Below are 47,427 nucleotides of genomic sequence, written 5' to 3'. Positions count from 1 at the left end.
TCAATTACTATTCCTGAAAGTGTGACTGAGATTGGAAATAGAGCGTTTTTAAGATGTTCTAGGTTAACTTCAATTAATATTCCAAATAGTGTGACTAAGATTGGAGAACAAGCATTTTATGAATGTTCTAGGTTAACTTCAATTAATATTCCAAATAGTGTGACTGATATTAAAGAAATGGCATTTTATGGATGCTCTGGACTAACTTCAATTAATATTCCTGAAAGTGTGACTATAATTTGACGTGAAGCATTTAGAAAATGCTCTAAATTAACATCAATCACATTTCAAAATAGTGATACCAGGATTAATAATTATGCATTTCATGAAACACCATTTCTAGATAAATTAATAAAAGAAGGCCCAATAGGCAAAGTTTTAATTCATGGATATTTTTACGATACTATTAAGATAAATAATAGAACTTATTATATTGATGTTCCTAATAATCCATTTTACTAAAAATAAATTCAAAATAAAGTAGGAATATTCTTTGAGAAAGTAAAAATGTATAGTTCAAAAAATAAACAAAGATAGAAAGCATCTACGCATAGACATAAATTTAAAAATTTGAAATTCAAGGAGAAGACAAGAGGTAAAATCTATTTTTCTTTTTGGTTTCAAACTTAATTTTATAAGGTGTACAACGAATTTTCAATAGTTTGATACTTAAATTAAGATAAAATTAAGCTTTAAAGTATAATGAAAAATGCTAAATTTTACTATCAAAGTCACCTTACATCACCAACTATTAAGTTGGTGATTTTAATTCATTTAATGTGATTTCCATAATCTTCAATATCTCTGAATCTTTCTCAAAAATTGAATTAAAATTTATGTCATTCATCCATATTTCATAGTTAAAAACTAATTTCAACAATAATTTTGTTCTGCTTTGTATAAATTCACGACTTCTTCTTAAATATTCACAAAACAATTTTTATTGGTTTTAAAATCCTAAATTTTAAATGTCTACAAAAACTTTAAATATTTGTTGAATTCATCATTCTTTAATTTTTCTGTATGATAGAAATCATCATCAATTTTAAATTTAATTTCTCTGTTATTGTTTATTATTAAATTAACATTCTATTTTTTAAAAATAAAATTTTTTCACATTTTTATTAAACGGAATAAAAAATTGTTGAGATATTGAATAGTTGAAAAATGAAGAATTCTCAGAATGATAACATAAACTTTTTTTTCTTATACTAAAAGAATTTATTATATTTTTGATTATATGTATTAATAATCTTTTTTCATGTTTTAAAAACTCTTTAACATGGATATTTAACTATACAAATAGATTGAAAAACTTTGAATTTTTTATTTGTTATTTCAACATTGGGTTTAAATAACTATACTGTTGATTTCAATCTAAATTCCAATACCGTTTAAATGTTGCTATAAGTTATGTCGAAAGAACCTCAAAATGTATTTTTTGCCTGTTGTTATCATATTTGGAGTAGTATATCATTTTAAAATTTTAAATTAACTCATATTATAACCTTAGATGGTTTTCTTAGCTTTCCATGTAAATGCAATTATCATCCAATTGCTATATTAACTACTAAATATATATTCTGTATTTCAATTTCGTTAAATCAAATATTTACAAACTTATAATTCGACTATTTATTCAAAATTTAAATTTGTAGCATGTCTCTTGCTTGCTTGATAATTCAATTTGTTTGTATTTTTTTTCTGACTTTATTTTATTAATATTTGCAACAATTTCTAAAATTAGTGATCTTTTAGAATTTAAGTTTTTATGAATTTTTTTAACAATAGCTATTGTCTGTCTTATCATACACTTTGCATAAAATCCATATTTTAGTAGAATTGGCTATAACATTTTTACTTTAATTTCTATTTTTATTGAAATTTTTAAAATTATTTAAGATTAAATCGAAATTGTAATGATGATCTTTAAATATGATTTTACATATTCTTATAATCATAAATATTTCTTTCTGCATGAAGTATTTCCTATATGACTTAATAGTTTTATAGTTTAAATTTAGTTATTTTGAATGTATTCAAATTGATAATTTTTTGTTTTCAAAGTATGGTTTCATATTTTTTTAATATATAAACTTTAAGCAAAATATGGTTTTTCAAATAACAACTATTGTAAATTTGTTTTGCACTACACAAATATCTTTCATAAAAATCTTCATTATTAGACATAATTTCCATTATAAAAGTCAAAATTTGTATTTTGTTTTCAAATTCGCTAGGGATAGATAATTTATTTCTATTTAATAGTTTTATTAACCCATAAATTCAACTATTTAAAATAAAAATACTAAGATTATTATAATCTCAGTACTTAAAGTGGATGCACTTCAAATTTAAATTAATAAAGTTGGGTTTATAACCAACTTTTAATTTTATTCATAATCAACCATTTCTTTAACTTCTGGATATTTTTGGTAGATTTTTTTAATTTTATTTGCTAATTGTTTTGATTTATTTCTTCTTTTAATTTCAATACCAAATTTCTTGGTGTAAAAAATTAAATAAAGTAATGAAGAAATAGCCATTAACACAATAATTGAACCGCTTATACTAATAATAATAATTCAGGATAAATGATAATTTTTAGAAAATGTCTGATCATCTTGTTTAAAGATTGTTTGTTTAATAGTATTAATTATTTTATTTCCATTATCACTAAATGATTTTAAATCTTGATAAATCAAACCATCTTGATTAATGATTGAATCAATTGTTGTATTAAGAGTTTCAATGTTAGAAATAATATTTGCTAATTCTTGTTTTATTTTTGGATTAATTGAAGAAGATTGAATTTCTTTTAATTTGTTGCTTAATTCCAATAAATTTTCTTTAGCAGTAGTTACTGGTTTTAAATAAGAATCAGGTTCATTAATTTTAGAAGGATCAATTTTATTTAATTCATTTTCAAGTTGGTCCAATACAGGGTATTTACCATTATCATTTACATATTTCTTATAAGCAGTTATGGCTTGTTTTTCATAAACAGCCATTAAAACTCCGCTTGATAATGAGGTAAGGCAAAATAATATTCCAATAACGATTAAAATTCATTTTCAAATATTTTTAAAAACTTTAAGCGCCATTAAAACATCCCAGGTTTCATTTGCAATTTTCCACTAGCAAAATCTTTCATTTGTTTTGACATTCGATCAAAATCTGCTAATAATAAATTGTATTCTCTAGCAGTTTTACCGCTACCTTTTAAAATTCTTTCTTTTCGTTCTGGATTTTTTAATAGTTTAGGGTTCTTTTTTTCTTGCAAAGTCATTGAATTAATTAGAATTTGATACATTTCAAATTTCGTTTCCGCTTCTTCGATTTTTGCTTCATCAATTTTACCTGCCAAACCAGGTATCATTTTTAATAATGATTTCATTTTTCCTAATTTTTTTATTTGTTGCAAACTATTCATTAAATCAGTTAAATCAAATTTTCCGCTCACCATCCGATAACCAATTTTTTTCATCATTTTTTCATCAACTTCTTCAGAAGCTTTTTCAATTAGAGTTAAAACATCGCCCATTCCTAAAATCCGATCAGCCATCCGATCTGGGTGAAAAGTTTCTAAACCAGTTAATTTTTCACCAACCCCAATAAATGTGATGGGAACTTGTAATAAATGAGTAATACTTAAAGCAGCTCCACCTCTAGCATCACTATCTAATTTTGTTATAATGGTTCCATTTAAATTTAATTCATCATTAAAGATTTTAGCGACATTAATTACATCTTGACCACTCATAGCATCAACTACTAAGAAAATATAATCTGGATGAACATATTTTTTTATGTTTTTTAATTCTAACATTAAATTTTCATCAATAGCTAAACGTCCAGCAGTATCAATAATAATTAAATCATTTTTATTTTCATAAGCTTTTTCTTTGGCTTCTTTTGCTATTTTGATTGCATCATTTTCGGCTAAAGTAAAATAATCAACCCCTACTTGTTTTGCAAGTTGTTCTAGTTGCTCTCTTGCAGCTGGACGATAAATATCATCCCCAACTAATAAAGGACTGTGACATAATTTCTTTTTTCTAAAATAAGTTGCTAATTTAGCACTAGTTGTTGTTTTACCTGAACCTTGAAGCCCAACCATCATAATTGTGGTTGGAATGTTTTTTAATTTAACTTCACAGGTTTGACTACCTAAAATTCTGGTTAATTCATCTTTAAAAATTTTTAAAACGGTTTGTTGTTTGTTTAATTTACCAATAATTTGGCTATCCAATGCTTTTTCTTTAACTTGTTTAGTAAAGGCTTTAACAACTTCTAAATTAACGTCAGCTTCTAATAAAGCTAATTTAACTTCTCTTAAAACTTCTAGGATATCGCTTTCTTCAATTGTGATCTTCTTGTTCAATTTTTCCATTGAACGTTGCATTCTTTTTTGTATAAAATCTAACATAATATTAATATTATATATTAACTATGTTTATTCATACATAATTAATAAAAACAATGAGTCAAACTCATTGCTATTAAATCTTTTAAGATTATTTTCCATATTTTAATAAAATATTGATTAAACAAAAAAAATTAAATGCTATTGTATTTTCTTTATATTCTAAAATTTGGTTAATTCATTTTGCAATAACGGAATTATGAAAATTGATTTCATATTCTTTAAACATCATACGGATAAATTTGACCAATTCATTAGAAACTAATAAATCATTTTTTATATAAAAAGTTAAACCATAATTATTATCAAATCTAAATTTTTGCAATATTTGAAATTTATAAAGAATTTTATCCATAAAATAATCTCTTGTTTCAAAAATTTTGTTAATCAACTCTATTTTTTTATTATTGATTTTCATATTTTTTAAAATAAATAAAATTTGTAAAGAATTCTTAGAGTTAATTTGCTTTAAAAAATTTTCAAATTTTGAATCTTTTAAATAATTAACATAATGATATTTTGTTGTTAAAAGGTCATAATATAAGTTCATCAAAATGTTGTCATAAATTAATGCGAAATTTAATGATTTTAAAATTTTTTTATGTTTTTTTAAAACATAACATAAATCATTTATTGCGTTTTTTATTTTTTCAAGTCGTGATTTTTTATTTAAATAGGCATATAAATAATAATTACTTAAAATTTGACATATTTTTGATGAAACTAAATATTCATTATTGGTTATTTTAATGCCACCATAATTTTCTATATATTTCTTTTTAATAGTTTTAGCTAATATAGATTCAATAATTATTGGTTCATTTATACTTGAATAATATATTTTAAAGTGAGATTTGCATTCAGTATCAAACACAGTGCTATTAGTGTATTGCTTTTTTATTTTTTGAAAAAAATAATTTTTTGACTTTAATGAAACATTAGTAAATAATAAATCAACATCATTTGGTACTCTTTTAATGTAATTTTTCAAATAAAATACAAAACTTCCTTGAATAATAACATTAGGATATTTGTTTTGAATTGATTTAATTATTTCTAAAATCTTTGTCTTGATCATAATATATGTCCAACATATTTAAATGTCGCAATTTTTCTCAATCAATATAGTTATCTATTAATTTAAAAAATGGAAAAACTGATGGTGAAGGAGCACCATAACTTGTGCCACCAATTAGCATATATCTTAAAGAAGCTATTATTAAAAAATAAAGCCTATAACGATGTCTTCTTGTTTTTTTTCATAAGTAAGCAGATATCAGAAATGAAGATTCACATTTCCAAAAAAACAAAATAATTCTATATATAACATTTGACAAAAGTAAAAATAAAGTAATTATAAATAAATGGATTTTTGCTGAACTTTTATTCAGTATACAAATTAAATAAATTAGCCAAGAAAATGAAATTATGCAAGATAATATATAGAAAAAATAAAAAATTAATAATTCCTTAAGATTTTTATAATATTCTTTCGTTCTTTTATTTACTAAAAGTTCTTTTATTTTAATCTTGCTTTTTTTGTTAGTTGGTGTTAAATCAATCATTTAATATATACAATAAAGATTTGAATAATAGTCTCATGGCAATAATCTTGTTAATGTTTCAAGTAAAGTATCTAAAATTTCTTTTTCATTAATTAAGCAGTCTTTAAAAAGATAAGTTGAATTTATAGCTCTAATAATTCTTTTTATGAAAATAACTTCATCTTTAAATTCTCTTGAGGATTTTCAAAAAGTTTCAAAAGCATCCTTCAATAATTCATAGAAATCAAACATAAAATCATAAAGTTGATGCTCGTCCCTATTTGAAATATTTTTGTATAAGAGTGAACCAACTTGACCAGCGACATTTAAAGATTGATTTAAATTTTCACTATTTAAAAAATTAATATCTCACAAATTTGATACATTATGAGTTCGAATCATAGAACCAAAATTTATGACTCCTAATAGTATGTCAGATGCTGTCAAAAATATACTTATTTCGTCATTTTTATCAAATTTATATCTATGTACAAAGACTTTTTTATACTTTAATAAAATAGCATATAGATCACTCATTGTTTTTTTGTCTATAAGTTTATTTTTATCTGTTTTTGTTTCGGATGTGCTATATAAATTAATAAATAAATTGTCAAATATCTCACGGTCTTTTAAAGTTTTAAATTCAATTGTATTAGATAATGTGATATAAAAATTTCTTAATTTTTCATCAAAAATCTTCAATTGTTCATCGGTTGGTGATTCAATCATTCCAAATTCTAATCAATAATTTGTAAATTCTTCCATTTCTTTTTCCATAACCTTAATTTTGTGCTTTGTTTTTATTCCCATTGAACCCATAGCAATAGATCCAGAATAACATGAAATCGAAGCAATTGATGTTATTCATTTAACAAATGGAATAAAGTTAAATATACTTAATGCTGAACCAGCAATTGACAATTCTTCTTGCTTTTTTTTGTAATACAAATAATCTTTGAATTTTGCTTTTAATATTTCTTCTACAAAATTGACAAATTCAGCATAAGTCTTCTCTTGTAAAAAACTATGCCTAATACGTTTATATTTTCATTCAAAACCATACATTAAAATGTCTCAATGAATTCGTTTTTTAAACTGTGTTTTTAAGTCTTTGGACAAGTCAAAAGTTTCTAAATTTAGCAACTTTTTAAAATCTTTATCACTTAATTCTAATGCATTATAGAAAATCAAAAAAATTGTTTCTTTTGATTGCTCATCCATTTTTTTGTATATTTCTAAAAAATCTTCTGGAGTAGTTTTTCCATCACTAATTCTTTGAATTAATACCATATCAAACATAAAATCCTCTTTCGTTTAACAAAAAAAATGTACAACATACACTTATTTAAGATAAATGCATGTCATACATTTTAAACCATCTCTAAATTTAATATAATCATAATATAATTATAAAATGAAAAGTTCCTTAAATTGAACAAATTCAACTATCAAATATTGTTCAAGGATAATAAAAGCAAAAAATTATTGAATTTAATTATTGTTTTTTGACTCAATTATTTCTAAATTTTTAACTTCAATTGAATAATCTATTGAAGAACCATAAAGATCAAATTTATAGAAATTAAACATTCTTCTGTAATGATGTTTATTTGTTTTTTGGGCTAAATAATAAAGAATTGAACAAATCTTTTTTCTGCCTTTTATAAGGGTAATAACAATTAATGCTCCAATCATAAAAAATACAAGCCCAATTGCAACATAAATACCAATCATACATTGATTAACAATATTGTGGTCATCAATATTTGATATCATTATTCCAACACAAACAAACATTAAAATCATTGGTAAAAATGAACCAAAACTAAAAATGTTAGAAATAATATACAAAGCATAATATGAACGTTTCTTCTTGTTATCTAATAATGTTTTTAATTTTATTTTTTCCATAAATCTCCTATTTTTTAATTTTATCTAATTTTTAATAAAATTCTTTAGATTTTAATTTTCAACTATATTTACCTAATTCACCACATTATTTTATTAAAAATATAAATATTTTAATAAATAGTAGTAAAATTTTAAATATTTATGTTGAAGAATGAACATAAATCAAGGAGCCTACTATATGAATGATAATAACCAAAAAAACTTGCAAGAAATTATTAATCATTTGAAAATTTCAGGTTTTGTTTATCAAAATGCTGAAATTTATGGTGGTGTAGTTAATACTTGAGATTATGGTAATTTAGCTACCCAAATGATGACTGAAATCAAAAGAATGTGAATCAAAGAATTTATTAGAAAAGAAAATAACTATCAAATTGATTCAAAAATCATTACTAACCCTTTAATTTGAAAAGCTAGTGGTCATATTGATAACTTTACTGACTTTTTGATTGAAAATAAAATCAATGGTAAAAGATACCGTGCTGATCATTTAGTAAAAGAATTATTTCCTGAAATAAACGTTGAAAAAGCAACCTTTAGTGAATTAGAAGAAATCATTACTAAAAACGTTAAGAAATATGATGGCGAAAAAACAGAATGAACCTCAATTAGACCTTTTAATTTAATGTTTAAAACTCAAATGGGTGCAATCGATACAACTGCTAACCAAACTTATTTAAGACCAGAAACAGCTCAAGGAATTTTTGTAAACTTTAAAAATGTTTTAAGAACAACCAGAGCAAAATTGCCATTTGGAATTGGCCAAATTGGAAAAAGTTTTCGAAATGAAATCACTCCAAGAGATTTTATTTTTAGAACAAGAGAATTTGAACAAATGGAATTAGAATTTTTCTGCTTACCTGAACAAGATGAAAAATTTTATCAATACTGAATTAAGAAATGCGAAGAATTTGTTAAATTACTTGGTATTAAAACTCAAAACATAAGAATTAGACCACATGAAAAAGAAGAATTAAGCCATTATTCAAAAGGAACAAGTGACATTGAATATCTATTTCCTTTTGGATGAGGTGAATTATTAGGAATTGCTAATCGTGGTAATTATGACCTTTCCCAACACATGAAATATTCAAATGAAAGTTTAGAATATTTAACAGATGAAGGACAGAAAATAATTCCTCACGTAATTGAACCATCAATTGGTTTAGATCGTTTATTGTTTGCAATATTAATTGATGCTTATGAAAAAGAAGTATTAGAAAACGACGAAAGAGTAGTCTTAAAACTTGATTATAATATTGCTCCTTATCAATTAGCAGTATTTCCATTAATGAAAAAAATTAATGAAAAAGCTAAAGAAGTATATAAGGATTTATTAAACAGCACTGATTTGAGATTAATTTATGATGAAGCTGGTTCTATTGGAAAAAGATACCGTCGTCAAGATGCAATTGGTACCCCTTTTGCTATTACAATTGATTTCGATACTTTAGAAGATGAAACAGTAACAATTAGACACCGTGATACTATGGAACAAGAAAGGATAAAAATTTCAGAAATTAAAAATTATTTAGATAAATATATAAAATAAGGAGTTTAATGGATCAAAACATTTGAAAACAAGTATTAGAAAAAACGGATATTATAAATATTATTGGTGAATTTTTACCATTACAAAAAAATGGTAAAAACTTTCGTGCATGTTGTCCATTTCATGGCGAAAAAACCCCATCATTTATAGTAAGTCCTGAAAAACAAATCTTTACTTGTTTTGGTTGTGGGAAAACTGGTAATGCCTTAAAATTTTTAGAATTATATAAAAATATTTCTGCGATTGATGCTTTGGAAATATTGGCAAAAAAAGTTAATATTAACATCGATCAATATAAACAAAGCAGAACTAATTTACCAGTTTTTGATGAAAATCAATTAATGCTTTTAGAAATTAATAAAGAAGCTAATAATTTCTTTCAATACCATTTGTTAATTAATCATAATGATGAATTAATTCAATTTATGAAAAAAAGAAATTTAACCAAAGAAATTGTAAAAGAATTTGAAATTGGATATGCTTCTGAAGAAAAAAGTATTTATCAATTTTTAAAAGAAAGAAATTTTAGTGACCAATTTTTAATTAATTCTTCCCTTGTAAGCAAAAATAATATTGAGCGAAATTTCTTCATAAAAAGATTGATGTTTCCAATTAAAAATGAAAATGGCAATATTGTCGCCTTTTCTGGAAGAGATATAACTGGTTTTTCTGAAACCAAATATTTAAATTCAGCTGAAACCATTGTATTTAGCAAAAATAAAACATTATTTAACTTTTTTAAGGCTAAAAATGCAATTACTAGTCAAAAAGAAGTTTATTTAGTAGAAGGGCAATTTGATTGTATTGCACTTCACAAGGCAAATATTACAAATACAGTTGCCTTAATGGGAACACATTTTAGCGAATACCATTTAAATTTATTAAAAAATTGCAAAATTAATTTATTTTTAGATAGTGATAATGCTGGAAAAAAAGCCACCTTAAAAAATTTAAAAATAATTTTGTTTTTTGCAAATAAATATAATTTGAAAGTAAATTTTGTAATTAACCTTTTAAATAAAGACCCAGATGAATTATTTAATATTGACAATGGAAAAACTTTAATAAAGGTTGCTAATAATAAAATTGATTTAAATGAATTTCTATATTTAAATTACTTTCAAAACCAACCCAAAAATTTATTAGATGAACAAAAAACAATTATTTATCGTGAAATGTTTGAATATCTTTTTTATCTAGATGATCAATTAAAATTAATTTTTAAACAAAAAGTAATTGAAAATGGCTTTTTAAATATTGAAAGCTATGATTCATTTTATAAACAATATTGCAAGCCTAATTTTCCAAGTGATTTTAATTTTAAAAGAATTGTTCAAAATAGCCAATCCAAAACTAATAAAGAAATTATTAAAGCAAATTCAATCAATAATGATATAAAAATCAATAAAAACTCAAATAATAAGAGACAATCAATTATCAATTGCTTTGGACGAACTGCTGATTTTTATATGATTTTGAAATCAATTTTAAAACAACCTAGCTTAATAAATAAATTTGAAACAAACACTTTTTCTTCATTTGTTAATTACAACCAAAAACATTTAGAAATTAGATTATTGATTAGTTATGTTGTTGATTTAATAAAGACCAAGAAATACGATGGTAATTACAATAATTTAACTGAAATTATTACAAATGATAGCAACTTATCAGAAATGCATAAACAAAGTCATTTAAAAACCCTTGCAACCCTAACTGATTTAAATGTACTTAAAGATTTAGAACAAGATGAATTTAATAACAAAATTAAAGAAATTACTACTGAAAAACCAAGCAATATTAAAAAGTTATTAAAACATTAAGAAAGGAAAATTATGGCTAAAACTGATTTAGATTTATCCATTGATTTAGTAACAAAGAAAATCCAGGATGAATTAAAGAAAATCCAAAGTAAAAATAAACAGAAAACTTCTTTTAATCAAGAAGAAATTTTTAGCTTATTGGAAAAGAAAAAACTTTATATTGATGAAGCTGAAACTGATGCTTTATTTGAAAAACTAATGGAAGAAAACATATTAAGTGTTGATGTGGATTTTGGGGATGATGATGACATTAGTGAAACAGATTTTTTAGACAATATTAAACAAAAAAACAAAAAAGAAAAGAAATCTTTTGTTGAAGAAGATGATGAAGAAGATGAAATTTTAGAAGAAGCTGAAGAAGAATTTGATGAATCTAAAATGGATTTTGAAGATGAAGAAATTGATGATAATGAAGAATTAGACGTTGATTCAGAATTTGATGATAGTAGTGTTCGTATTAGTGATGAAGAAGACGAAGATGAAGAATTAATAAATGACGAAGAAGAACAATATTTACCTAAATTAGAATCTGAATTGGATGATTATGAAGATTTTAATGCTGAAAGTCTTTTAAAAGAATATGATGATTATGACATTAAACTTGATGAAAAACAATTAAATCTAAAAGATGATAATGTTCTTTCAAACAAATTGACTGAAACTAATGATATCGTAAAATGATATATGCGTTGAATTGGAAAATATGGTAAATTATTAACCCCAAAAGAAGAACTAGAATTAGCCCAAAAAATGGAAAAAGCGTTAGAAAAGGGTGACTATTATCGTTTTAAAAGAGCTAGAGATATGCTTGTAAAAAGAAATTTAAGATTAGTTATAAATAATGCTAAAAGATATAAAAATAGAGGCTTAAGCTTTATTGATTTAATTTCTGAAGGTAATTCAGGAATCATGAAAGCAGTTTCTAAATTTGATTATCACAAAGGTTATAAATTTTCAACCTATGCTACTTGATGAATAAGACAAGCAATAACAAGAGCAGTGGCTGACCAAGCAAGAACAATTAGGGTCCCAGTTCATATGGTTGAAACAATTAACAAAATTCTTAAAATCGAAAGAGAATTACAACAAGAATTAGGTTATCCCCCAACTGATGAAGAAATAGCAAAAAAATATGGGGGTGATTTCACTGCTGAAAAAGTAAGATACATTAGAAAAATTAACATCGACCCAATTAGTTTAGATAAAAACATTGGAAAAGAAGAAAACTCAAGTTTTAGTGATTTTGTAAAAGATGAAACCGTAATGAGTCCAACTGATTATGCTTCTCATGAAGAATTAAGTGTGATTCTTGATGAAATGCTAGAAAATAGTTTAGATAAAGACGATAGAATTTTAATTAGAAAACGTTTTGGAATTGGAAAAGATGAAAATGGTGAAACTTATCGTCCTCACACTTTAGATGAATTGGCAAAAGAAATGAATTTAACTAAAGAAAAAGTAAGACAACTTGAAACTAAAATATTACGTAAATTAAAACATCCTCAAAAACGCAAAAAATTAAAAGAATATTTCTTAAATGAAAGTTATGATATTGATTAAGAAAGGATAAAAATGATTAAATTAGGGAGTCATGTTTCTTTTAAAAGTCCCAATTATTTAGTTGGGGCAATTGAAGAAAGTTTAAACAACAATGCCAATTGTGCGATGATCTATTTAGGACCGCCACAAAATACCATTCGAGCTGATGTTTCGAAATATCAATATGAAGAATATAAATTAAAATATCAGTCTAAAATCAAAGAAGAGGATATTGTTGTTCATGCTCCTTATATCATTAATGCAGCAAGTGTTATTAAACACAAGTTTGCAGAAGATTTTTTAATAAAAGAAATTCAAAGAATGAATTATATTAATGCTAAATGATTAGTATTGCATCCTGGTTCAGCAACGCAATTTGAACGTAAAGAGTCTTTAGATGTTTTGATTCATACTTTAAAAAATGTTATTGCTAAAACTAAAGATGTTGTTATTTGTTTAGAAACAATGGCAGGTAAAGGTAGTGAAGTTTGCAAAACATTTGAAGAAATTCAATATGTTTTAAAAGGTTTAAATTATCACCCTAGAGTTGCCATTTGTTTAGATACTTGTCATATTTGAGATGGTGGATATGATATTACTAAATATGAAGAATTTAAGACATATTTAAAAACTAATGATTTATTAAAACACGTCAAAGTAATTCATTTAAATGATTCTTTAAATGTCTTAAATTCACACAAAGATCGTCATGCTAATATTGGCAAAGGATATATTGGCAAAAACGCCTTACAAAAATTTGTCTTTGATAAAGATTTTGATAATATTCCGATTATTTTAGAAACTCCTTATATCAATAATCAAAGTCCATATAAAGAAGAAATTGCTTTACTTTTAAATAAAGAAGAAGAAAAATTATTTTAAAGAGGTTAAAATGAGGCAAGAAAATAACCAATTACAAATAAGCAAGCAAAATCCATTAGCAATTGAAATTAAAAACCTTAGAAAAAGTTTTAAGAAAAACTTAGCATTAAATGATTTATCTTTTAGTGTTAAAAAAGGTGAACTTTTTGGTTTTTTAGGCTTAAATGGGGCCGGCAAATCAACTACTTTAAATATCATATTAGGATTATTAAATAAAGATGACGGAACCATTTTAATTAATGGAGTTGACGCTTCTAAAGATATCATTAATATCAAAAAAAGCATTGGAATTGTTTTTCAAGAATCAATTTTAGATGCCAAATTAAGTGTTGTTCAAAACTTAACAACAAGAGCTTCTTTATATAGTTCTTATTTTGGTAAAGAAAAAGGCTTGAAACAAATTGTTCAAGAAATTATGGACGAATTTCAATTAAATGAAATTGCAAACCGTGAATATGGAAAATTGAGTGGTGGGCAAAAAAGAAGAGTTGATATTGCTAGAGCTTTAGTTCATAAACCAAGCATCTTGTTTTTAGATGAGCCAACAACTGGATTGGATCCAAGTTCAAGAAAATTGGTGTGAGATATCTTATGAAAAATTCAAAAAGAAAGAAAACTAACTATTTTATTAACAACTCACTATATGGAAGAAGCCAATAACTGTGATTATGCAATTATTATTGAAAAAGGAAATAAATTAGCAGAAGGTACACCGGCTAGTTTAAAAACTGAATATGCTACAGCCATGGTAAAACTTTATGGTGAGCAAATTAATCCTTATTTAAAAAATATTGCTGAAATTGCAAAAGGTTTTATTAGTTGAGAAACTTCTTCAGATGTTAATATCTTAAGATTTAAAACATATCAAGAAGCAAAAGATTTTGTTAAAAATAATTTAGATTTAATAAGTGATTATGAACTTTTAAAAGGTGATATGGATGAAGTCTTTTTAAACGTAACCAATGCCTTTAAAAAAGGAGGCAAGTAATGACACAAATGTGAAGACTATTTAAAAGAAATTGTCTTTGTTTTATCAAAGAACCTAAAAGAATTTTTATAACCGCATTAAGCCCATTAATTGTCTTTTTATGCTTTATTTTATTTGCTAAAAACATTTATAAAGAACAATTAGGCTTTGCTTTTAAAACACAAGAAGTATATGATGGACTTTATTTATTTAGTGAAGATGCCAAAAAAATGCTTCAAAATGAATATGCTGATTGGTTTTTATTAATAGGTTTAATTACCGTAACAACCTTTACTAATGCACTTGCAATATCTTCAGTAATGGTTTCTGATGCTGAAAAGAAAGTTTTAAATGACTTATTTATCACTCCAGTTAGATCTTCGGTTATTAGGTTTAGTTATTTGTTCTTTAACATTGTTGTGAATATGGTAATAACTAGCTTTATTTATTTAGTAACCTTAGGTTGAATGGGAATTGATCATACTTTAACCTTTAGTGTTAATGTTGGATTTAGAATATGAGGAATTGCAATGCTTGGTTGTTTATTTAATTCAGCCATGATCGTCTTCTTTATTAGCTATGTTAAAAACATTGGGGTTTATTCAGCTTTAAACTCAGTCTTATCAATGGTAGCTGGCTTTTTAACTGGGGCATTTGTTCCTTTAAACACTTTACCAAGAGCCGTTGCTGAAACTACTTCTTTATTTCCAACTACTCAAATCGGAAATCTAATTAGAGGATCATTGTTAGATGGTAAACATGTCTTTTTAAATAGTGCAGCTAATAGTCGGGCATTTTTCTTCTGAATGAAACCTGAATCAATTGAATTATGACATATGGCATTATTTGTCGGCATAATGACAATCTTCTTCTTAGTATTAAACTTTACTGTTTCATACAATCGCAAAAGAAAATAAAAAATAGAAGTTTCCGGATACTTCTATTTTTTATTATTTTATTTATAATCTTCAGGTCTACTTAATACTTTTGAACCATCTTTAGTAACATAAATTGTGTCTTCGATTCTAGCCCCGCCTAAACCTTCAACATAAATTCCAGGTTCGACAGTAATTACCATACCTTCTTCTAAAATAACGCCTGCGCCACCTCTACCAACTCCTGGTAGTTCATGAACATCAATACCAACTCCATGTCCTGTTGAATGAGTAAAGAATTGACCATATCCTTGTTGTTCAATATAATCGCGGCAAATCTTGTCAATATCTTGGGTTGAAACTCCAGGTTTTACAGCAAGTCTTCCTTGTTTTTGAGCTTCTTTAACAATATCAAGAATTTTTACTAATTCTGGACTTTTTGGTTTTTGACCAAAGAAGAATGTTCTAGTAATATCACTTGCTCATCCTTCGAATTGAGCACCAAAATCAACTTTAACAATGTCACCATCTTGTAGTTTTCTTGAAGTTGGATGGTGGTGTGGTTCAGCTGCATTTTCACCAAAGGCAATAATTGAATCAAAGCATTCTTTTTCAGCGCCAAATAGTCTCATTAAATAACCTAATTTATTTGATGCTTCTAATTCAGTCATGCCAACTTTTAATAGTTTTTTTAATTCTTCAAATGCTTGTAAAGAAATATCACAAGCTTCTTGAATTTTTGCAATTTCCTCTTCATCTTTATGAATTCTTAATAATTGGGCTTGAATTTTTACAAATTCCGCATGTGGTAAAACTTCTTTAAAATAATCAAAGGTTTGTAGATTTAAATAATCTTTTTCAACAGCTACTTTTTTATATCCTTTTTTAACTAAAAATTCTGTAAAAGAACCTTTTTGAAGTAGTTTTACTTCGACATTTTTGGCATTTTTAGTTACATATTCAATGTATCTTCCATCAACAAATAAATATGCTTTATTGGGTTCAATTACTAAATAACCATCAGAAGTTTGAACGTTTGAATATCATAATCTTGTTTGAGGAGATTCCGCAATAATTGCTTCAACTTTAGTTTCACTAAAGATTTTTTCTAATTCTGTTCTTATCATTTATTTCTCCTAAAGATTTATTTTTTTTCTTTGTGAGTTGTATGTCCATTACATTTTGCACAATATTTGGTTACTTCCATTTTTTCTGGATGTAATTTTTTGTTTTTCTTTGTAATGTAATTTTCCATTTTACAAGTTTCACATCTTAATGTTAATCCTTCTCTTGGCATAATTTCCTCCTATATATAGTAGATTAATTTAAATTAATAATAATATTATATATTAAATATATAAAAAAACAAAAAAAGCTATTTTGCATAGGCAGTATTAGATAAAAAAATCTCTCAATACGAGAGATAATCATTAATCAAAGAAATCGGGGTTTTCTTCAAAAATTGATTCATTTAAATTAACTGAACTTGAATTATTTTCTAAAACTTTATTTTCTGAATCAGGGGTTAGTTGTTCTTCTTTTTCTAATTCAAGTTCATTAGTTTTTATAATTTCAAGCTCTTTTGATTTAACTACTTCAGAATCATCATTTTTATTAGTTTTAGCTTGATTTTTTGATTCTTCAATTGCTTTATTTTCGGCAATTAATTTTTTGTGTTTTTCTTCTAAATCTTCAGTAATGCCTTTTAAGTATTTTTTCATGTAAATAATTCCACTAACTCAAGCAATTACTAAACCTAAAATTAAAGGAATGTTTACATAAATTAAATAATTTTCATATCTTGGACTTTGATCGGTTGGTGTTTCAATAAATACTTTTGATAATCAAGGAGCAGAAACAGCAATTACTACAATTGCTAATGTTACAATGATAGTCTTGATTTTTCCTCATCAATTAGCTTTGATTTCAATATTTTTCTTAGTAGCAAATACCCGGCAACCATCAACCAAAATATCTCTTACAATGAATAAAATTACAATTGGTAAATAAGTGAAATTATAAATCGCTAAAAACATTAACATTAAATTAGTTGCAATCTTGTCAGCAATTGGGTCAAATACTTTTCCAAAAGCTGTAACAGTTTTAGTTTTTCTAGCAATAAAACCATCAGCTCAATCAGTAATCATAGCAGCCACAAAAATAACAATATTAATTCAATATAATGCAGATAGCGCTACTTTATTTTCTGAACCATAAAAATTGATTTTCCCATTTTCAACTAGATATCCAAAAAAAGAACCATTTTTTGTGATTAGTGCAAAAACAACACACATAATTACAATAAAAGGAATCATTAATAACAATCTAGAAATAGTAAGTCAATTAGCAGTTCCAAATTTTTTTGTGATTTTTATTTTAGCAGCAGCTTTATGTTCTCTAGTTTTTTTCATAAAATTGTCTTTCTATTGATTCATTTGATAAAACAATGCATTCTTCTTTACGATCTGATTCTGGAACAGTTTTAAATTGATCTTTGAAATAAGCAATTGTTTCAGGGATTTTTTTGTCTCATAAATTAGCATTTGTAACACATAATAATTCTGTTTGTTCCACAAAGCTTGTATATTGTTCATTATTAACAAATGTTGAAGCAAAATCATCTCTTTCAATTAATTTTTTAATTAATTTTTTGCTTCCATCTCTTATTTCACGCATTTTTGTTTCACCAATTGAAACAACAAATTTTTCTAATTCTTTTTCAGTGTAAAGAATAATTTGATTAATAGTTATTACATATTCATAGAATTTCTTACGATCTTCAATTTGTTTTTTTTGTTCAATTTTTTGCAATTTTCTTTTTTGAACCTTACCTTTTACTACTTTTCAAATAATTCAAGCAAGTACTGCAACCAATAAAATTGCTAAAATTGCTCAAATAATTCCCATTGCTGGTTTATTTTCATTTCCCTTTTCTAAACCAACAGCAGCATCATATAATATTTTCGAATTCATATCGCTCCTTAATTAATAATAAAATTATAAATAAAAACAAAATATTAAAATTAAAAACTTTATATTAACTTATTCTTCATCTTCATTTTCAATATTTTTTGTTTTAATAAGAATAAAACTTTCAAAGGGTGATAAAACCTTATCAATGCTTGAATAAAATTTGTTTACATAAGAACTAGACAAAATTTTTCAATCTGAATAAATGAAGTTTTTATGTCATACTTTAAAAGTATTTGCAAAATTAATGATAAAACTAATTTTTGTTTTTTGAAATTCTCTTGTTATTTGAATAATTTTTCCAAAATTACCATCTTTTTTAATTTTTCCCTTTGAAAATATGTTTTTGGTTTTTTCATTATTAATCAAATTAGTTAAAAAGACTCAAAAATTTAATGGACTAAAAGGATCGTTTTGTTGTAATAAAACATTATTTTTTTTGTAATTTAAAGCTACTATTTTGCTTATCTCATTATTGTTTGAAAAACCCCCATTATTTTTTGCTGTTCAACTCATTAATGTTTCGTTATTTACTTGATCTAAATATTGTCTAATTTGACTGTATTGATCATTTTTAATGTTTTTTGATTCATAATATCTTTTTTGTTCATTATAATCAATGTCATTAAAATCGGATTGTTTGTTAATTTGAGCCCTTAATGTGCCTAATTCATCACCATAATATAAAGCGATTGAGTTTTTTGCTGCAAATAGCAACATCATAAATGATTTAATAGCTTCAGAATAAAAAGCCTTTTCATCGCCTCATTTAGAATTTAGTCGGCCCCATTTACCATCATTTAATCCCAAAATGAAACGATGATCATTTAAATAAGGGAAAAGTGTTTGTTTAATCTTCTTATAAGTTAATTTTGGCATGTTTGAATAAGGAAGTGAGGGGTGAATACCAATTTTGGCAAAATGAGTTAAATACATATAATCAAATACACGTTCATTTTGTTTTGACATTTTTTTATAAATAAGAGGATGATGATTTGAAGAGGCTAAAATTATCATGTTTTTATTGTCAATTCGTTTGATGATTTTGTAAAGATCTTTTAAAAAAGAAAAATTCTCTGATTCTTTGTATGAAATAAGAAATTCAAAATTTTTTAAAATAAAAACATTTATGCCGCATTGATAATAAAAATTAATTACTTTTTCAAAGTATAAAACTAAATTTGCCAATTTAGTAATGCTTGTTTGTTGGTTTTGATAATCATTAATTAAATATGAATCAATTGTTGCTAAATTAATTAAATTGCTATCATTTTTTTTATTGCTATAAAGGTTCATCATGTTATATCAATTCATATAAGCTTGTTTTAAATTTAATAAATCAATTATTGGCGCGCAATATATTTCTTGTTGTTTAAAAGTTTCATTCATATTTTTAAATTCCGCCATTGACCCATAATGTTGATGAATAAATTCCAAGTCTTTTTGGTTTTCAAAAATCTTTAAAATGTCATCAAAAGCAATTACATCAACATTTAAAAATTTAAAATAATTTTGCTTTGAAATAATTCCGGCAAAATCCCCTGTTCCTGAATCATTAGAATCTTTAAAGGATTCAATTTTTAGCTCATACAAAATTATTCTTCTTGTATTTTTTAACACCATTACTCCTTATTTGATTAATTCTAAAATAAATGTATTTAAAGCATTTTCTTCATCAATCTTGCCATTTTTTATATCATAATCTAAATTAGCTAATTGATTAATTAAAAATTTAATTTTTTCATAACCTATTTTAATTAAAAAAGTATTAAATAATTTAATTCTAAAAATATGAATTTTTAATTCCTTAGCAATTGTTTCTAAATCTTTTTTTTGACTTTTTAATAAATATATATTTTGAACATCATTTAAAACATTAGCAATTTGATTTAGAATATTGCTTGGGCTAACACCATATTCTAATTGTTCTTGATATTTTTTGATAATTACTTTTTCATTATAAAATTTTAAAAGTTCATTAGTAAAAGCAAAATCAATATTATTTGACAATGACAAATTATTATCTCTAACCATTTGTTCAGTAATAAATTTATCTTCTAACATTAATTTATTGATCTCATTAGTAATCAATTCAATGTTATTGGGCATATTGTTTAAAAGTTCAATTAATGCTGTTTGCTCAATCTTGCCACCTTGTTCAATTACATAATTATTTATAAATGAGAAAAGTGATTTATCATTTAATTTTTCAACTGTAATTTTAATCGCTTCTTTATTTAAGAATTCAAACAGTAAAGAAGCAGAAAAACTCTTGTCATATTTTTCTTGAAACTTAGTAAAAATGATTAGCAAATCATTAGAAGATTTCTTTAACAAATCGATAATGTCTTCTAAAGTTTGTTTATTTGTTTTATTTTTTGCATTTAAAATATTCAATTCTTTCAAAAGAATAATTTTCTTAGAAGAAAAAATGTCGTTTGTATCAATTAAACTAATTAATTCTTCAACATCCAAATCAAAAGAATAATTAAAAATTTGAATATCCAAGCCATTATTCTTTTTAAAATCTAAAACTAATTCTTCAACTTTTTTATCAATAAAATATTGTTCATTTCCAACTATTAAATACATAAATTTTATTATACTCTAAAAGCTATTAAAATCGATAAAACATTATGAGCGAAAAAAATTTTGATATAATAAAATAAGTTTTTTAAACTTAAAAATAGGAGCTAATTATGTCAGGACATTCAAAATGAGCAACAACTAAAAACCACAAAGCAGCAATGGATGCAAAAAGATCAAAAATGTTCCAAAAATTTTCAAAGGAAATTATTGTAGCAGCGACCCTTGGTGGTCCTGATATTGATTCTAACCCAGCTTTAAAATTGGCAGTTGCTAAAGCTAAAGCTAAATCAATGCCAAAAGCAAACATTGAAAAAGCAATTGCTAAAGTAGCGGGCGGCAACAAAGATGCAGCTAATTTCCAACCATATATTTATTCTGGAACAGCTTTTGGGGGAATTAATTTTATTGTTAACTGTTTAACCGACAATTTTAATCGTTTAAGTTCAAATATCAAACATTATTTCAATAAATACAATGGACAATTAGGAAAATCTGGTTCAATTCCTTACATGTTTGATCAACTAGGAGTTATTGAATTTGAAAAAAACTTAGCCAATGAAGATGAAGTAATGATGGTTGCCTTAGATAATGGTGCAAGTGATTTTAAAGTTGAAGATAATTTATATGTAATTTATTCTGAACCAAGTAATTTTTCAACATTAAAACAAGCTATTGATGAAGCATTCAATATTGAAAATTATTCAACAGCTGAAGTAACTTATATCCCTAATACATATGTGGATGTTGATAATCAAAAAGCAGAACAAATTGAAAATTTTGTCTCTTTTTTAGAAGATGATGAAGATGTTCAAGAAGTTTTCCACAATGCTAATTTAGTTGAATAACAAGAAGGAACTTTATTTCCTTCTTTTTTCTTTATTTTTTCTCATTTTGAAAAATAACTTTAATCTTTAATTTAAACTTCCAATAAAGGAGGTTAAATGAAAATTAAAAACAAATTTGTTTTATGGACCAGTTTATTTATAATTTCCTCTTTTGCAATTTTGACAGTATTATTGATTTTTAAAAAAGAAGCATTATTTTTTAAAAAAGAACAACAAATTACTGATCAGTATGTTTTTGTAAAAATAAAAGGAGCCGTCAAAACTCCAAATGAATTAAAGGTTAAAAAGGGAATAAAAATTGTTGAAATATTAAGAATGATTGAAATAGATGAATTTGCTGAAATTCATTCGCTTAATTTAAATCAAAAGATTGAAAATGATTTTATCTTATACATTCCTTTTAAGACAAAAATCCCTTTTAATAAAATTAAGAATATTGAATTCCTTTTAGCTTTAAAAATAAAATCTGATGTTGCCAAAGAAATTTTGAAATTAAAAAATAAGGATAATTTAAATTGAAAAGATTTTCTTTCAATAAAGGGTCTTGGAAATATTACTTTGGAAAAATTAAAAGATCATCTAATTATTTAAATTTCTATACCCAAAGTTTTTTAGCATCGATATTCCTATTATTAGCTTTAATAACTAAGGAAAAAATAATTTTTTATGCTTTGTTTTCAATCTTAATTTTATTAAATCTTTTAAACTGAAGATTTTTTGTTAGTTTTTGTATTCAATTTATTTTAATATTTTTACTTTGAAATTTTAAAATGGAATCCCATGAACTTAAAGAAACGGAGATTCAGGGCTATTTTCGGATTGAAAAAATAATGAATAATGCAGTTGTTTTGAATTACAAAGGTTTTAACATTTCAGTTTATTCAAATAATTTAAATCTTAAAGTTAATGATATTGTTACTACCAATTTAAAAATAATAAAAATAAAAAACATTGGTTTTTTTGAACTTTCTCAAAAAATTTTTTATAAAGCAACATATGATGAATTAAAATACATCGAACATTTTTATAGTTTAAATGAAAAATTATTGAACAATCATGGTCAATATTCAAAAACTTTTCTTAGCCTTTTATTATTTGGAAATAAAGATGAATATTCAAAAGACTTGTTTAATCAAATGATAAATATAAATGTCGCTCATTTATTTGTAATTAGTGGTATTCATTTATCTTTTTTATATTTTCTCATTTCAAAGATTTTAAAATTATTGAAAATAAATAAACATTTTCTTAGAATTATAAACTTTCTTTTATTATTTCTTTATTTGATATTTTTAAATTTTCAAATCTCAGCACTAAGAGCTTTTTGATTTCTTTTGATCTTTAAAATGAATAAATGATATTTTAAAGGAAAGTTTAATAAATTTGATATTTTAAGTTTTGTTTGTCTGTTTTTTCTTTTAATTGATCCTTTATGATTATTTAATATTTCATTCCTGTTCTCATTTTCAATATCATTCTTTGTTTTAATTAATGTAGATATTTTTTCAAATATCAAATATGAATGAAAAAGAAATATATTAATTATATTTGCCACCTTTTTTATAGGCTTATTACATTCTTTATTTTTAAGTAAACAAATATCAGTTTTAGGATGTTTTTATCAAATCTTATTGACTCCAATTGTTATTTTTTCTTATTTAATTTCGCCGTTTTTTATCTATTTTAAAATAAGTTCTGAATTGTATTTCAATTTACTAAATAGTGTTTTAGAAATCTTAACAAAAGCTAATGTTAAAATCAATTTACCATTTAAACCAAACAATTACGTTTTATTATTATTGTCTTTATATGCTTTATTATTTCTAAATGAAAAAAATAGAGAAATTAATCTCCATTTATCATTTTTTCAAAAATATCTTCATCAATAATTGGAACATTTAATTCCTTAGCTTTTTTCAATTTACTTCCTGGTTCTAAACCCATTAATAAATAAGAAGTGTTCTTAGAAACAGAATTAGCAATATTGCCACCATTTTCAATGATCTGTTTTTCAAAATATGTTCTTGATTTACTTAATGTCCCAGTAATGACAAAGGTCTTATTTTGTAATAAATTTGTTTTAAAACTCTCTTCATAAACAGCGTTAATTCCCATATTTAATAGTTGATTGACTAAATCGATATTTTCTTGTTTATTTACTCATTCATTTAAAGAATTAACTATTTTTTCACCAATTTCATTGTATTGAATTAAATCATTAAAATTAAAATCTAAAAAACAGTTTAAACTTTGAACTTTTGATGCTATAAATTTAGCCACTTTGGCACCAATATGTTTTATTGAAAAAGCAAAAATCAATTTATTTAATGGGTTTTTCTTTGAAAGTTCAATTGAGTTCAAGATATTCATTACTGATTTATGCCCAAATCTTTCAATTTTTAATATTTCATCTTTTTTATCTTTCAAAGTATAAAAATCAATTAATTTAGTTATTAATTTATTTTCAATAAAAATTTCAATATTTTTTTCACCTAAAGAATTAATATCCATGGCATCTTTTGAAGTAAAATGAATCATTTTCTTTTTAAAAATTTCAGGGCAATTTTCATTTAAACAATATTGCTCTAATGATGTATCACTATCAACTAATAAATGAGCACAATAAGGGCAGGAATCTATTTTTTTAAAATAATCTTCTTTAGCTTTTTTATTAACTAAACCAATTACACATGGAATTATTTCCCCAGCCTTTTTAATATAAACTAAATCATTTAAATTTAGATTCAAATCCTTTACATATTGGAAATTGTTCAAGGTGGCAAAATTAATCTTGCTTCCTGATAAATAAACTGGTTCCAATTCAGCATTATAAGTAACTAAACCGGTTCTACCAACTGTAGCAAAAATTCTTTTTAAAACAGTGGTTTCAGTATTGGGTTCATATTTAAAAGCAATTGCAGAATGAGGGAACTTTACAGTTGAGCCAAGTTCATCATAGTATTCCAATTCATTTAATTTAATGACAATACCATCAGTCTCATAATCCAAGGAAGTTTTAATTTGTTTAAATCATGTAATATATTGCTCTATTTCGGCAAGACTCTTTACTACTCTTGTTTCATTAGTTATAGAAAAACCTAAATTGCTTAAAAAATCAAATGACTGTTTCATTGTTTGGATATTATGTTTTAAAGGGTCAACAACGTAATAAATAAAAGCCGATAGATTTCTTTCTTTTACAATTAAAGGATCTAATTGTCTTAATGTTCCAGCTGCTCCATTTCTTGGATTAGCCATTTTTGGCTTATTTTGTGATTCAAGAATCTTATTTAATTGATTAAAATCATTTAAAGCTAAATATACCTCACCCCGAACTTCTAAATCATCTAAACATTGAATTGTTAATGGAATATTTTTTAATTGTTTTATATTTTCAGTAACATCTTCACCAATAATTCCATCACCTCTAGTTACAGCTTGAACTAATTTTCCGTTTTTGTATTTAAGTGAAATAGATAATCCGTCAATTTTTGGTTCAATATAAAATGAAAAATCTAGTGTTATTTTTTTTATGTTATTAATAAACTTCTCAATTTCATCAAGGGAATATGCCTTGTTTAAAGAAAGCATTGGTTTATCATGTGCTACTTTTTGAAAATTGTCTGATGCCTTGGCATTGATTTTTTGAGTAGGCGAGTTTATTAATTCTTCATAAGTAAAATAATTAGCATATTGTTCTTCTAATTTTTTTAGTCTTAAAATTTCTTTGTCATAAATTGCATCTTCAACAATTGGATTATCATGGTTGTAATAAGCATCATCTCAGTAATTAATTTTTTCTTGAAGTTCAAATACTTCTTTTCTTATTTTTTCTTTTTCTGTCATATTAAACCTTTTGAAATGTCATGATTCATCATGAAGGTAATGGAATTGATTGAATTTGACAAACGATTACTAAAATGGTGCTTAATATTAAAATATTTAAAACTAGTACATCTCTTCAATTTAAAATTAATTGACGATAAAAACTTCTTTTTGCATATGGTTCATATCCTCTTGAAGTCATTGCTTCTGAAAGATCATTAGCCTTAGTAAATGAAGACACAAACAAAGGAACAATTAAGACAATAAATGATTTACTTTTATCTTTCAAACTACCATTTTTAAAATCTATTCCCCGTGAGCTTTGAGCTTTCATTATTCTTCCAGCCTCTTCTAGTAATGTTGGAATAAATCTTAAGGCTACAGAAATAATTCTTGTAATAATTTCTGTTGGTATTTTAATTAATTTTAAAGGTCAAAGAATATCATTTATAGCTCTTGTTAATAAAACAGGTTTAGTTGAAATAGTTAAAATCGTTGTTGTTAAAATAACTCCATAGATTCTTACAAAAATAGAAACAGTTCTAATAATAGCAAATTTGGTTAATTGAAATGGTTTATCTGCTCCAAAAGGCGCTCAATAAATATCATTTATAATTAATTGTCCACGATAAAAAGTAAATGTATCTACACTAGAATTATTTGACATTGGAATAAAAGGGGTGTCACCATTTGTAATTGCTCCTTTTATTGTAAGCATGTTGACTATTAAAAGAAAAATAGCAATATAAAGTGGCATTCTTAATTTTAAAAATAATGATTTAAAAGATTTAGTAGCAATTAAATAAGTAATCATTATTATTGAAATTAATATTCCCAAAGTAATAAAATGATCTGCTATGAAAAATAAAACAATAAATAATATATTTGCCAAAAATTTCAAACGAGGATCTAATCGATGCACAAATGTATCAATATTCAAATATTTACCAATAATATTTTTTTGCATAATTATTCCTCCTTATTTAAAATCTGATTTAATTTATTGGCCAAATCTTCAATACTAGTTACTCTACCAACATTAATTCCATTTTCATTCAATTTATTGGCAAATGAAAGTAATTTAGTTGGAATAAGGTTATTTTCTTTTAAAAACTCATCATCATTTAATACCCGATAAGTATTATCATCACGAATAATCTTTCCTTCTTTAATAAAAATTGTACGATTTGTTCATTTTAAGGCATTATCTAAATCATGAGTAACAATAATAATTGTCTTTCCTTCAAGGTATAAGTTATGAAATAAATTAAGCATTTCTTCCACGCCTTGAGGATCTAGCCCAGCTGTTGGTTCATCCAGAATTAAAAATTTAGGTTCCATTGCTAAAATACCAGCAAGTGCTACCCTTCTTTTTTGTCCTCCTGATAAATTAAAAGGGCTTCTTTTTAGGTATTCTTCAGGCAATCCAACCATTTTTATGTATTTTGAAGCTAATTCTTTGGCTTCAGTTTTTTTCATTCCCATGGAAACTGGTCCAAAAATAATATCTTTTTCAATTGTTGATTCAAACAATTGATATTCAGCAAATTGAAAGACAACTCCAACTTGTTTTCTTAATGATTTAATTTTTTTGATTTTTTTAATTGTCTTAGCAACATTAATATCAACATTAACTATTTCAATTCTTTGATCTTTTGGAGTTTGTTTATATTTAGTTAACTGAATTTCATATTCTTTTAATTGCTCATTATAATTTCCAGTTTTCTTAGATGGTTTTTTTGGTTTTGTTATTTTTTGTTTAAAAGGAACATCAATAAAATTGATTATTCCAGCATCGGGGATTAATAAGGCATTTAAATGTTCAATAAATGTTGTCTTTCCACTTCCAGTTGGACCAATAATAGAAATTGCTTCACCTTCATTTATATTAACTGAAATTTCATCTAAAACTTTTATATATCCAGGAGATTTTTTATTGTATTCTTTTGTTATTTTATTGACTTTAATTTGCATAACTGTTTAATTAAATCTCCTTCCTCATATGTTGGTTCAACTCCTTTTATCATTTCGCTTAATTTATAAATAAAAGGTGAATCAATTTTGGCTATTTCAATAATTTCTTTATTTTTTAAAATTTCAATTGGACTCCCTTGAGCAATAACCTGTCCTTTTGAAAAGACAATTAGTTTGTCAGCTAACAATGCCTCATCCATATCATGTGTAATTGAAATTAATGTTTTGTTGGTTTTTTTATGAAGATCATGAATAATTTTATAAATATCACTTCTACCTTTTGGATCTAACATTGAAGTAATTTCATCAAAGATAATAATTTTGGGATCCAAAGCAAGAGTAGAAGCAATTGCCACTCTTTGTTTTTGCCCACCACTTAAATATTGAGGCTCACGATCTAAAAAATCACCCATGCCAACTTCATTTGCAAATTTGTGCACAATATTTTTCATCGTGTCAACATCTAACATTTTATTTTCTAAACCAAAAGCAATATCATCTTCAACAGTAGAACCAATAAACTGGTTATCAGGATTTTGAAAAACAATTCCGATTTTTTTTCTAATTTCTAATAAATTATCAACATTTAATTCAATGTCATCAATTATTATTTTGCCACTTGATGCTTTATAAATTGCTGATAATAATTTAGAAAAAGTACTTTTTCCAGAACCATTATGACCTAAAATTGCAACATATTTACCATCTTCAATGGTCAAATCAATATTGTTTAAAGCTAAGTTCTTCGCTCCTGGGTATTTATAACATAATTTTTTAATTTCAATCATAATAAAAATTATAAATAATTTTTTTTAAAAAAATAGATACTTATAAATTTGTAAAAAGGGAGATAAAAAAATGGTGAATATGAAATTCCCATTTTTTTAAAACAAATTATTTATTAAAGGTATCGATAATATTCTTTGCTTCTTCAAATACTTCTTTTTCACTTTTATTATTTGTATCAATAATTACATATTTCAAATCAAATCTTTTTGCAATTTCTTTAAAGATTTTTAAATAATTTTCATGAAGATTTTTAAAGTATTGATAATTTAAATCTCAATTATCAATTTCACTTTCTCTTCCTCTTTCAAAAATTCTCTTTTTAAAAGTATCAAAAGATATATCTAAATATATAGCCAAATCCGGCAATTCATCCTTACTAATTAATTTTTCAAACAAGGCATCATATGCTTCTAAATACTTTGGCTCTTTTTCGGACAAAATCAATTTAGCAAAAATGTAGTGTTCAATTGAAAATCGATCAAGAAAAATATGATCATTTTCTCAATTTCTTTTCTTTTTATTAAATTCTTTTACTAATTCATTAAATTTAGTTGTGTGGTTTTCAACAATATATGACTGAAAGCCAATTGTTAAATTTGGTTTTTTTTCATATAATCATTTTAAAAAAGTATTAAAAACCTCATCGTTTTCTTCAAATTCATGCAACATGATTGAAGTTTTATAATGCTTATGTAGTTTATCGGATAAACTACTTTTTCCAGCTGCTATCATTCCACTAATTCCTATAATCACAATCCATCCTCCAATATCAATTTTATTTTGTCTTTTAATTTTATAAGAAAAACAATTCTTTAAAATAAAATTTCTTGGCTTTTTTTATAAAAAACCAAGAACATTATTTTAATATCAATTTAAAAAAATAACTGAACAAAAATAAACCCTAAATAGGTTTAAATAAATGAAATAATGATTGAAAAATTTGACTTTTATTTTGGTGTTTCTTTACATAAGCTTTAATTAAATTAATAATTAATGCAATAACAGTCATTGGACCGACTCCACCTGGAACTGGAGTTATCAAAGAACATTTTTTTAAGCATTCTTTATAATCCATGTCACCTGATATCTTATTATTAGCATCACGATGTATTCCTACATCAACTAAAATTACATTATCTTTTAGCATATCAACTGTCACTGCGTTTTTTTGCCCAGTTGCTACAATAACTAAATCAGCTAATTTTAAGGTGTCTTTAGGAGTTTCTTTTGTATATGAAAATGTTTTTAAAGCACGTTTTTCAAAATATTTTGAAAGAGGTTTTCCTACAATATTTGACTGTCCAACAACACCAACAATTTTATTAGAAAAATCAATATTATAAGCCTTTAAAAGCAAAATAATTCCCTTAGCAGTGGCAGGTAAAAATTGACAATCGTTACTATAATTTGAATCTAAATTGAAAGAAGTTAAGCCATCAATATCTTTTTCAAATGGGATTTCATTTAAAAGTTCTTGAACATTTTTTATATTTTTAGAAATCATTGGCAATTGCACAATTAACCCATCAGTTTGATTAGAAAGAGATTTAATTGCTTTTTTAATTTCTTGTTCTGAAGAATCCTCTTGGAGTTTGACTAAAATAGCGCCAAGCCCTAAACTCTCAGCCATTTGCATTTTGTGTTTTACATAAATATTTGATTCTTCAAGATTACCAACTTGCAAAATACCTAATGTTGGTAATTCGGTTTTATTATAGTTTTTACAAATTTCTTGAATTTGATTTTTGATTTCTAATGATATTTTCTTACCATCAAGGTTTTTTTCCATATTAAGCTTTTCTAAATTTACCCATTTTACTTTGAACAATTACAGAAGTAGTATCTGAAAGAGATTTTGCATAATCCATTGCTTCTTTTTGGGTTTTGAAGGTTTTTAAACTTCTTTTTCCATTTGGGTTTTTTACTGCTCAACCGTTCTCATGATTTACAACATAACGAACTGCCATTGATCCTCCTTAAAATTTAATTATTATTTTTAATAATTATACATTAACAAAGTAATTTTTTGAAAGTTGATTAAAAAAGGAATATAAAAAATGGTGGAGATGCGGGGAATTGAACCCCGGTCCACACATCCTTGTTAATGAATATCTACAGTTTAGAACAATTTAAATAAACTATTAGTGGTTATAAATTATTCAAAATTACCCATAATAGTCAATCAATATGTCGCAATATTTAGATTGAATTGATATTGCCAAGCTCTAAGACCGAATTATTAAACTGAGCAATTTAATAATCCACTAGAATCGACTAATATGCGAAAGCTAGGTTTGTGTTTTTTGATCTCATCATTGAATTGAATGATAGATCTTCTTTTTTTTCTAAGTTTGCATTTAAAAAGCCTAGAAGCATTATGGTTTGCAGACCACTGCCATTCATTAACTCAAATGCCTGTCGAAGCCATTACATCCCCAAATTTTTAAAACATGTTTTTCTTAATTGAACGTTCTGCTTCCAATTTCTTAATTTTTTCTCTTTTATCAAATTTTCTTAATCGTTTTGCCAAACTAATTTCTAATTTTATGTGATTTTCACTTCAATAAAGAGACATCGGAATCAAAATTAGTCCTAATCGATCTTGTAAATTCTTTATTTTCAAAATTTCATGTTTGTGCATTAATAGTTTTCTTGTTCTTGTAGGTTCACACTTTACCAACATATACTGACTAATATTGCAATTATTCAAAAACAATTCATTTTTATTAGAAATTGAACAAAAAGCATTATCTAATTTAACATTTTTAGCTCTAATGCTTTTTACTTCTCATCCAAGCAATGAAATACCACATTCATAAGATGAATGAATATCATATTCACTTCTATTAATTTTGTTTTTAACAATTAAATTAGTCATAATATTAATTTTACAAAAAAACAACCTAATTACACTAAGGTTGCATTAATATTTCCTTTTTCTTTATCAATTGAAGTAATTCTAATTAAATATTTTTCACCAACTTTTAATTTTATTTTATTTCCCTTGGCTTCAAAATTATTCAATTTTATAACATTGTCATTTAATTCTTCATATCTAATTAAAACGCTTGCTTGGTATTCTTCAATCACAAAGAAGGCGCCAAATTTTTCAATACCAGATACTGTTGCTTCAAATGTTTTATTAATAAATTGATTGAAGAATTCAGTTCTTCTTATATCAACCACATCTCTTTCAACAGACATTGCATTAACTTCAGATTCAGAATTCATTTCAGCAATTTTGCTAATTTTTTCTAATTCTTCATCATGATTTTCTTGTTTGTAATTATTTTCAAAAATATATTTTCTTATTAAACGGTGCAACAATAAATCTGGATATCTTCTTATTGGGCTAGTAAAATGTGAATAAGCTGTTGAAGCTAGTCCAAAATGCCCGATATTTTTTGAACTATAAATTGCTTTTTGCATAGTTCTTAATAATGACATTTTAATATAATCATCAAATTTTTCTTGTTTGATTTTTTGAACCATTGCTCTAAATGTTTTTGGCGAACCATCAAAAGGCACTTCAATATCTTTTAAACCAATAAAAGCAACAATTTCTTTTAAATTCATTAATTTTTCAGAATCGGGTTTATCATGAATTCGATAAATAGAAGGTAAATTTTTGTCTAACATAAGTTGAGCCACAGTTTCATTTGCTCTGACCATGAAATCTTCAATTAATTTTTCGCTTTCGCCTTCTTCTTTAATTTTTATATCAACAACTTTATTATTTTCAATGATTAATTTTGCTTCTTTTATTTCAAAATCAACGTATCCAGCTTCTTCTTTTGTTCTTCTTAAAATTTTGGAAATATCTTTTGCTATAAATAATAAATTAGAAATATGGTCTGGTAAAACCTTTTTGTTTTGGAATAATTCATTAACTTCATTATAAGTTAATCTATAATCTGAATTTATAACGCTTTGATAAATATCGATATTAACATTTTGCCCAATATTATTAATTTCTAATTCTAAAGTTAGACAAGCTCTATCAACTTTAGGGTTTAGTGAACAAATTCCATTTGATAGTTCAAATGGAAGCATTGGAATAACTTTGTCAGGTAAGTAAATACTTGTCCCTCTTTTTAAAGCTTCTTTATCAATTTCATCATTTTCTTTAACATAATAAGATACATCAGCAATGTGTATAAATAATTTATAATTACCATTTTCTAATTGATAACATGATATTGCATCATCAAAATCCTTTGTATCTAATCCATCAATAGTAACTGTTAAAAGATTTCTTAAATCTCTTCTTTGTTCTATTTCTTGTTGAGTTACAATTTGAGGAATCATTCTTGCTTGCTTTATAGTTTCGTTATTAAATTCAATGTTAATATCATTTTGAGAAATAATTTTTTTAATTGGATAATCACTTTCTTCTAATGAAGAAACAATACTATCAAATTGAATAACAACTTTATCTAAATTTGGTTTTAAAACATTACATTTTACTATTTGTTTTGGACTAATATCCTTGGGGATTTTTGAAATTTCTAAAAAATAAAATTCTGCTTTATCTTTATCATCAAAAGCTTTGAACTTTGGAATCTTACCTTTAAATTCAATAAAACCAATGACACTTTTTGCTTGATGACTAATATTTTTAATGATATTAGCTTTATTTAAGATTTCACCATTTTCATTTTTATATTCAAAAATATCAACTAATAATAAATCTTTATCTAAAGCTCCATTTAATTGAAACGGTGCTAAAAAAGCACTTCTTTTTTCAGAAGTTTCACTATTTTCAAAGTCAATAAAACCAAATCTTTTTGTAGCAATTGAAATATTTGCTTCGATTCTTTTTAAGAATAAAATAAAACGATATTTGTCTTTGTATTTTTCAATTTTGTTTGCTTTAATTAAATCATTTAATATGTTTGTTAATTGCTTATTTTGTTTTGGGGAAATTTTTAATTGTTTTGCAATTTCTACAAATGTAGATTCATTTCTATTTTTGATGAAATTTAAAACTTTTTCTTTATCAATTGATAAACTAAGATTTTTGTTTTTCAAATTAACCTTTTTGAATTAAAACCCTAAGAACAATACATAAAATAAACAACAACAATCCCAAAGAAAACATTGATCATTTTAAAACTTTTTTAATTCCTCTTTCCTTTGAAACCTTAAATAAATCTAAATCACCACTACCAACTAATGCTCCACTAAAACTGTTATTATCTGGTGACATTAATAGTGCTATAAACATAATTGAAAAAGATATTATAACCAATAAAATTGTAATTGCTAAAGATGCTTGAACCATATTATTTTCTTCCTTTACTATTTAATTCTAACCCATATTCATTTAATTGTTCTTTGGTTACATCTGAAGGCGAACCAGATAACAAATCAAGACCCTTGGCATTTTTAGGGAAGGCAATAACATCTCTTATTGATTGAGAATTAGTTAAAATCATTAAAACTCTTTCGATTCCAAAAGCAATTCCGTTATGTGGAGGCAATCCATAATCAAATGATTTTAAGAAGAAACCAAATCTATTATTTTGTTCTTTTTCACTAATATTTAAAATATTAAACATCATTTTTTGAGTTTCAATGTCATGAATTCTTATTGAACCTGATCCTAATTCGAAACCATTTAATACTAAATCATATGATTTTGCTCTAACTTTTTCTAATTCATTAGTTTTTAAATATGGTAAAGTATTTTCTTCAAATTGAGTAAAAGCATGGTGTGCTGGTGCGTAAGTTTGGGTTTCTTCATCATATTCAAACATTGGCCAATTAACTATTCATAAAAAATTTAATTTATTTGGATCAGCTAAATTGAATAGTTCATTTAAAACAACTCTTACAGCTCCTAATGATTTTAAAGCATTAGCTTCTTTATTTGCTAATGAAAAAATAAAGATAGGAGTATCGATTTTTTGTTCTTTTGCTATTGATAATAATTCATTTTTAAATAATTCATTTTTAATATCTAAAGGATTAATAATCTCTAATTTTTCGCCATTATTTTTTGTAAATGTTTCCTCAATATATTGAAGATTTTTATTTAATTCTTGATTAAAAACAATTCCTTTAATTACACTTCAATTTGGAAAATGTTTTGCCAATTGATTTGAATAATCATTAATTAAAAAATTATATCTTGTATCTGGTTTATCATTTCCGTAATGCTCCATTGAATAGAAATAATCCATTCTTTCAAAAGGTGTTTTAATTTGGTAACCCAAATTTCCTAAAACATCTTTTCACATGTTTTCACAAATTTCAAATATTTTTTCTTTACCGCCAAAAGACATTTCAATATCTAATTGCGTAAACTCAGGTTGTCTATCTTTTCTCAAATCTTCATCTCTAAAAACTCTTGCAACTTGGAAATATTTTTCAAATCCAGCTGCCATTAATAATTGTTTATATAGTTGTGGAGATTGAGGTAAAGCGAAAAATCTTCCCTTTCTTCTAGTTGGAACTAAATAATCTCTTGCGCCTTCAGGAGTAGATTTTGATAAAATAGGGGTTTCAATTTCAATAAATCCTTCTTTATCAAAATAATTTCTAATAAGTAAAAGTAATTTGTGTCTTAATTTAAGGTTTTCAGCGATTTTTTCATTTCTTAAATCTAGAAAACGATATTCTAATCTTAAATCTTCATTTGCTGAATTTGGTTTATTTATTTCAAATGGAATTTGTTTTGAAGAATTTAAAATTTCATAAGATTCAACTTGAACTTCAATCTCACCTGTTGGTAAAGAAATATTAGGTTCTAATCTTTTTAAGACAATTCCATTAACTTTTATGCATGATTCTTTTGTTAACAATGGATCAACAACATCTTTAAACACTAATTGGACAATGCCAGAAGAATCTCTTAAATCAACAAAAAATTGATTTTTAAATTTTCTTTTTGTTGCAATTCATCCATATAATTCAACATTTTCATTAACATGTTTTGCATTTAAATTTCCACAGAATATTGTTTTCATATTTCTACTCCAATTCTATAATTGCTTTTTTAAAATCATCAATTGTATTAAATTCAATTGTTAATTCTTTACGATCGTTTTTTATTTTAATTTCATTTTTATTCATATTTAATTCTTTAAAAAGAAGTACTTTGGGTTGAATTTTAAAATAATTTCTAAATAATTCTTTAATATCAATTGTCTTGTTTATTAATTCAACATTAAATTCTTTTCTTAATTCATATGTCATTTTTAAGATTTCTTCTTTTTCGTTTTGATTTAAATAACCAATTAAAATATCTGGTTTAATATTTAATTCTTCGTAATTTTGAAGATTTGATTTGATGATTTCCATTAATCTATCAACACCAAAGGCAAAACCAATGGAATTTAAATTGGGTCCACCAAAATCTTGAATCATGCCATTATATCTTCCACCAGCCAAAATAGTTGATTTTGATCCTAATGCTTCTGATTCAGATACAAATTCAAAAACTAAATCATTATAATAATCTAATCCTCTAACTAAATTAGGATTAATTTGATAATTTATTTTGAATAAATCAAGTAAGTAAATAAAATCATTAAATTTTGCTTTTTCTTCTTCATTTAAATAGTCTATTAATTTTGGGGCATTTTTAACAAAGTCTTTATTTGCTTCAGTTTTATCATCTAAGATTCTTAAAACATTTTTTTCTAATCTAACTAATGATATCTCAGATAATTGATCTTTAAAATTTAAAAAATATTCCTTTAATATTTTGATGTATTTATTTCTTGTTTCTAATGAACCTAAATTATTTATTTCAAGAATAAAATCCTTTATTTTTAAGCTAGACAAAAAATCAAAAGCAAATTTTATAATTTCAAAATTAGATAAAACCAAATCTGATGATACTTTTTCAATTTTTTCTATTCCACCTTGAATAAATTGTCTATATCTACCTTTTTGAGGTCTTTCATATCTAAACATTGGACCAAAATAGAATAATTTAGAGGAATCAAGATTATTGATCTTGTTTTCAACAAATGCCCTTATTGTTGAAGCGGTACCTTCTGGCCTTAAAGAAATGTTTCTTTTCCCATTATCAAGAAAAGAATACATTTCTTTAGAAACGATATCACTTGTTTCTCCGGCCGATCTTATAAATAAAGAGGTTTCTTCAATAATTGGAGTTTCTATGTATTGAAAATTATATTTTCTTGATGTTTCAAAAAAGATATTTCTAATAAAATTCAGAATATCGGCATCAATTGAATAAATATCACGTGTTCCTTTTAATTTATTAAACATCATAAACTCCTTTCTTTTTTTAAATTAGATAGAATAATCATTTATTCCAATAAATGTTTGTTCTTCTACTTTTTTAGAATTTCAATAAGATTTTGAAATTCTTTTTTGTTTTCTTTCATATTTCTTAATTTCCATATGCATTCAAATTAAAGGTAATAGCAAGATGTTTTGTAAAGTGCTGAAAATCATACCTGAAGCAAAAGTTATTAATATACTTAATTTTAAAGAAGACATAAATGGAATAACCAAAATAAATAATACAAAGGCTAATGAAACTAAAGTAACTTGTAGTTCAAAACTATTAATAATTGATAATCTAAATAGTTCCTTAATTTGGTCTTTTGAATAAACATAATTTTTAGTATTTAAGTCTTTACTAAATTCTTCTTTTACTTTTGAAGATTGAATTACAGTATCAACAATGTTGTATAAAGTAAATAAAATCAATCCATCAATTACGTTTAAATTAATTCCACCAAATGACATCATTAATGTTAGAAATACTAAAGCAATTGCAAAGGTTTGTTTAATTCATAAAATAATTCCAGCTGAAATTGAATATCTTATTGATAAGTAAATTGAACTCACTAAAATTGAAGCTGAAATAATTATTGTTGCCATTCCAATATCAAAATTTAAATTGACAGGGGAAATTACATTGGTTATTAATTGAGCATCTTTTAGTATTTCATTATTAGCAATAATATTATTTAATTCATTTACTATATTATTTCTTGTCTGATTAATTATAATAATGTAAGAGTCTTGTGAAATGTTTTGCAAATAAGCATTTAGGTTAACATCAATGTTTGAATTGAATAAAACTGATATTTGGTTTATGTTTTCTTTATTTCACATTCCTTGTTTTGGTAAAAGAATGTATTCCCAACCACCATTTAAATCTAAGCTTAAATTTAAAGCCTCTTTTAATGAATGATGATATCCAGCAATTGAGAAATAAGAAATTAAAGCTATAACAACAAAAATAGCAAATCCAATAGTAAAGAATTTTGATTTTGATATTAAGTCAATCTTATTCATTTTTTGATGCAATTTATAATTAGCATATAAAAGAGCTTTGGAAGAATCATTGAATGATTCTGTTTTAACAATTGATCTCAACAATAATGTTTGAAGGATTATTATTATAAAGAAACTTAATAACATCGATACAAAGAATAGCATTCCAATTGAAGTACTATATGAAACACTAATAAAGATTGCAAATAGAACAGAAACAATTCCAGCTGCAATGGAATCCATTGAACTTATAACGGTATGCTTAATACTTTTTGATATAGCTTTTATAGCATTTGAGCCATCTAAAATTTCTTTTTTGAAATGATTCAATTGATTGCTTATTAATAGAAAAGCAATTATTAATGATGCAATTATTGTAATTGCAAGAATAGGACTTATAAAAATATTTAAAGCAGCTAATACTATGAATAACAAGAATACAAAGAATCCTAAAGTAACAATTGAAACAAAGCCAAATAATCTATATCTTACTAATAGATAAATTGCTATCAAAGCAAAAATAATCATAATAACTACAAAATATTTATTAGTTGATTTTGAATTGGTTGTTAAAAAATGACTTTGTTCTTCTTTAAACTCAAATGGAGACATTGCAAAATTAATTGCACTTGCTAATTCATGATCAGTGTATCCATGTTTATTATCATTCAATAAATAAATTGATGAATCGTTAACATTACTTGTTCTTAAAGCAAAGGGATTAGCAACAGTTATTAAATATTTAGATGCATTAATTGAAGAAGTTTTTAAAACTGGTGGCACTTCTTTAGTTATTGGTTTGCCATCTTTGTCAACTCCAACCTGAATTTGTTGGGGATTAGCATCATTACCAACATAGGCAAAATTTACAGGATTTTCACCAGCTGCTTTTCATTCCTCAGGAAAATCTCTTTTGGCAATTTCAACAAATTCTTTTAAGTTGATTCAAATATAAGCATTTGTTGCTAGTTTTGAGAAATATTGTCCATAATAATACATTAAAGCTGTTTCCCCGGCAAATGAAATAAATTCACTTCAACCATCTTCGGTGAATTTTAATGTAACTTTTCCTGATAAACCTTGTTTGTTTTTATCATTAGCAGGGTTTGGTGCTAATTGAGGCATAAAATCATATGGATTGCCATCCATAAAATCTTTCAAAGTTTTTCTTTTGCTTTCTTCACCAAGTCTAGTTATAAATTGATTTTTATAAAAGACTGGGTTACCTTTTTCATCGGTAAATGTTATATATGGTTTATTAACTAATGAATTAACTAGTTTTTGTTTACCAATATCATCAATATGAGTATAACTATTTACTGAAATAACATCATTTGAACTTAAATTTAGATCAATTGATGATAATAGGTTCTCATTTTGAAGATATTCCTTAGTAATTTTTAAAATATTATTAGATGATGGTAATTCATTTGATTTTAAATTTTCATTTAATGATTCTTTTATTTTCAATGAAATCCTTGTTCCTTGGATGTTTGAATTATTAACATTCAATTTAGGTTTTAAATAAAAAATTGAACCAAAAATAATTGTTAAAATCATTATTAAAATAAAGAAAATATTTATTAATCATCTAAATTTTGGATTTATTTGTCTTGTCTTTTTCATAGTTAGAAATTATATAGCATTATTTACTTTATAAAGTAAATTTGTCTAAATAGCAAATTCCTTCTTTTGTTAATGTCCTACCTCTAGGTGATTTTTCTATCAATTTGAATAAAAGAAGTGTAGGCTCTATTTCATTGATTATTGTATGTCGATCATCTTTTAATAAACTGCAAATTGAATCTAATGAACCAGTTTTATTTTGAAAAATGGTATTTAATATTTTTAAATATTCAATTTGAGAATTTGAAAGTCCATATTTAAATATGCCAAGAAATTTAAATGCCTTTTCAACAATAGAAATATTGATATTTGAACAATTTTCATAGATTGCGAAATCATGAACTCTTTTTAAAAGATTATTAGCGATTCTTGGCGTTTGTTGTGAAGATTCAGCAATTAATTTTATTGCTTCTTTATCGATATTTATCTTGTTTCTAATTGAAGAATTTGAAATTATTTTCTCAATTTCAAATTGACTATAATTTTGTAATTTACCAATGAATCCAAACCGATCTTTTAATGGTTTTGATAATAAATGAAATTTAGTCGTAGCTCCAATTAAAGTAAAATTTTTTAATTTCATTCTCATAATTCTTTTATCACCATCTACACCAATAGCCAAATCAACTACTCCTTCTTCCATTGCAGAATAAAGGAGTTCTTCTAAATTCTTATTCATTCCATGAATTTCATCAATAAAAATTATGTCATTTTCTTTAATTGAAGAAAGCAATGTCAAAAGGTCGCTTCTTCTTTCTAAAAGCGGACCTTGCGAGAAAATAATATTTCTCTTAGTTTCATTAGCAATAATGTTAGCTAAACTAGTTTTTCCTAAACCTGGTGGACCATAAAAAAGAATGTGATCAACAGGTTTTTTTAGATAGTCAGCACTATTTAACATAACTTTTAAGGTTTTTGTTATGTTTTCTTGACCAATAAAATCTGCAAAATAATTAACTTTAAATTCTTGCTTCATTTTGACTATTTCCAATTAATTTTATAGCCTCTTCAACACAACTATCAATATCATCATTGATATTTAAATTGTCTAAGGCAAATTTAATTTGTTTATTCTTAAAGCCTAACATTTTCATGGTATTTTCAAACTCATTAACATTTTTATTAACCTTTGTAGCAATAATTGTTTTGGCTACTTCATCAGAATTCAATTTATTAAAGAATTTAACATATTTTTCTTTAAAACTAAAAATGATATTGTTGGCTATTTTTGAAGAAACATAAGGAATTTTATTAAGTTCTTCAGAATTTGAATTTGCTATTCAATTTAAAACATTTTCTCAGCCATAATTTAATATACTTATTGCTGTCTTTGGACCTAAACCTTGTAAAGAAATTAAATCCTCAAATATAACTAATTCCTTAAAATTTTCAAATCCATAAGTTGTTTTTGTATATTCATTTTCAATATTTGAAATAAAAATTTTTCTTACTTCATCTTTTTTAAATCTCATAATATTGGGGGCATAAATCAATTCACCTTCTCCATTATGATCTAATATTAAATAATTTGTATTTACATGCATAATTTTTCCATATTTATAAATTGTCATTTTTCTCTCCTTGTTTTAAATGTTAAAATGTATTTTTTTAGTTTTTTAAATAATGAGAAAAATATAGGAAAGTTGTGCTGACAAATAATTATTAGAGTATAATGAAAACATGAAAAATATTGAAGTAAATATTGAAATAAGTAAAAACTCAAATATTAAATATGAGTATGATAGAAAAACAAACAAAATTAAAGTAGATAGAATTTTAAGAGGAGATTTTAAATACCCTGCTAATTATGGATATATTTCTGAAGCATTAGATTGAGATGGTGATGAATTAGATGTTTTAGTTTATTCATCAGAAACCTTTTTGCCAGGAACCAGTTTAGAAGCAAGAGTAATTGGTGCAATGAAAATGATTGATTCAGGAGAAACTGACACTAAATTAATTGCTGTTCATGCTGATGATTATCGTTTAGACCACATCAAATCATTAAAAGACATTGATCAAATGTGATTAGTTTCTGTAAAAAACTTTTTTTCAACTTACAAAGCATTTAAGGGTGAAAATATTACTCAAGTTATTGGTTTTGAAGACATTGATTGAGCTGAAAAAGAATACAATGAATGTTGTGAATTAATGGAAAAATATGGTTCAATGGATAAAAAAGAATTTGTTAAAAAAATGCAAAAAGAACATCCGGAAAAATATTTATAAATAGAATCAAAAAAAGAAACTGAAAAGCGTTTCTTTTTTTGATCCAAAACTGCAAATAATAGTTTTATTTTTATAAAATATTATTGTAGTCTAAGTGTTTTGGAATATGGAAAAACAACGACTAATATCAATAATAAATTATTTAGAAATACTAATGAAAATATCTAATTATTGTGCTAAAAATGACAAAATTATTAAACAATTTAAAACTGTTGTTAAAGATTTTAATCAATTCTTAAAATTAAAACAAATGTTTAGACAAATAAACATTGTGTTACTTGAATTTATTGAAAAAAATTTATCTGAAGATTTTTTATTAATATATAAAAAGACATTTGTTGAAAAATCAAGGGATTCTAAATGATATTTAAAATATTTTTCAAAGGCAACTTATTACCGAAAATTAAATCAACTAATCAAATTTATTGAATTCCTTTTTTCTTTTTAATGAGAATTTCAAATTATTTATTTATTAAATAAAAAAATCAAAATGTCTCATTTTCTAATGCTTTTAAATCAATTTTTTTAAAATCAAATTGCCTAGTTATATTAGGCAGAAAAGTGTAAGAATGAAAAAGAAACAACCAGAATTAGAATGAATAAAAGAATTTTTTATTTTTTTAAAATCAAAAATCTATTTCCAAAAAGAAAGAGATAAAGAAAAATAATGGCAATTAATTATTTTGAAACTAGACCTTATGTTTATTTTACCAACATAAGTCCAACTATATCAATAAGTAGAAAAAGTTTTTGACATCAAAATAAATATGAGCTAGCTGATAATTCAGTTTTAAGAAATAACCCAATAATGATTGACTTCGACATTGCTAGCAATCATTTAAAAGATGTTGGAATTATAAAAATTCCTAATAACTTATTTTCAACTAATCAAAATCTATTTTATTTACTTATTAATAATGAAAAAATTCAAATTAAAAGTTATAAAAGAGTGCGTGATTATACTGAAATTCCTTTAGATAGTAGCAATGGCATTCAATATAATTTCAAGGATATTAAAAATATTCAAATCTATAAAATTTTTAGAGGAAGACAATATTTAAAAATTCACTTTGGTGTAGAAATAAAGATTAACAATACAATAACTAATTCCATTCAAGATTTGGATTTATTTAAAAAGAATCTAAAGGTTTCAAAACTAAAGAATCTTTCAATTAAAATCAATGGAAATAACTGATCTAGTTATGATGCTAATGATTATCAACAATGTAATTTAGTTTCTCGTCTTGCTTTAGTTGAACCAAAGAAGTTTAATTGACATGCAATTGCAGTACAGGATTCATTTTTTGAATGAAAAAACAAGAGTTTGTTGAATAATACAAATCGATTATTTAGCGACTTAATCAGACCAACTAATTTTATAAAGATTGATGATAAAACTTTTGAATTAAATAAAAGAGAAGTCAAAGTTGGTGATAATAAAGATCAAAGTATTTATGTATGAAAAGCAAAATCTTATTATAAATATGATAAAGAAATAAAAAATTTTGCGATTTGCTTAGAAAATGAAGGAAATTATGGTGTTTTTAGCAATGCTAACAAAGATGTTTCCGAATTTGAATGAAATTTAGATATTAATGAAAACACAAGATTGAAAGCAAATGCTCATTTGATTTTTAAAAAGCTTTTTGATAAAGAAAATGGAATGTTTAGAATTTCAATAAATATTCCTTCTTATGAATTAGATAAAATAATAAACAATAATTTAAATTGAACAACACAAAAAATAAAAAAAGTAGTCACTTCTTAAACTACTTTTTTTCTATTTAAATTTGGGTCCTTTTGGAATCAAATCTCTTTTATGATTTGTTTTGTGATGAAGTTCTTCAATCCTTGCTTTTTTTGATTTGGAAATCAAGTTTTCATCAATTAAATATTGTTCAAACTCAAAATAACTAAAACCTAATTCATCTTCATCAAATTGATTTTCATATAAATCGGCTGATGGTCTTTTATTTATAATCTCTTGTGGAACGTTTATTAATTTAGCAATTGTATAAACATCTGATTTTTTTATATTTGCAAATGGTAAAAGATCGCATCCGCCATCACCATATTTAGTAAAATAACCTAAATAGTATTCATTAAAATTATCAGTTCCTAAAACTAAGGCGTTTTTTTCTTGGGCAAACCCATATAATGCAGTCATATATAGTCTTGATTTAGTATTAGCCAATGCCATTTTATTATTTAAATTTAATTTTTTAGTTAAATAATTAAATTCATTTTCTAAATCAATAATAATGATTTTTCGTTTTAAACTTTGTTCAATAATTGCTATATCATCTTCAATTTTGTTATTATTTGCAGTTTTAAAATAATAAAAATGGGCATTTTCTTTAAATACATCATTAGCAATAAAAGCTAATGTTGTGCTATCAATTCCACCGCTTATACCTAATACTATTCCTTTGGCATTTGCAGAAGCTACTTTTTGAAATAATCAGGTCTTTATTTTTTTAATTAAAATTTCATACAACTTTTTTGACTTTTTGCTTAAAGGCTTATTTTTAAATTCTTCTTCATATAACATATTAGATATTTTAATAAAAATACTGAATAATTTAGCTAAATATAATAAAATTATTTTATATTTTAGCAATACATATATTAAAAACCTAAAGGAGAAATTATGATTAATGTAAACGATTTAAAAACTGGAATCACATTCCAAATGGATGGAAATATTTATGTTGTTTTAGATGCACAACATTCAAAACAAGGAAGAGGACAGGCAAACGTTAAAGTAAAAACTAAGGACTTAAGAACTGGAGCAACTACCATTAAATCATTCACTGGTGGAGAAAAAGTTGAAAAAGCAATGATTGATAAAGTAAAAATGGACTATTTATACAATGCTGGAGAAACAGTTATTTTTATGGATCAAGAAACTTTTGAACAAATTGAAATTCCGGTTTCTCATTTAACATGAGAATTAAACTTTTTAAAAGAAGGCCAAAATGTCTTAGTTCGTAAGTTTCAACAAGAAGTTTTAGATGTTGAATTACCAGTTAATATTGCTTTAAAAGTTGTTGAATCACCTGATGCTGTAAGAGGAAACACTGCACAAGCTGCTCAAAAGAAAGTAGTTCTTGAAACTGGTTTTGAAGTTGAAACTCCTTTATTCATTAAAGAAAATGAAGAGATTTTAGTTTCAACTGAAACCGGAAAATATGTTGGAAGAGCAAAAAATGATTAAGAAAGAAACAGTTAAGGTTAATACAAGAATGAATTTTTCATTCCTTGTGGAAAAAGAAGTTATTGTTGATGCTGTTAAATTGGTTTTTAAAAACAATGAAAATATTCATTTAACCAATGAACCAAATGTAATTGTTAATAAAAATAATTCAAATGTGAATATTGAAATAAAATGTAAAATCCGCAAAGATCGAAATTTTTCTTTTGAGATGAAACAATTGATTTTTACAATTGAACAAAAAGTCTTTTCTCTAATTAACACTAAACCAATTAATATTAATTTGATATATGAAGGTGTTTTTGATGAAAACTCATAAAAAAAATGATGAATTGGCAATTGATAATTTAAAAATTAATGCTTTAGCAATGATAGATCAAGCCCTTGAAGGAAATGCCGGGGTTTCTTTAAGTTGTGCTAAAATATTTCATTCTTTATTCTTTTATCATTTAAAATATGATACTAATCAACCAAATTGAATTAATCGTGATCGCTTTATTTTAAGTTCATCTAATTGAATAGCAACTTATTATGCACAATTAAGAATGCTAGGAATCTTAAATAAAGAAGATTTGGAACATTTTAAACAAAATAAAAAAATAAATGGACTTATTCAATTAAATAAGGAATTAGGAATAGAAGCAACTATTTCAGGAAGAGGCCAAGGCATTGGCATTGGTGTTGGCTTAGCATTAGCAGAAGTTTATTTAAATAAGAAGTTTAAAGAAATTGATCATTATACTTATGTTCTGTGTGATGACGTTGATTTGCAAGAAGGCAGTAGTTTAGAAGCATTATCTTTTGCTTCAAACAACAAATTAAATAAATTGATTATTATTCATGAATCAAATGGAGTTCAAATTGATTCTTATACTTCGTCAGTTTATAATGAAGATAATCGCTTAAAATATCAAGCAATGGGACTAAACTATATTCTTGTTTCAGAAAATTCAGTAAGCAAAATTGTAAGAGCTATTAAAAAAGCTAAAAAAGCTAAAAAACCAACTATTATTGAAGTAAAAACAAAAATTGCTGAAAATACTAAAATTCAAGACACTAGTTTAGCTCAACATATTATTTTTAATAAAGAAGAAATTAGTGATTTAAAAACTGATTTAAAATTCAAAAAAGCCGATAATTTTGATCTTTATGAAAACATTCAAAGTTGATACGAAAAAAGGAATAAGAGAAATCAAAAACTATTTAGTAAGTGAAATATTAGTGAAGAATTAACTAATTTTTTAAATGATGAAATGAAAATTAATTTAAATTCATTACTATTAAAAGAAGATTTATCAACAAGAGATTATGCCAAAAGTGTGGTTTATCATCTTGGTGATGAATATGAAAACATCATTTTAGGAAATGCTGATGTCGCTTATTTTACAAAGATTCAAAATAACTCTGGAACATTTGCTAAAAACAATAAATTAGGTAGAAATTTATTGTTTGGAGCAAGAGAATTAGCAATGGGATTTATTGCTAATGGAATTGCTTTGCATTCAAATTTAAAACCAATTGTTTCCACCTTTTTATCTTTTAGTAATCAATTACTACCTGCCATTTTAAATGCTTCTTTAATGAATTTAAAAGTACTTTATATCTTTTTAGAAGACCCAAACTACATTTTTAAAAACACATACCATCCTGAAATTGAAATGCTAAGAATGATTAATAATATTAATATTTTAAGGCCGGCTGATGAAGTTGAAATGAAAGGGGCTTTTGAATATCATTTTAACCAAAAAGATACAAATACCAATGTTATTTTGATGTCTTCTTTCAATAAAGAATCAATCTACGAAATTGATAAAGAAGCATTTGTTGATGGTGCTTATTATGTTTTAAAATCAGATAGTTCAGATTGAACTTTGATTAGCAGTGGAGATCAATTAATTGAGGCTTATAAAATTGCTAAAGAAAATCATTTGTCTTTAATTTCTATTTCTAATTTTAATAAAATTAATGAATTGAAATACAATTACCAAAAGACTATTTCAATTGAACAAAATTCAGTATTAGCAATGAAGCATATTGCTAAATACAATATTGGCTATGTTCCTGATTTGTTAAAAAATAATAATGTTAAATTTGTATATGAATATCAAAAAGAAAATTTAAAAGAAACTATACAAAATATTATCAATTCTTAAAAAAATAAATTAAAAAGAGGATTCAGAGGATTCATTCTCTTTTTTTATATATTAAAATTAAAATTTTCATTTTAAAACTTTAAAAATCATTTTAAAAAGAACAAAAATTGGATTTTTTTTGAAAAACTAACAAAATCCAAGCAGTTTTTTTTTTTTTTTTTGCAAACAAATAAAATTAGTTTTATAAATAAAAAAATGTATTAGAAAAGGATAAAAAATGAAAAGCAAAAAAAATAAAAAAATTTATTATTTATACTTTCTTTTTTGTACAACAGGGGTAATTACCACATTACCTTTAATTAGTTCAAAATGTGAAAAACCCACTTCTCAAGATCAACCTAAACAACCAAGTGTTCCTAACACTCCAGATCCACAACCAAATCCAAACCCTACTACACCAACAACTAATCATTTTGATATTAGTACTTTA

The 47,427-nt window shown here is 24.6% G+C and carries 43 protein-coding genes, 1 other RNA gene and 1 pseudogene; 17 read left to right on the top strand and 28 right to left on the bottom strand.

Features of this window, described 5'->3' with window-relative positions:
- On the top strand, nucleotides 1–462 hold a 462-nt coding region (locus T401_RS0102265), incomplete at its 5' end, for a leucine-rich repeat domain-containing protein (protein ID WP_156935656.1).
- A 1,931-nt stretch (nucleotides 463–2,393) separates the two neighbouring features.
- Here T401_RS0102265 and T401_RS06885 read toward each other — a convergent pair.
- The 5 genes from T401_RS06885 to T401_RS0102230 all read right to left on the bottom strand — a co-directional run bounded on the left by T401_RS06885 (nucleotide 2,394) and on the right by T401_RS0102230 (nucleotide 7,881).
- Nucleotides 2,394–3,104 (bottom strand): MG_279/MG_280 family protein, encoded by a 711-nt coding sequence (locus tag T401_RS06885; RefSeq protein WP_033178865.1) that lies wholly within the window; start codon nucleotides 3,102–3,104, stop codon nucleotides 2,394–2,396.
- Nucleotides 3,104–4,429, bottom strand: coding sequence for a signal recognition particle protein (gene ffh, locus T401_RS0102245; RefSeq protein WP_033178864.1), 1,326 nt, complete (start codon nucleotides 4,427–4,429; stop codon nucleotides 3,104–3,106). Before ffh ends, T401_RS06885 begins: the two co-directional genes overlap by 1 nt.
- 88 nt (nucleotides 4,430–4,517) lie before the next feature.
- On the bottom strand, nucleotides 4,518–5,504 hold the full coding sequence (locus T401_RS0102240) for a hypothetical protein (protein ID WP_033178863.1): 987 nt from the start codon (nucleotides 5,502–5,504) through the stop codon (nucleotides 4,518–4,520).
- Nucleotides 5,505–5,991: 487 nt separating this feature from the next.
- On the bottom strand, nucleotides 5,992–7,260 hold the full coding sequence (locus tag T401_RS06880; RefSeq protein ID WP_145960547.1) for a DNA topoisomerase VI subunit B family protein: 1,269 nt from the start codon (nucleotides 7,258–7,260) through the stop codon (nucleotides 5,992–5,994).
- A gap of 201 nt (nucleotides 7,261–7,461) precedes the next feature.
- Nucleotides 7,462–7,881: a hypothetical protein gene (locus T401_RS0102230; protein ID WP_033178861.1), complete on the bottom strand. Its 420-nt coding sequence runs from the start codon at nucleotides 7,879–7,881 to the stop codon at nucleotides 7,462–7,464.
- Nucleotides 7,882–8,059: 178 nt separating this feature from the next.
- Between T401_RS0102230 and T401_RS06875 the strand changes: the two genes are divergently transcribed.
- Genes T401_RS06875 through T401_RS06870 form a run of 6 tightly spaced genes read left to right on the top strand, consistent with a single transcriptional unit; the run spans nucleotide 8,060 to nucleotide 15,561 of the window.
- Nucleotides 8,060–9,433 (top strand): glycine--tRNA ligase, encoded by a 1,374-nt coding sequence (locus tag T401_RS06875; RefSeq protein ID WP_033178860.1) that lies wholly within the window; start codon nucleotides 8,060–8,062, stop codon nucleotides 9,431–9,433.
- 8 nt (nucleotides 9,434–9,441) lie between these two features.
- Nucleotides 9,442–11,256, top strand: coding sequence for a DNA primase (gene dnaG, locus T401_RS0102220; RefSeq protein ID WP_052169662.1), 1,815 nt, complete (start codon nucleotides 9,442–9,444; stop codon nucleotides 11,254–11,256).
- A 12-nt stretch (nucleotides 11,257–11,268) separates the two neighbouring features.
- Nucleotides 11,269–12,816 carry an RNA polymerase sigma factor gene (locus T401_RS0102215; RefSeq protein ID WP_052169661.1) on the top strand — a complete coding sequence of 516 codons (1,548 nt, stop codon included), beginning with the start codon at nucleotides 11,269–11,271 and terminating at the stop codon, nucleotides 12,814–12,816.
- A 12-nt stretch (nucleotides 12,817–12,828) separates the two neighbouring features.
- Nucleotides 12,829–13,677: a deoxyribonuclease IV gene (locus T401_RS0102210; protein ID WP_033178859.1), complete on the top strand. Its 849-nt coding sequence runs from the start codon at nucleotides 12,829–12,831 to the stop codon at nucleotides 13,675–13,677.
- A 10-nt stretch (nucleotides 13,678–13,687) separates the two neighbouring features.
- Nucleotides 13,688–14,665, top strand: coding sequence for an ABC transporter ATP-binding protein (locus tag T401_RS0102205; protein WP_052169660.1), 978 nt, complete (start codon nucleotides 13,688–13,690; stop codon nucleotides 14,663–14,665).
- The gene (locus T401_RS06870) at nucleotides 14,665–15,561 is read left to right on the top strand and encodes an ABC transporter permease (RefSeq protein WP_033178858.1); all 897 of its coding nucleotides are present in this window, start codon (nucleotides 14,665–14,667) and stop codon (nucleotides 15,559–15,561) included. Before T401_RS0102205 ends, T401_RS06870 begins: the two co-directional genes overlap by 1 nt.
- Before the next feature lie 38 nt (nucleotides 15,562–15,599).
- Here the strand turns inward: T401_RS06870 and T401_RS0102195 are convergent, their stop codons facing one another.
- The 6 genes from T401_RS0102195 to holA all read right to left on the bottom strand — a co-directional run bounded on the left by T401_RS0102195 (nucleotide 15,600) and on the right by holA (nucleotide 21,081).
- Nucleotides 15,600–16,646, bottom strand: coding sequence for an aminopeptidase P family protein (locus T401_RS0102195; RefSeq protein ID WP_033178857.1), 1,047 nt, complete (start codon nucleotides 16,644–16,646; stop codon nucleotides 15,600–15,602).
- A gap of 17 nt (nucleotides 16,647–16,663) precedes the next feature.
- On the bottom strand, nucleotides 16,664–16,816 hold the full coding sequence (gene rpmG / locus T401_RS0102190; protein ID WP_033178856.1) for a 50S ribosomal protein L33: 153 nt from the start codon (nucleotides 16,814–16,816) through the stop codon (nucleotides 16,664–16,666).
- 133 nt (nucleotides 16,817–16,949) lie between these two features.
- Nucleotides 16,950–17,930 carry a CDP-diacylglycerol--glycerol-3-phosphate 3-phosphatidyltransferase gene (pgsA, locus tag T401_RS06865; protein WP_052169659.1) on the bottom strand — a complete coding sequence of 327 codons (981 nt, stop codon included), beginning with the start codon at nucleotides 17,928–17,930 and terminating at the stop codon, nucleotides 16,950–16,952.
- Nucleotides 17,917–18,492 (bottom strand): MHJ_0274 family protein, encoded by a 576-nt coding sequence (locus T401_RS06860; protein WP_033178855.1) that lies wholly within the window; start codon nucleotides 18,490–18,492, stop codon nucleotides 17,917–17,919. The genes pgsA and T401_RS06860 overlap by 14 nt, the downstream gene beginning before the upstream one ends.
- A gap of 69 nt (nucleotides 18,493–18,561) precedes the next feature.
- Nucleotides 18,562–20,112 (bottom strand): alpha-amylase family glycosyl hydrolase, encoded by a 1,551-nt coding sequence (locus T401_RS0102175; RefSeq protein WP_033178854.1) that lies wholly within the window; start codon nucleotides 20,110–20,112, stop codon nucleotides 18,562–18,564.
- 6 nt (nucleotides 20,113–20,118) lie between these two features.
- Nucleotides 20,119–21,081, bottom strand: a complete 963-nt coding sequence (holA, locus tag T401_RS0102170) for a DNA polymerase III subunit delta (protein ID WP_033178853.1) — start codon at nucleotides 21,079–21,081, stop codon at nucleotides 20,119–20,121.
- A 107-nt stretch (nucleotides 21,082–21,188) separates the two neighbouring features.
- Between holA and T401_RS0102165 the strand changes: the two genes are divergently transcribed.
- The 3 genes from T401_RS0102165 (at nucleotide 21,189) to T401_RS0102155 (ending at nucleotide 23,812) form a co-directional block, all read left to right on the top strand.
- Nucleotides 21,189–21,923: a YebC/PmpR family DNA-binding transcriptional regulator gene (locus tag T401_RS0102165; RefSeq protein WP_033178852.1), complete on the top strand. Its 735-nt coding sequence runs from the start codon at nucleotides 21,189–21,191 to the stop codon at nucleotides 21,921–21,923.
- A gap of 96 nt (nucleotides 21,924–22,019) precedes the next feature.
- The gene (locus T401_RS0102160) at nucleotides 22,020–22,514 is read left to right on the top strand and encodes an MAG0490 family ComEA-like DNA-binding protein (RefSeq protein ID WP_033178851.1); all 495 of its coding nucleotides are present in this window, start codon (nucleotides 22,020–22,022) and stop codon (nucleotides 22,512–22,514) included.
- Complete coding sequence (locus tag T401_RS0102155) at nucleotides 22,439–23,812, top strand: MAG0480 family ComEC-like protein (protein ID WP_033178850.1); 1,374 nt, start codon at nucleotides 22,439–22,441, stop codon at nucleotides 23,810–23,812. Before T401_RS0102160 ends, T401_RS0102155 begins: the two co-directional genes overlap by 76 nt.
- Here T401_RS0102155 and ligA read toward each other — a convergent pair.
- The 16 genes from ligA to ruvA all read right to left on the bottom strand — a co-directional run bounded on the left by ligA (nucleotide 23,769) and on the right by ruvA (nucleotide 40,972).
- A complete protein-coding gene (ligA, locus tag T401_RS0102150) occupies nucleotides 23,769–25,769 on the bottom strand; it encodes an NAD-dependent DNA ligase LigA (RefSeq protein ID WP_033178849.1) in 2,001 nt (666 codons plus the stop codon). The two genes, T401_RS0102155 and ligA, sit on opposite strands and share 44 nt — an antisense overlap.
- Nucleotide 25,770: 1 nt before the next feature.
- Nucleotides 25,771–26,715, bottom strand: coding sequence for an energy-coupling factor transporter transmembrane component T family protein (locus T401_RS0102145; protein ID WP_033178848.1), 945 nt, complete (start codon nucleotides 26,713–26,715; stop codon nucleotides 25,771–25,773).
- 2 nt (nucleotides 26,716–26,717) lie between these two features.
- Nucleotides 26,718–27,722, bottom strand: a complete 1,005-nt coding sequence (locus T401_RS0102140) for an ATP-binding cassette domain-containing protein (protein WP_033178847.1) — start codon at nucleotides 27,720–27,722, stop codon at nucleotides 26,718–26,720.
- Entirely contained in the window at nucleotides 27,698–28,510 is an 813-nt protein-coding gene (locus tag T401_RS0102135; RefSeq protein WP_033178846.1) for an energy-coupling factor transporter ATPase, read from the bottom strand. Before T401_RS0102135 ends, T401_RS0102140 begins: the two co-directional genes overlap by 25 nt.
- A gap of 106 nt (nucleotides 28,511–28,616) precedes the next feature.
- Nucleotides 28,617–29,264, bottom strand: coding sequence for a deoxynucleoside kinase (locus tag T401_RS06855; protein WP_033178845.1), 648 nt, complete (start codon nucleotides 29,262–29,264; stop codon nucleotides 28,617–28,619).
- 148 nt (nucleotides 29,265–29,412) lie between these two features.
- Nucleotides 29,413–30,300, bottom strand: a complete 888-nt coding sequence (locus tag T401_RS0102125) for a bifunctional 5,10-methylenetetrahydrofolate dehydrogenase/5,10-methenyltetrahydrofolate cyclohydrolase (RefSeq protein WP_033178844.1) — start codon at nucleotides 30,298–30,300, stop codon at nucleotides 29,413–29,415.
- A gap of 1 nt (nucleotide 30,301) precedes the next feature.
- Nucleotides 30,302–30,478, bottom strand: coding sequence for a DUF2188 domain-containing protein (locus T401_RS06850; RefSeq protein WP_112702604.1), 177 nt, complete (start codon nucleotides 30,476–30,478; stop codon nucleotides 30,302–30,304).
- A gap of 91 nt (nucleotides 30,479–30,569) precedes the next feature.
- Nucleotides 30,570–30,948: a transfer-messenger RNA gene (gene ssrA / locus T401_RS03420) on the bottom strand.
- A 6-nt stretch (nucleotides 30,949–30,954) separates the two neighbouring features.
- Complete coding sequence (gene smpB, locus T401_RS06845; RefSeq protein ID WP_033178870.1) at nucleotides 30,955–31,389, bottom strand: SsrA-binding protein SmpB; 435 nt, start codon at nucleotides 31,387–31,389, stop codon at nucleotides 30,955–30,957.
- A 29-nt stretch (nucleotides 31,390–31,418) separates the two neighbouring features.
- A complete protein-coding gene (gene rnr / locus T401_RS0102115) occupies nucleotides 31,419–33,542 on the bottom strand; it encodes a ribonuclease R (RefSeq protein WP_033178843.1) in 2,124 nt (707 codons plus the stop codon).
- Between the two features lies 1 nt (nucleotide 33,543).
- Nucleotides 33,544–33,795 carry a preprotein translocase subunit SecG gene (secG, locus tag T401_RS0102110; protein WP_033178842.1) on the bottom strand — a complete coding sequence of 84 codons (252 nt, stop codon included), beginning with the start codon at nucleotides 33,793–33,795 and terminating at the stop codon, nucleotides 33,544–33,546.
- A gap of 1 nt (nucleotide 33,796) precedes the next feature.
- Nucleotides 33,797–35,482, bottom strand: coding sequence for an aspartate--tRNA ligase (gene aspS / locus T401_RS06840; protein ID WP_033178841.1), 1,686 nt, complete (start codon nucleotides 35,480–35,482; stop codon nucleotides 33,797–33,799).
- Nucleotides 35,483–35,486: 4 nt separating this feature from the next.
- A complete protein-coding gene (gene hisS, locus T401_RS0102100; RefSeq protein ID WP_274541130.1) occupies nucleotides 35,487–36,758 on the bottom strand; it encodes a histidine--tRNA ligase in 1,272 nt (423 codons plus the stop codon).
- Nucleotides 36,759–36,779: 21 nt separating this feature from the next.
- Nucleotides 36,780–39,401: a protein translocase subunit SecDF gene (gene secDF, locus T401_RS06835; RefSeq protein WP_033178839.1), complete on the bottom strand. Its 2,622-nt coding sequence runs from the start codon at nucleotides 39,399–39,401 to the stop codon at nucleotides 36,780–36,782.
- 28 nt (nucleotides 39,402–39,429) lie between these two features.
- Nucleotides 39,430–40,377, bottom strand: coding sequence for a Holliday junction branch migration DNA helicase RuvB (ruvB, locus tag T401_RS0102090; protein WP_033178838.1), 948 nt, complete (start codon nucleotides 40,375–40,377; stop codon nucleotides 39,430–39,432).
- Nucleotides 40,361–40,972 (bottom strand): Holliday junction branch migration protein RuvA, encoded by a 612-nt coding sequence (gene ruvA, locus T401_RS06830; protein ID WP_033178837.1) that lies wholly within the window; start codon nucleotides 40,970–40,972, stop codon nucleotides 40,361–40,363. Before ruvA ends, ruvB begins: the two co-directional genes overlap by 17 nt.
- A gap of 109 nt (nucleotides 40,973–41,081) precedes the next feature.
- Here ruvA and T401_RS0102080 point away from each other — a divergent pair, with 109 nt between their 5' ends.
- The 3 genes from T401_RS0102080 to T401_RS06825 all read left to right on the top strand — a co-directional run bounded on the left by T401_RS0102080 (nucleotide 41,082) and on the right by T401_RS06825 (nucleotide 43,398).
- Nucleotides 41,082–41,630 (top strand): inorganic diphosphatase, encoded by a 549-nt coding sequence (locus tag T401_RS0102080; protein ID WP_033178836.1) that lies wholly within the window; start codon nucleotides 41,082–41,084, stop codon nucleotides 41,628–41,630.
- 154 nt (nucleotides 41,631–41,784) lie between these two features.
- Nucleotides 41,785–42,078 carry a hypothetical protein gene (locus T401_RS03355; protein ID WP_052169657.1) on the top strand — a complete coding sequence of 98 codons (294 nt, stop codon included), beginning with the start codon at nucleotides 41,785–41,787 and terminating at the stop codon, nucleotides 42,076–42,078.
- A gap of 219 nt (nucleotides 42,079–42,297) precedes the next feature.
- A complete protein-coding gene (locus T401_RS06825; RefSeq protein ID WP_033178835.1) occupies nucleotides 42,298–43,398 on the top strand; it encodes a hypothetical protein in 1,101 nt (366 codons plus the stop codon).
- Between the two features lie 12 nt (nucleotides 43,399–43,410).
- Here the strand turns inward: T401_RS06825 and nadE are convergent, their stop codons facing one another.
- Nucleotides 43,411–44,181 carry an NAD(+) synthase gene (nadE, locus tag T401_RS0102065; RefSeq protein WP_052169656.1) on the bottom strand — a complete coding sequence of 257 codons (771 nt, stop codon included), beginning with the start codon at nucleotides 44,179–44,181 and terminating at the stop codon, nucleotides 43,411–43,413.
- Nucleotides 44,182–44,280: 99 nt separating this feature from the next.
- Here nadE and efp point away from each other — a divergent pair, with 99 nt between their 5' ends.
- From efp to T401_RS0102045, 4 genes and pseudogenes are all read left to right on the top strand, one after another.
- Nucleotides 44,281–44,847: an elongation factor P gene (gene efp, locus T401_RS0102060; protein WP_033178834.1), complete on the top strand. Its 567-nt coding sequence runs from the start codon at nucleotides 44,281–44,283 to the stop codon at nucleotides 44,845–44,847.
- Nucleotides 44,840–45,163, top strand: coding sequence for an MMB_0454 family protein (locus T401_RS0102055; RefSeq protein WP_033178833.1), 324 nt, complete (start codon nucleotides 44,840–44,842; stop codon nucleotides 45,161–45,163). Before efp ends, T401_RS0102055 begins: the two co-directional genes overlap by 8 nt.
- Complete coding sequence (locus T401_RS0102050; RefSeq protein ID WP_033178832.1) at nucleotides 45,150–46,997, top strand: thiamine pyrophosphate-binding protein; 1,848 nt, start codon at nucleotides 45,150–45,152, stop codon at nucleotides 46,995–46,997. The genes T401_RS0102055 and T401_RS0102050 overlap by 14 nt, the downstream gene beginning before the upstream one ends.
- A gap of 217 nt (nucleotides 46,998–47,214) precedes the next feature.
- Nucleotides 47,215–47,427: pseudogene (locus T401_RS0102045) on the top strand (hypothetical protein); the annotation flags it as partial.

Origin of the sequence: Mycoplasma anseris ATCC 49234 (genome assembly GCF_000702805.1) — a bacterium.
GTDB classification, from domain to species: Bacteria; Bacillota_I; Bacilli_A; order Mycoplasmatales; family Metamycoplasmataceae; genus Metamycoplasma; species Metamycoplasma anseris.
Note: the sequence above shows the minus strand (reverse complement) of the source record. Positions and strands in the feature narration are given on the sequence as shown.